General features: G+C 67.5%; 74 protein-coding genes (2 of these 74 cut by a window edge). 43 read left to right on the top strand and 31 right to left on the bottom strand.

The window, feature by feature from the left end; translation table 11 throughout:
- A protein-coding gene (locus ACWEJX_RS04005; protein ID WP_451605951.1) for a protein kinase domain-containing protein crosses the window boundary here: on the top strand, positions 1-554 show its end. The gene continues 2,026 nt to the left of window position 1, outside the view; the window shows 554 of its 2,580 coding nt (coding positions 2,027-2,580); the start codon falls outside the window, past its left edge; the stop codon is at positions 552-554.
- Between the two features lie 32 nt (positions 555-586).
- The gene (locus ACWEJX_RS04000; protein ID WP_451605950.1) at positions 587-2,914 is read left to right on the top strand and encodes a protein kinase domain-containing protein; all 2,328 of its coding nucleotides are present in this window, start codon (positions 587-589) and stop codon (positions 2,912-2,914) included.
- A 9-nt stretch (positions 2,915-2,923) separates the two neighbouring features.
- Here ACWEJX_RS04000 and ACWEJX_RS03995 read toward each other — a convergent pair whose 3' ends face one another.
- The 23 genes from ACWEJX_RS03995 to ACWEJX_RS03885 all read right to left on the bottom strand — a co-directional run bounded on the left by ACWEJX_RS03995 (position 2,924) and on the right by ACWEJX_RS03885 (position 16,678).
- Positions 2,924-3,661, bottom strand: a complete 738-nt coding sequence (locus ACWEJX_RS03995; protein WP_451605949.1) for an ABC transporter permease — start codon at positions 3,659-3,661, stop codon at positions 2,924-2,926.
- Positions 3,631-5,622 carry a recombinase family protein gene (locus ACWEJX_RS03990; protein WP_451605948.1) on the bottom strand — a complete coding sequence of 664 codons (1,992 nt, stop codon included), beginning with the start codon at positions 5,620-5,622 and terminating at the stop codon, positions 3,631-3,633. Before ACWEJX_RS03990 ends, ACWEJX_RS03995 begins: the two co-directional genes overlap by 31 nt.
- A 274-nt stretch (positions 5,623-5,896) precedes the next feature.
- Positions 5,897-6,133: a hypothetical protein gene (locus tag ACWEJX_RS03985; RefSeq protein ID WP_451605947.1), complete on the bottom strand. Its 237-nt coding sequence runs from the start codon at positions 6,131-6,133 to the stop codon at positions 5,897-5,899.
- A gap of 11 nt (positions 6,134-6,144) precedes the next feature.
- On the bottom strand, positions 6,145-6,519 hold the full coding sequence (locus ACWEJX_RS03980; protein WP_451605946.1) for a hypothetical protein: 375 nt from the start codon (positions 6,517-6,519) through the stop codon (positions 6,145-6,147).
- 77 nt (positions 6,520-6,596) lie between these two features.
- Positions 6,597-6,902, bottom strand: a complete 306-nt coding sequence (locus ACWEJX_RS03975) for a hypothetical protein (RefSeq protein ID WP_451605945.1) — start codon at positions 6,900-6,902, stop codon at positions 6,597-6,599.
- A 31-nt stretch (positions 6,903-6,933) separates the two neighbouring features.
- Complete coding sequence (locus ACWEJX_RS03970; RefSeq protein WP_451605944.1) at positions 6,934-7,395, bottom strand: hypothetical protein; 462 nt, start codon at positions 7,393-7,395, stop codon at positions 6,934-6,936.
- Between the two features lie 15 nt (positions 7,396-7,410).
- Positions 7,411-8,004, bottom strand: a complete 594-nt coding sequence (locus ACWEJX_RS03965; protein ID WP_451605943.1) for a deoxynucleotide monophosphate kinase family protein — start codon at positions 8,002-8,004, stop codon at positions 7,411-7,413.
- Entirely contained in the window at positions 8,001-8,270 is a 270-nt protein-coding gene (locus tag ACWEJX_RS03960; protein WP_451605942.1) for a hypothetical protein, read from the bottom strand. Before ACWEJX_RS03960 ends, ACWEJX_RS03965 begins: the two co-directional genes overlap by 4 nt.
- Positions 8,267-8,740: an HNH endonuclease gene (locus tag ACWEJX_RS03955; RefSeq protein ID WP_451605941.1), complete on the bottom strand. Its 474-nt coding sequence runs from the start codon at positions 8,738-8,740 to the stop codon at positions 8,267-8,269. Before ACWEJX_RS03955 ends, ACWEJX_RS03960 begins: the two co-directional genes overlap by 4 nt.
- Before the next feature lie 119 nt (positions 8,741-8,859).
- Positions 8,860-9,303 carry a hypothetical protein gene (locus tag ACWEJX_RS03950; RefSeq protein WP_451605940.1) on the bottom strand — a complete coding sequence of 148 codons (444 nt, stop codon included), beginning with the start codon at positions 9,301-9,303 and terminating at the stop codon, positions 8,860-8,862.
- Positions 9,300-9,584: a hypothetical protein gene (locus ACWEJX_RS03945; RefSeq protein ID WP_451605939.1), complete on the bottom strand. Its 285-nt coding sequence runs from the start codon at positions 9,582-9,584 to the stop codon at positions 9,300-9,302. Before ACWEJX_RS03945 ends, ACWEJX_RS03950 begins: the two co-directional genes overlap by 4 nt.
- A complete protein-coding gene (locus ACWEJX_RS03940) occupies positions 9,581-9,802 on the bottom strand; it encodes a DUF7417 domain-containing protein (protein ID WP_451605938.1) in 222 nt (73 codons plus the stop codon). The genes ACWEJX_RS03945 and ACWEJX_RS03940 overlap by 4 nt, the downstream gene beginning before the upstream one ends.
- A 77-nt stretch (positions 9,803-9,879) precedes the next feature.
- A complete protein-coding gene (locus ACWEJX_RS03935) occupies positions 9,880-10,449 on the bottom strand; it encodes a hypothetical protein (RefSeq protein ID WP_451605937.1) in 570 nt (189 codons plus the stop codon).
- Between the two features lie 131 nt (positions 10,450-10,580).
- On the bottom strand, positions 10,581-10,997 hold the full coding sequence (locus tag ACWEJX_RS03930; protein WP_451605936.1) for a hypothetical protein: 417 nt from the start codon (positions 10,995-10,997) through the stop codon (positions 10,581-10,583).
- Positions 10,994-11,380 (bottom strand): GNAT family N-acetyltransferase, encoded by a 387-nt coding sequence (locus tag ACWEJX_RS03925; RefSeq protein ID WP_451605935.1) that lies wholly within the window; start codon positions 11,378-11,380, stop codon positions 10,994-10,996. The genes ACWEJX_RS03930 and ACWEJX_RS03925 overlap by 4 nt, the downstream gene beginning before the upstream one ends.
- Positions 11,381-11,408: 28 nt before the next feature.
- Complete coding sequence (locus ACWEJX_RS03920; RefSeq protein ID WP_451605934.1) at positions 11,409-11,666, bottom strand: hypothetical protein; 258 nt, start codon at positions 11,664-11,666, stop codon at positions 11,409-11,411.
- Positions 11,666-12,013: a hypothetical protein gene (locus ACWEJX_RS03915; RefSeq protein WP_451605933.1), complete on the bottom strand. Its 348-nt coding sequence runs from the start codon at positions 12,011-12,013 to the stop codon at positions 11,666-11,668. Before ACWEJX_RS03915 ends, ACWEJX_RS03920 begins: the two co-directional genes overlap by 1 nt.
- 100 nt (positions 12,014-12,113) lie before the next feature.
- Positions 12,114-12,905, bottom strand: coding sequence for a hypothetical protein (locus tag ACWEJX_RS03910; protein ID WP_451605932.1), 792 nt, complete (start codon positions 12,903-12,905; stop codon positions 12,114-12,116).
- A gap of 118 nt (positions 12,906-13,023) precedes the next feature.
- The gene (locus tag ACWEJX_RS03905; protein WP_451605931.1) at positions 13,024-13,542 is read right to left on the bottom strand and encodes a hypothetical protein; all 519 of its coding nucleotides are present in this window, start codon (positions 13,540-13,542) and stop codon (positions 13,024-13,026) included.
- Positions 13,543-13,653: 111 nt separating this feature from the next.
- Positions 13,654-13,836 carry a hypothetical protein gene (locus tag ACWEJX_RS03900; protein WP_451605930.1) on the bottom strand — a complete coding sequence of 61 codons (183 nt, stop codon included), beginning with the start codon at positions 13,834-13,836 and terminating at the stop codon, positions 13,654-13,656.
- A 318-nt stretch (positions 13,837-14,154) separates the two neighbouring features.
- A complete protein-coding gene (locus ACWEJX_RS03895; protein WP_451605929.1) occupies positions 14,155-14,502 on the bottom strand; it encodes a hypothetical protein in 348 nt (115 codons plus the stop codon).
- Positions 14,503-14,536: 34 nt separating this feature from the next.
- Entirely contained in the window at positions 14,537-14,881 is a 345-nt protein-coding gene (locus ACWEJX_RS03890) for a hypothetical protein (protein ID WP_451605928.1), read from the bottom strand.
- A gap of 1,335 nt (positions 14,882-16,216) precedes the next feature.
- Positions 16,217-16,678 carry a hypothetical protein gene (locus ACWEJX_RS03885; protein WP_451605927.1) on the bottom strand — a complete coding sequence of 154 codons (462 nt, stop codon included), beginning with the start codon at positions 16,676-16,678 and terminating at the stop codon, positions 16,217-16,219.
- Between the two features lie 986 nt (positions 16,679-17,664).
- Between ACWEJX_RS03885 and ACWEJX_RS03880 the strand changes: the two genes are divergently transcribed.
- From ACWEJX_RS03880 to ACWEJX_RS03770, 23 genes are all read left to right on the top strand, one after another.
- On the top strand, positions 17,665-17,907 hold the full coding sequence (locus ACWEJX_RS03880) for a hypothetical protein (protein WP_451605926.1): 243 nt from the start codon (positions 17,665-17,667) through the stop codon (positions 17,905-17,907).
- 40 nt (positions 17,908-17,947) lie between these two features.
- Positions 17,948-18,379, top strand: a complete 432-nt coding sequence (locus tag ACWEJX_RS03875; RefSeq protein ID WP_451605925.1) for a phage terminase small subunit — start codon at positions 17,948-17,950, stop codon at positions 18,377-18,379.
- 20 nt (positions 18,380-18,399) lie between these two features.
- Positions 18,400-20,046: a terminase gene (locus ACWEJX_RS03870; RefSeq protein WP_451605924.1), complete on the top strand. Its 1,647-nt coding sequence runs from the start codon at positions 18,400-18,402 to the stop codon at positions 20,044-20,046.
- Positions 20,047-20,079: 33 nt separating this feature from the next.
- Positions 20,080-21,540, top strand: a complete 1,461-nt coding sequence (locus ACWEJX_RS03865) for a phage portal protein (protein ID WP_451605923.1) — start codon at positions 20,080-20,082, stop codon at positions 21,538-21,540.
- Positions 21,537-22,676, top strand: coding sequence for a VG15 protein (locus tag ACWEJX_RS03860; protein WP_451605922.1), 1,140 nt, complete (start codon positions 21,537-21,539; stop codon positions 22,674-22,676). The genes ACWEJX_RS03865 and ACWEJX_RS03860 overlap by 4 nt, the downstream gene beginning before the upstream one ends.
- A 2-nt stretch (positions 22,677-22,678) precedes the next feature.
- On the top strand, positions 22,679-23,197 hold the full coding sequence (locus ACWEJX_RS03855) for a hypothetical protein (protein WP_451605921.1): 519 nt from the start codon (positions 22,679-22,681) through the stop codon (positions 23,195-23,197).
- An 80-nt stretch (positions 23,198-23,277) separates the two neighbouring features.
- A complete protein-coding gene (locus ACWEJX_RS03850; protein WP_451605920.1) occupies positions 23,278-24,333 on the top strand; it encodes a hypothetical protein in 1,056 nt (351 codons plus the stop codon).
- A 79-nt stretch (positions 24,334-24,412) separates the two neighbouring features.
- Positions 24,413-24,868 carry a hypothetical protein gene (locus tag ACWEJX_RS03845; protein WP_451605919.1) on the top strand — a complete coding sequence of 152 codons (456 nt, stop codon included), beginning with the start codon at positions 24,413-24,415 and terminating at the stop codon, positions 24,866-24,868.
- Positions 24,865-25,203: a phage head-tail adapter protein gene (locus tag ACWEJX_RS03840; RefSeq protein WP_451605918.1), complete on the top strand. Its 339-nt coding sequence runs from the start codon at positions 24,865-24,867 to the stop codon at positions 25,201-25,203. The genes ACWEJX_RS03845 and ACWEJX_RS03840 overlap by 4 nt, the downstream gene beginning before the upstream one ends.
- Positions 25,200-25,691, top strand: coding sequence for a hypothetical protein (locus ACWEJX_RS03835; RefSeq protein WP_451605917.1), 492 nt, complete (start codon positions 25,200-25,202; stop codon positions 25,689-25,691). The genes ACWEJX_RS03840 and ACWEJX_RS03835 overlap by 4 nt, the downstream gene beginning before the upstream one ends.
- On the top strand, positions 25,666-26,163 hold the full coding sequence (locus ACWEJX_RS03830; RefSeq protein WP_362534924.1) for a hypothetical protein: 498 nt from the start codon (positions 25,666-25,668) through the stop codon (positions 26,161-26,163). The genes ACWEJX_RS03835 and ACWEJX_RS03830 overlap by 26 nt, the downstream gene beginning before the upstream one ends.
- 81 nt (positions 26,164-26,244) lie before the next feature.
- Entirely contained in the window at positions 26,245-26,985 is a 741-nt protein-coding gene (locus ACWEJX_RS03825; RefSeq protein WP_451605916.1) for a phage tail tube protein, read from the top strand.
- A gap of 126 nt (positions 26,986-27,111) precedes the next feature.
- Positions 27,112-27,441 carry a phage tail assembly protein gene (locus ACWEJX_RS03820; protein ID WP_451605915.1) on the top strand — a complete coding sequence of 110 codons (330 nt, stop codon included), beginning with the start codon at positions 27,112-27,114 and terminating at the stop codon, positions 27,439-27,441.
- A 155-nt stretch (positions 27,442-27,596) separates the two neighbouring features.
- A complete protein-coding gene (locus ACWEJX_RS03815; protein WP_451605914.1) occupies positions 27,597-27,836 on the top strand; it encodes a hypothetical protein in 240 nt (79 codons plus the stop codon).
- Positions 27,837-27,840: 4 nt separating this feature from the next.
- On the top strand, positions 27,841-31,659 hold the full coding sequence (locus ACWEJX_RS03810; protein ID WP_451605913.1) for a hypothetical protein: 3,819 nt from the start codon (positions 27,841-27,843) through the stop codon (positions 31,657-31,659).
- Between the two features lie 7 nt (positions 31,660-31,666).
- The gene (locus ACWEJX_RS03805; protein WP_451605912.1) at positions 31,667-32,521 is read left to right on the top strand and encodes a phage tail family protein; all 855 of its coding nucleotides are present in this window, start codon (positions 31,667-31,669) and stop codon (positions 32,519-32,521) included.
- Positions 32,522-33,724, top strand: a complete 1,203-nt coding sequence (locus ACWEJX_RS03800) for a siphovirus ReqiPepy6 Gp37-like family protein (protein WP_451605911.1) — start codon at positions 32,522-32,524, stop codon at positions 33,722-33,724.
- Entirely contained in the window at positions 33,724-34,023 is a 300-nt protein-coding gene (locus ACWEJX_RS03795; protein WP_451605910.1) for a hypothetical protein, read from the top strand. Before ACWEJX_RS03800 ends, ACWEJX_RS03795 begins: the two co-directional genes overlap by 1 nt.
- A gap of 3 nt (positions 34,024-34,026) precedes the next feature.
- Positions 34,027-35,682 (top strand): hypothetical protein, encoded by a 1,656-nt coding sequence (locus ACWEJX_RS03790; RefSeq protein WP_451605909.1) that lies wholly within the window; start codon positions 34,027-34,029, stop codon positions 35,680-35,682.
- Between the two features lie 73 nt (positions 35,683-35,755).
- Positions 35,756-37,081: a tail fiber domain-containing protein gene (locus ACWEJX_RS03785; RefSeq protein WP_451605908.1), complete on the top strand. Its 1,326-nt coding sequence runs from the start codon at positions 35,756-35,758 to the stop codon at positions 37,079-37,081.
- Positions 37,078-37,428 (top strand): DUF2746 domain-containing protein, encoded by a 351-nt coding sequence (locus ACWEJX_RS03780; protein ID WP_451605907.1) that lies wholly within the window; start codon positions 37,078-37,080, stop codon positions 37,426-37,428. The genes ACWEJX_RS03785 and ACWEJX_RS03780 overlap by 4 nt, the downstream gene beginning before the upstream one ends.
- Before the next feature lie 69 nt (positions 37,429-37,497).
- The gene (locus ACWEJX_RS03775; protein WP_451605906.1) at positions 37,498-38,550 is read left to right on the top strand and encodes a peptidoglycan-binding protein; all 1,053 of its coding nucleotides are present in this window, start codon (positions 37,498-37,500) and stop codon (positions 38,548-38,550) included.
- Positions 38,551-38,554: 4 nt separating this feature from the next.
- The gene (locus ACWEJX_RS03770; RefSeq protein ID WP_451605905.1) at positions 38,555-38,761 is read left to right on the top strand and encodes a DUF7439 family protein; all 207 of its coding nucleotides are present in this window, start codon (positions 38,555-38,557) and stop codon (positions 38,759-38,761) included.
- 49 nt (positions 38,762-38,810) lie between these two features.
- On the opposite strand, the gene ACWEJX_RS03765 is transcribed toward ACWEJX_RS03770, so the two are convergent.
- Positions 38,811-39,179: a hypothetical protein gene (locus tag ACWEJX_RS03765; RefSeq protein ID WP_451605904.1), complete on the bottom strand. Its 369-nt coding sequence runs from the start codon at positions 39,177-39,179 to the stop codon at positions 38,811-38,813.
- Positions 39,180-39,313: 134 nt separating this feature from the next.
- Between ACWEJX_RS03765 and ACWEJX_RS03760 the strand changes: the two genes are divergently transcribed.
- The 16 genes from ACWEJX_RS03760 (at position 39,314) to ACWEJX_RS03685 (ending at position 47,564) form a co-directional block, all read left to right on the top strand.
- Positions 39,314-39,775 (top strand): hypothetical protein, encoded by a 462-nt coding sequence (locus ACWEJX_RS03760; RefSeq protein WP_451605903.1) that lies wholly within the window; start codon positions 39,314-39,316, stop codon positions 39,773-39,775.
- A gap of 208 nt (positions 39,776-39,983) precedes the next feature.
- Positions 39,984-40,247 (top strand): hypothetical protein, encoded by a 264-nt coding sequence (locus ACWEJX_RS03755; protein WP_451605902.1) that lies wholly within the window; start codon positions 39,984-39,986, stop codon positions 40,245-40,247.
- Positions 40,248-40,330: 83 nt separating this feature from the next.
- Entirely contained in the window at positions 40,331-41,203 is an 873-nt protein-coding gene (locus tag ACWEJX_RS03750) for a hypothetical protein (protein ID WP_451605901.1), read from the top strand.
- Between the two features lie 47 nt (positions 41,204-41,250).
- Complete coding sequence (locus ACWEJX_RS03745; RefSeq protein ID WP_451605900.1) at positions 41,251-41,745, top strand: hypothetical protein; 495 nt, start codon at positions 41,251-41,253, stop codon at positions 41,743-41,745.
- The gene (locus ACWEJX_RS03740) at positions 41,742-41,882 is read left to right on the top strand and encodes a hypothetical protein (RefSeq protein WP_451605899.1); all 141 of its coding nucleotides are present in this window, start codon (positions 41,742-41,744) and stop codon (positions 41,880-41,882) included. Before ACWEJX_RS03745 ends, ACWEJX_RS03740 begins: the two co-directional genes overlap by 4 nt.
- 44 nt (positions 41,883-41,926) lie before the next feature.
- Positions 41,927-42,364 carry a hypothetical protein gene (locus ACWEJX_RS03735; protein ID WP_451605898.1) on the top strand — a complete coding sequence of 146 codons (438 nt, stop codon included), beginning with the start codon at positions 41,927-41,929 and terminating at the stop codon, positions 42,362-42,364.
- A gap of 229 nt (positions 42,365-42,593) precedes the next feature.
- Positions 42,594-43,475 carry an AAA family ATPase gene (locus ACWEJX_RS03730; RefSeq protein WP_451605897.1) on the top strand — a complete coding sequence of 294 codons (882 nt, stop codon included), beginning with the start codon at positions 42,594-42,596 and terminating at the stop codon, positions 43,473-43,475.
- Between the two features lie 16 nt (positions 43,476-43,491).
- On the top strand, positions 43,492-43,863 hold the full coding sequence (locus ACWEJX_RS03725; protein ID WP_451605896.1) for a hypothetical protein: 372 nt from the start codon (positions 43,492-43,494) through the stop codon (positions 43,861-43,863).
- Positions 43,860-44,003, top strand: a complete 144-nt coding sequence (locus ACWEJX_RS03720) for a DUF7215 family protein (RefSeq protein WP_451605895.1) — start codon at positions 43,860-43,862, stop codon at positions 44,001-44,003. The genes ACWEJX_RS03725 and ACWEJX_RS03720 overlap by 4 nt, the downstream gene beginning before the upstream one ends.
- On the top strand, positions 44,000-44,419 hold the full coding sequence (locus ACWEJX_RS03715; protein WP_451605894.1) for a CHC2 zinc finger domain-containing protein: 420 nt from the start codon (positions 44,000-44,002) through the stop codon (positions 44,417-44,419). The genes ACWEJX_RS03720 and ACWEJX_RS03715 overlap by 4 nt, the downstream gene beginning before the upstream one ends.
- Before the next feature lie 31 nt (positions 44,420-44,450).
- Positions 44,451-44,912: a hypothetical protein gene (locus tag ACWEJX_RS03710; RefSeq protein ID WP_451605893.1), complete on the top strand. Its 462-nt coding sequence runs from the start codon at positions 44,451-44,453 to the stop codon at positions 44,910-44,912.
- A gap of 2 nt (positions 44,913-44,914) precedes the next feature.
- On the top strand, positions 44,915-45,232 hold the full coding sequence (locus tag ACWEJX_RS03705) for a hypothetical protein (RefSeq protein WP_451605892.1): 318 nt from the start codon (positions 44,915-44,917) through the stop codon (positions 45,230-45,232).
- Positions 45,229-45,435, top strand: coding sequence for a DUF7187 family protein (locus tag ACWEJX_RS03700; protein ID WP_451605891.1), 207 nt, complete (start codon positions 45,229-45,231; stop codon positions 45,433-45,435). Before ACWEJX_RS03705 ends, ACWEJX_RS03700 begins: the two co-directional genes overlap by 4 nt.
- Before the next feature lie 205 nt (positions 45,436-45,640).
- The gene (locus ACWEJX_RS03695; RefSeq protein WP_451605890.1) at positions 45,641-46,825 is read left to right on the top strand and encodes a hypothetical protein; all 1,185 of its coding nucleotides are present in this window, start codon (positions 45,641-45,643) and stop codon (positions 46,823-46,825) included.
- Positions 46,822-47,175 carry a hypothetical protein gene (locus ACWEJX_RS03690; protein ID WP_451605889.1) on the top strand — a complete coding sequence of 118 codons (354 nt, stop codon included), beginning with the start codon at positions 46,822-46,824 and terminating at the stop codon, positions 47,173-47,175. The genes ACWEJX_RS03695 and ACWEJX_RS03690 overlap by 4 nt, the downstream gene beginning before the upstream one ends.
- On the top strand, positions 47,175-47,564 hold the full coding sequence (locus tag ACWEJX_RS03685; protein ID WP_451605888.1) for a hypothetical protein: 390 nt from the start codon (positions 47,175-47,177) through the stop codon (positions 47,562-47,564). Before ACWEJX_RS03690 ends, ACWEJX_RS03685 begins: the two co-directional genes overlap by 1 nt.
- 48 nt (positions 47,565-47,612) lie before the next feature.
- Here ACWEJX_RS03685 and ACWEJX_RS03680 read toward each other — a convergent pair whose 3' ends face one another.
- The 7 genes from ACWEJX_RS03680 to ACWEJX_RS03650 all read right to left on the bottom strand — a co-directional run bounded on the left by ACWEJX_RS03680 (position 47,613) and on the right by ACWEJX_RS03650 (position 52,365).
- Positions 47,613-47,825, bottom strand: coding sequence for a hypothetical protein (locus ACWEJX_RS03680; RefSeq protein WP_362535008.1), 213 nt, complete (start codon positions 47,823-47,825; stop codon positions 47,613-47,615).
- Positions 47,826-48,214: 389 nt separating this feature from the next.
- Positions 48,215-49,429 (bottom strand): ATP-grasp peptide maturase system methyltransferase, encoded by a 1,215-nt coding sequence (gene tgmC, locus ACWEJX_RS03675; RefSeq protein ID WP_451605887.1) that lies wholly within the window; start codon positions 49,427-49,429, stop codon positions 48,215-48,217.
- Positions 49,426-50,388, bottom strand: coding sequence for an ATP-grasp ribosomal peptide maturase (gene tgmB / locus ACWEJX_RS03670; protein WP_451605886.1), 963 nt, complete (start codon positions 50,386-50,388; stop codon positions 49,426-49,428). Before tgmB ends, tgmC begins: the two co-directional genes overlap by 4 nt.
- Positions 50,388-50,654, bottom strand: a complete 267-nt coding sequence (tgmA, locus tag ACWEJX_RS03665) for a putative ATP-grasp-modified RiPP (RefSeq protein WP_451605885.1) — start codon at positions 50,652-50,654, stop codon at positions 50,388-50,390. Before tgmA ends, tgmB begins: the two co-directional genes overlap by 1 nt.
- A gap of 154 nt (positions 50,655-50,808) precedes the next feature.
- Positions 50,809-51,054, bottom strand: a complete 246-nt coding sequence (locus ACWEJX_RS03660) for a hypothetical protein (protein WP_451605884.1) — start codon at positions 51,052-51,054, stop codon at positions 50,809-50,811.
- Between the two features lie 84 nt (positions 51,055-51,138).
- Positions 51,139-51,678, bottom strand: a complete 540-nt coding sequence (locus ACWEJX_RS03655) for an NUDIX domain-containing protein (protein ID WP_451605883.1) — start codon at positions 51,676-51,678, stop codon at positions 51,139-51,141.
- Positions 51,679-51,939: 261 nt separating this feature from the next.
- Complete coding sequence (locus tag ACWEJX_RS03650; protein ID WP_451605882.1) at positions 51,940-52,365, bottom strand: ATP-binding protein; 426 nt, start codon at positions 52,363-52,365, stop codon at positions 51,940-51,942.
- A 526-nt stretch (positions 52,366-52,891) separates the two neighbouring features.
- Here ACWEJX_RS03650 and ACWEJX_RS03645 point away from each other — a divergent pair.
- Positions 52,892-53,908, top strand: a complete 1,017-nt coding sequence (locus ACWEJX_RS03645; protein WP_451605881.1) for a hypothetical protein — start codon at positions 52,892-52,894, stop codon at positions 53,906-53,908.
- A 2-nt stretch (positions 53,909-53,910) separates the two neighbouring features.
- On the top strand, positions 53,911-54,291 hold the 5' portion of the coding sequence (locus tag ACWEJX_RS03640) for a GNAT family N-acetyltransferase (protein ID WP_451605974.1). 159 nt of this gene lie beyond the right edge of the window; 381 of the gene's 540 nt are visible here — the first part of the coding sequence; it begins with the start codon at positions 53,911-53,913; its stop codon lies off the right edge, out of view.

The raw sequence follows: 54,291 nt of genomic DNA, 5'->3' as shown, positions 1-54,291 counted from the left end.
GCCTGACCGTCCCGCACGCGACCGACGTGCAGCAGCGGCTCCGGCTCCTGGACGCGGCGACCCTCGCCACGAAGGGAAGCCTGGCCGTCCCGGCCGGCGCGCTCACCCCCGAGGTGATCACCCCGAAGGCGGTCGTCGGCTTCGACGACGGGCAGAACGAGTGGGCGAGCGGCGGATCGGCCGGCGCGGCCACGCTGAAGGTCAGCGACCCGAAGGACGGCCACGAACTCGCCTCCTACGCGGCGAAGCCCACGGCGGCCGGCCTCTCGCAGGGCTGGTCGACGCCGCTGCTCGCCGGCGACCAGGTGGTGTACGCCGACTTCGCGGCCCTCTACACCGTGCGGCTCGGCCCCGACGGCAAGCCGGGCGGCCTGAAGGTGACGCCGATCCCGGGCGCACCGGGCCCGCGGGTCAAGGAGAACGCGCTGGACAAGGACGCCTGGGGGGAGTTCATCTCCAAGATGGTCCGGCAGCCGGAGGTGCTGCCGGTCGGCGGGATCGCGTACCTCGTGTACGACAAGGGTGCCGTCGTGTCCGTGGAACTGCCGAAGTGACGTACGCGTGACGTACTGAGAGGACGTTTTCCGTGCTGGAAGCACTGCCCGCCGGGCCGCCGCGGCTCGTCGGCCCCTACCGGCTGCTCGCCCGGCTCGGCGCCGGCGGCATGGGCGAGGTCCATCTGGCCTGCCGCGCGGACGCGCCGACGGCCGATCCGTACCGCATGGTCGCGGTGAAGACCGTACGGGAGGAGCTGGAGCTCGACGAGGACTTCCGGATCCGCTTCCGGCGCGAGATCACGGCGGCGCGGGCGGTCGACAGCCCGTACGCGGCCCGGCTCGTCGACGCGGACGCCGACGCGCCCGCGCCGTGGCTGGCGACCGAGTACGTGCCGGGTCCCTCGCTCGCCGAGGCCGTCGTACGCACCGGGGCGCTGCCGGTCGCGGCGGTACGGGCCCTCGGGGCCACGCTCGCCCGGGCGCTGGACGCCGTACACGGGGCGCAGGTGCTGCACCGCGACCTGAAGCCGGCGAACGTGCTGCTCGGCGCCACCGGGCCCAAGCTCATCGACTTCGGCATCGCGCAGGCCTTCGAGGCGACGGCGCTGACCTCGACGGGCCTGGTCGTCGGCTCGCCGGGGTTCATGTCGCCGGAGCACCTCGTCGGCAGCCGGGCCGTCGTGCCCGCGTCGGACGTCTTCTGCCTGGGCGCGGCGCTCGCGTTCGCGGCGAGCGGGCAGGGGCCGTTCCAGGACGACGAGATGGCGGCGGTGATCTACCGGATCAGCCGGGCCGACGCCGAACTGTCGGGTGTGCCGGAGGAGTTGCGGCCGGTCGTGGCGCGGTGTCTGCGCTTGGATCCGGCGGAGCGCCCGTCGGCGGCGGAGCTGGTGGAACTGCTGGACCCCGGGACCCCCGGCGCCTTCCCGTGGCCGGGTGGCGTGCTCTCGCTGCTCGCGGAGTACGGGGACGCCGCGCGGCGGATCGGCGAGGCGGCCGCGTCGGGGCCGGGCGTGGCGGACATGCCGACGCTGGCGCCCGTCGTACAGGTGCCGTACTCCCCCACGGCCCTCGGCGAACGGCCCGTCGGCCCTGCCGAGGTTCCGACGGCGCGGCGTCGCCCCTGGGGGCGGCTCGCGGCGGTGGCGGTCGCGGTGGCCGTGGTGGCGACGGTCGGCGTCGTGCTGGTCAACCGGCAGGGCGGGGAAGGCGGTTCGACGGCGAAGGGTCCTTCCGCCTCGGCGTCCCCGTCCAGCTCCGCCTCCGGTCAGGGCGCGGCCCGGACGCTGAGCCAGGTCGTCCTGCCGTACGGCGGCGAGGGCCACACCGGCGACTACGGCAAGGCGGCCACGGACTCCGCCGCCCGCCCGGCGGGCTGGTCGCCGTGGACGGCGAAGCTCGACACGGGCACGGACATCGACGGCTGCGCACTCCACCCCAAGGTCCTGGTGTGCGCCGGGAGCGGAGGCGCGGCGGTCGGTCTGCGGGCCTCGGACGGCACGAAGTTGTGGTCGGTGCCGCCCAGGCTGACGGCCGAGGACGAGGGTGTGCCGTCCTCGCCGGGCTATCCGGCGGTCGTCGGCGACACCGCGTACGTCACGGGCCGGGACGGCCTGACCGCCTACGGCGTCGAGGACGGCAAGGAACGCGGCAAGGTCCCGGCACCCGGGCCCTTGTGGGCCGAGAAGGGCTCCGATCTCCAGGGCGGCGTCCTCTACTCCAGCTATCTCGACCGCGCCGACCCGTCCAAGGGCCTGGTCGCCGCCGTGAAGCTGGACGGCAAGGGCGGTGGCAAGGAGCTGTGGCGGCACGACCTCGGCGCCGTCCCGGAGCAGTTGGTCGCCGCCGGGGGCCGGGTGTACGTGACGGTGAACGGGGTCGTGCCGGTGGCGCTGGACGCCGGCACGGGCCGGGAGACGGCACGGGGCGCGGACGGCGTGCAGTGCGCCACCGCGGTGGTGCACAAGGAGTCCGTGCTGTGCGGCGCCTCCGGTGGCGCGGGCATCGCCGTGCTCGATGCCCGGACCCTGCGGCTGAAGCGCACGCTGGGCTCGGGGCTGACGTTCACCGGCGCCCCCGCGGTGAACGCGGACGGGACGGTGGCCGGGCTCAGCACGGACGAGCTGGTGACCTACGACCTGGCGAGCGGGCGCGAGCTGAGGCGGGCCACGGTCGGGCTCGACGCCCAGCCGAACCTGGCGTGCTTCACGGGCGACCGCCTGCTGGTCGCCGCCAAGCAGGACGTGCGGTCCTTCCCCACGTCCGGACAGGGCGAGGACAGCGGCTCCGATACGCGCAGGGCCGAGCTGCCCGACGGCGTCGACGCCAAGCAGCTCGTCCCGCACAGCGCGCTCGTGACCGGCGGCGCCGTCTTCCTGCCCTTCAACAACCTGGTGATCTCCGGCTACCTGCCGTGACCGTGACCGTCAGCCCTCCGCCCGGCGGTACTTGCGCACCGACAGGGTCCGGAAGATCACGACGATCGCGATCGAGTAGATCAGCGATGCCCAGACGGGGTGCTGCATCGGCCATGCCTGGGACTGGGACAGTCCCGGGTCGCCGAAGAGCTTGCGGCATGCCTGCACGGTCGCGCTGAACGGGTTCCAGTCGGCGATGTGCTGCAGCCATGGCGTCATCTGGTTGGAGTCCACGAACGCGTTCGAGATGAACGTGACGGGGAAGAGCCAGATCAGACCGCCGGAGGTGGCCGCTTCCGGGGTGCGCACGGTCAGGCCGATCAGGGCGCCGATCCAGGTGAACGCGTAACCGAGGAGGAGCAGCAGGCCGAAGCCGGCCATGATCCTCGCGGCGTTGGTCGGCTCCGCGGATCCCGGGCGCCAGCCCACGATGAGCGCGACGATCGCGAGGACGAACAGCGTCAGGGCCGTCTGGACGAGGTCGGCGAGGGTGCGGCCGGTGAGCACGGCGCCGCGGGCCATCGGCAGCGAGCGGAAGCGGTCGATCAGGCCCTTGTGCATGTCGTCGGCGATGCCCGCGCCCGCGCCGGCCGTGGCGAAGGTGACGGTCTGGGCGAAGATGCCGGCCATCAGGAAGTCCTTGTAGACCTGCGCGTCGGTGGTGTCGCCGATCTTCATCGAGCCGCCGAAGACGTACGTGAAGAGGATCACGAACATCACGGGCTGGATGAGTCCGAAGATGACCATCTCAGGGAAGATACTTCGGCCGTTTCACCCTTGTTGCAGCTCGCGGAGCGCTTCATCTCGCCCGCGGCCTGGCCGACCACGCTGTCATCGACTGCGCCGGTCACATGCATCGACGGGAGCACGTACAGGGGCGGCACAGGCACCCCGAGGAAGGGCGACAGAGCCTCCAGCGCCTTCGCGTACTCACCCGAGCCGAACCAGGCGTGCACGCGCCGATACAGCGTCGCGTAGGTGCGTCCGCCGATCCGCTCATCCCCGCTGTAACTGTTCCAGGCCCGCCCCGTGCGCAGCTTGTCCAGCATCACCTCGAAGCCGCCGCGTACGTCCTTCCACTGGCGGTTGGAGGACAGGATGTCGCGCACCTTGTCCCACATCTCATCGGTCACGGTCGCCGGGATCGGGGTGCCGGTCTCGCGGTGCCACTCGGTGATGGGGTCGACCAGGCCCTTGTGGCGAGGCCGTCCCTTGTCGGTGATCTGGACCTCTACCCTCAGCAGGTCGAGCACGTCCTGCTTCTGGTCCAGGGTGAAGTCGTCCATGTTCCCGTCGACCTTCTCGACCAGGGACATCAGGTGTGCGGCCCGTCCCTCCTGCGCCTCGGCCTCCTCCAGCCAGACGGAGACCCGGTCACGCTCCTCGATCAGGTCATCGATCTTCGCGTTCAGCTCGGCCTTCAGTTCCTCGACGAGGGTCGCGTCGTCGCCGTCCTCGTCATCGACAGACGCCAGGAGCAGGGCGATCTTGCGCCTGCGAGAAGCCTTCTTCTTCTCGATTTCGGTGTCCAGCTCGACCAGGCGGCGGCGGTAGGAGCTAGCGCGCTCGGGGACGGTGCCCAGCCAACCCTCGATCAGGGCGTGGAGCTTGTCCTTGTCGGCCATGAGGCTCTTGACCTCACCCCAGACCGCCGCGTCTACCTCGTCGGCCGGCAGCTCCCAGCAGTCGTGATCCTGGACGCCCTCGCGCGTGCCCATGCAGCGGTAGTACCGATCGTCGGTGCCGGGGATCGTCGCGCCAGTGCGGTGCGTGCCGCACAGGGAGAAGAGGCGGTTCGAGAGCAGGTACTTGCTGGCGGGCCTGCTCTTGGGGCGAGATCCCGCGTCCAGGATGGCGAGCAGCTCGGCGGCCCGGTCGTCAGGCAGGGGCTTGGGGATCTCTACGCGGTACGAGGTCTCGATGGGCTCGCCGTCCTCGTTCGTACCGGCGAAGGTGAAGTCGACGTAGCCCTTGAGTCCGGCGCGCAGGCGTGCGGCGAGGTTGCCGCCGGTCCACTCCTTGCCCTGGCGGCTGCGGTGGTTCAGCGCGTTCATGGAGCGGGCCCCATCCTCGCGGCTGGGCATCTCGGGCGCGTCAATGAAGATCTTGGCGGCGTCCTCGAACTGCTTGACTTCGGCGGGGTTGAGAACGGGGTTGCCGTCGTTGTCGAGCATGATGCCGAAGGGGGGTTCGCCGAGAGGCCAGCCGCCGACCGCGACCTTCTGCATCCGGCCGCCCATCGTGCGCTCCAGGATCAGCGCGTGCTCGACCTCGGCCATGTACGCAAGGAGGGAGAGCTGGATGCCGAACATGTCGTCGTCGGAGTCGATCCGGCCGTCGGCGGTAGCGACACGGACACCCTTGTCGGTGACGTCGTAGACCCAGCGGTGGATGTTCTTCATCGTGCGGCCGATGCGGTCGAGCTTGCCGAACACGATCATGTCGAGGCGGCCGGCCATCGCGTCAGCGGTCAGGCGGTCCAGCTCCTCGCGGCTGGCGAGCTTGCCCGAGACTCCGCCGTCTATGTACACGTCCACGATGACGTGATTGAGGCCGCGCAGCGCGTAGGCGATCCACGCGCGGCACTGAGCCTCCTGCACCTTCAGGCCATAGCCTTCGAGCTGCTGCGCCGTGGAAACCCGCAGGTAGATGGCTATGCGGATGACCTGCTTGCCGATCTGCTTGCGCGGAAGGACTCGCGCCCCCATGTCACACTCCCCGTGTGATAAAGAGACCCCCGAGCACCAGCCCGGGGGTCTTCGCTGTGTGTAAAACGGACTCTACGCCGTTTCGTCTGTCTTTTTCACCTGTCCCACTAGCAGACGGGCGAGGCGCGCCTTCTCTGCATCCGTCCAGGTCACTCGCCGCCAACTCGACGTAACGCGCTGGCTCACGGAGTCACCTGGCCGAACCTCGCGCAGGCGACACGGGGGAGCCGACCTCGCAGTCTCACTATCACATCTGGTTCGGAGAAAGGAATCCTCACGCTGCGATCTCCTCGTACTGCTTGCGGGACATGCTCGTCAGGTGCCATGCACCGTGCTCGCACTGGTACGTACGGCCCTCGACCTTCAGGCCGCGCCGGGTACCTCGGACGTCGGCCTTGCGGGTGCGCTTGGCCTGAGCCCTGCCCATCGCCTTCTCGGCGTCGTGGCGGGAGGCGAAGGCGCGCTTCGCGCCGCAGTCGCAGGCCCGAAAGTCGACTGTCCTGTACGTCACGGTGGTGCTCCTTACTTCTTGCTCTTGGTCTTAGGCGGGTCCTTCACGAACTTCTGGCAGTCGCACTCGCCGAGTTGACACTTTCCGCGGCCGGCGCCGGCCGCGGAGTGCGTGAAGGGCGGATGGCCACAGCTCGGTTCATAGCAGTAGCCGGGCCAGCCGGCCTTGCCGTCGTGGTTGGCGAGGGCGATCCCCGAGGAGGTCAGGGGGATGGCCCGGCCCGCGCCACCGAAGCTCATCTTCTTGGCGAAGGCTTCAGCCTCGGCGGTGGAGCCGAAGGGCCCGTAGTTCAGGCCCTTGCTCCCGTCGTCCCATCGGTGGGTGAGGACGAAGAGGTCTCGCATCTGGAGAATCGAAGCGGACTCCTTCAGCACGGCCTTGGCCATGTCCTCAGGCTTCTCGAATCCCGGGTCCGTCAGGATGTCGACGAGCGCCTGGATCTCGTGCTTTCGGGGGGTGATCCTCAGTGACTGGCCTCCTCACTCAGCTCGGGGAAGTGTCGGAGCACCTGCCCTTCCGCCCAGTCCCACCACAGCTCGGTATCGGCCGGGCTGAGATCGTCGGACCACCCTTCGAGGTAGTCGGAGCCTCGCTCGGTGAGCGTCTGCCTGACGGCCGCCAGCATCTTGGCCTTGCCTAGGTCGCCCAGCGGCCCGTCGTCCTGTACGTCGTGATACCGGTAGGCGGCCGCCAGTGCGGTGGCCATTTCTCCGAGCCCAACCCGATGCGTCACCCGCAGGTCGAAGCGAAGCCGGCCGTCCCTGCTCATGGTTGCCTTCACAGCTACACCAGTCTCTCTATCACACCTGGTCCGGCAGAAGGCCGGCCAGCTCCCCGAGAAGGTTCCCCAGGTCATCGCGGGCAGCGTGCGAGGAGTCATCGGTCGCCTCGTCGTACTCGCTCCAGGTGTACTTGTCCTCGTCGAGGTCGCCGTCCTCGTTGAGGAAGGACTGGATCAACTTGGTCCGCGCGTCCTCGCGGCCCTGGTAGTGGTCGATGAGGGCGCGGAGCTGGTCAGTGACGCTGGGGGTGTTCTCGGTGATGCTCACTTCGGTGGTCCTCTCGGATTCGGCGACTGCCCGCACTCCGTAGCGGCGGGCCATGACGTAGGTACGAACGTTCCAGGTGGTGCCGGGGGGCTTGCAGAGATCGATCCATTGGCCGGCCCGCTTGTGCACGACGGTGGCCTGGGGATCGAGGCCGACTGCGACCGTGCCATCGGGCAGCGCGTCGAGTTCTGCGATCCTCTTGATGACTGTCACTCTATCACACGCACATCAGGCGGCAGAGGAGAAATGGCCGGCAAGGACGGTCACGCCGAGCAGGCGGTCACGCAGGTCGTCGAGGTCTCCGTCGTTACGGAGGACGGCGTCGAACTTCCAGTTCTTCAGGGCCACTTCGGAGGCGTACGTCACGCCGCGCGCATCCCTGGCCGGGCTGACGCCGGGCCGGTCGATCCAGATGACTACGCCTCCGCGGGACTGAACGGCTCGCGCCTCGTTGGGGAAGCGGACGTCGCTCACGACCAGGGCCTCGCGCTCGGGCTCGTAGTCGTTGAACAGGGCCTCGACCCAGATGTCCTCGCCGAACGTCACGCGGCCGGCGTCGGTACCCGTGGCGTGCAGCAGGCGCCGAACCTCGGGGAACCTGTCCTTCGCTCCGTCCCAGCCGTACGCAGCGATCAGGTTGACCAGGCGAACCGGCGGGATTCCGGTGTGAGTGGGGACGAGCGGGTTCTGGCGGTACAGGAACGCCTTCAGGCGGTCGGCGAAGGCGTCGCGCCTCCAACCTCCCTCGACGAGCACCTGTGCCGCCGCGTCCTTGCCGGACCGGGCGTAGCCGGCCAGCCCTACGAGCAGTGCGTGTGTCACTTCGGGTCCTCCTGGTCTGGGTCAAGCAGATCGGCGGCGTACGTCACCCCGAGGGGGACGTAGAAGTTCCGGCCCATCACGTCGGGGATCTCGTGGGCGCGGAATTTCGCGGCCCACTCTCGGCGGACGGCATCGACCAGTTCGTCAAGCTCCTGGCGCCGGTCCTCGTACTCCTGGCCGTACAGTCCGCCGGTGATCTCGGCCATCGCGGTCTCGATGTCGGGCCGCCAGTGCGGCTCGCCGTTCACGTACCTCCAGCCGTTCACGCGGCACCGGCCAGCTCTTCCAGCTCGACCGGGGTCAGGTCGATGTAGTGCTCGCCGTTCGCGTACGTCACCTGAAGGTGGGAGATGCGAACGCACAGCCGCTCTCCACAGGTTGGGGAAACTCGCGTGCCCTTGGGCAGGGGGCCGAAGGCGATGAGCCATGCGACCCGGCCGGCGGTCTGGTTGTAGCCGTTGTAGCTGAGCTGGCCGAGGCCGGTCGCCTTGCAGACGCCGCCGGTCCAGAGCTGGTGGTCACCGGACCAGGTCACGGCGCTGGCGAACTTCTCCTCGTCGCTCTCACCCTTCAGGTACTTCGGGGCGGCGGCTATCTCGGCGGTGCGGACGTACTCGCGGATCGGGATGTCCTTGCCGACATGGCCCCATCGGGCCATGCGAGTTCGGTGGGCCATGCACAGCCCGTCGCTGTGGCGGGCGTCGTTCTTGCACTGCACGCCTGCACTGCTGGTCACGTAGCACTTCACGGACGTGGCCCTCTCGCTCGATGGATGTTCGGGGAGTGGGTGCCAGGGACTCGAACGCCTGGTGTCTGCCGGTCACCCTGAGCTTGTCGCTCTATCACACCTGGATCTCAGGAAGTCTCGCGGAATCCGTCGAAGCACTCGATGTACGACGTGTCGCCGACCTTCGCCCAGCACAGCCGGTGCCCGAAGACAGTGCCCCAGTCCTCCCAGCCGGCCTTCTGCCTCTCCTGGGCCCAGGCGGCTCGCTCGGCCTCGACGTTCAACTTCGGATCGAGGTAGGTCACCTTCCCTTGGGCGTCCACCCAGTACGAGTGGCCCTCGCCGTTCCCGCGCCGGGCCGCGTCCCAGAAGCAGTTGTTCGAGTCGGTGTCCTCCTCCGGGCACGGCCGGGTCGGGAGCTGCGGGGTGGTGACGGTGGCGACGAGGATCTCGGACTGACCGGCGTGCGCGGGCCGGCTGGTCTCCTGGGCGACGCCGACGCCCACTCCCCCGACGAGGGCCGAGGCGGCGGCGATGACGGTGATGGTGACGGCGGTGGTGGACAGCTTCATGAGTGCTTCTCCTTGGAGTTCGGGCCGAGGGAGGGGAGGCGGAGGGCGCCGGTTCGGGGCGGCTGCGGGAGGGGCGGGAGCCGGTACTGGTAGGCGATGAGCGTCGGGATCTCGTTGGGCTTGGCGACCCCGTTGTTGACGGCGGTCATGTAGACCTCGGCGAACTGGGTGACCGCCCGCTTCACGATCTCGCTTGGGGTCAGGCCGGTCGGGGCGAGGATCTGGAGGGCTCGGGCCAGGTTGGCGTCGACCCGGGAGGCGAGCTGCTTCGGGGCGGTCATGCGGCCAGCTCCTCCAGCGCCTCAGGGATGACCTCGCCGTCCTCGGTGATCAGCTCGGCCTCGATCAGGCGCTCCGCGGTCCTGCCATAGGAACCCTGGAGGGTCCACGCCATGCCGCTGCGGATCAGGGTGGCAAACAGGTCGAGCGTCTCGTGGTCGTCCAACTCGCCCAGCTCGTAGCTCATCAGGTCGATCGCGATGTCCTTCATGCGTCCCATCTCGGGCCCTCTCGTATCGTTGGAGGTAGGGAGGGGGGCCGATCTCACCTCGGCCCCGCTCCCGTCAGTCGTTCAGGTCAGGCAGCCAGCTCGTCGATGCGCTTCTGCCAGCGCGATGCCTCGGCCTGCTCCTTTTCGGCGCGCTCCTGGAGCTGCTTCGCCTTGACGTCGTGCGAGTCCCGCTCCCACTCGAAGCGGAGACGGATGCTCTCGGTCTTCCAGTCGGGGTGTTCGGCCTCGAACCTCTTGAGCGTCGCGACTTCCAGCTTGGCGAGCACTCCGTAGGTCACCGTCTCGTAGTCAAGCTGCTTGCCCTTGTCGTTGCGGCGACCTCGGCTGTAGTTGGCGACGTCGGTCGACCAGTTCATCGTCAGCCCGTGCCGGTCGAGATGACCCTGGCCGTCAGGCAGGCGGTCGTAGGTGTACTCCGTGGTGTACTTCCGGCCCCGGACCTTCAGGAACCCGTGCTCGACCTCGCTCCTGAACTTGGGGTCGGAGCTGATCCGGACGCGAGGGATCAACGTCTCGATCGTCTGCCGCTCGTCGTTCTTCCAGTCGACCTCGGTCTTGCGCTTCGCCATCTCGACGGTGACGTACAGCGTGCCGCCCTCGACCTCGTACTCGTACGCCTCGCGCTCGATCTTCATCGTGCTTGCACCTTTCGGGCCACTGCTCGCGGACTGTCCGCGATGGCGGGAGCCGGGGACTCGAACCCCGGCGTCTGCCGGTCTCCCTGGGCTGGCGTTGCCAACCTAACACACTGGTCTGTCTATCACACTTAGCCGTAACGAACTTCGTCGAAGATCGCGACCTGCACGATGACGTCAGCGGCGCCGGCGTCGATGTGCGCGACGTCGATCCCGTGCAGCTCTTCCCGATCGATCCACGACTGGATGATGTAGCCGTGGTACTCGCGGTTCACATACTCCTGGTTCAGGTCCAGGAGCTTGGCGTAGGCGACCCGTATCTGGTCTCGGCTCAGGTAGTGGACGGCCTCGACCTCGCGGCTCCCTCCGAAGACTTGATCACCCTCGACGATGACGTACTGCTTGTCGGAGGGCAGGCCGGCCCGCTCCGCGGCCGTCGGTTCGATCGCCCAGTAAGTGATCCCTCCGTATGCGGCAATGTCGATGATGCCCTGCACGTTCTCGTCGGTTACGGCCTCGGCAATGCGGTCTGTCAGCACGACGGTCATCGGTCAGTCCCCTTCGGTCCGGCAGGAAGACGGAGCATGGCCTGCCTCGTGGTGTAGTCCTTGATGCGCCCGCCGTTCATCGAGAAGCCGAACCGGCGGTAGAACCGGCGCAGGCGGTCGAGGCTGGTGGCGCCGAATTCCCGGGTCGGGGAGAGGGACATGGTCACCCCTCGAAGGTCGGCCTCGGTGATGAGGAGGGTCATGACCCGCGAGCCGATCCCCTGGTTGCGCTTCTCTCGCGGCACGATGATCTTCTCCAGCGACAAGTGGTTCGCGCTGTCCACGTGGACGAAGAAGTCGGCCTCGGGCGCTTCGGTTGCGACGCGCTCGCGTAGTGGGGCGAGCCAGTCGGGGTCAAGGCTGGTGTAGCCAGGTTTGAGCATGGTTGGGCTCCTGCGTGTGAGGGGTCGTTCAGTAGCCGAATTCGAAGGTCATGCCGACCAGTTCGGAGGCGGTGGACTCGACGATCTCGACGTCGTACCAGGAGTCGCCCTCCGTCCAGCCGGTGCCGGTGTGAGGGAAGATGTGGTCGTAGTCCCACTCTTCGCGGGCCTCGGTGCCCTCCATGGGGACCGGGATCGGGACGGTCGCGGTCGGGGTGGTGACGATCTCCATGCCGGACTCGTACCGGTTCTCGATGTGCAGCCTGACTGTGGCGGTGCCGGTCATCAGGAGGCCGCCGTGATGCGGAGGGCGTCCAGGTAGTCCGCAGCCAGGTCGCGAAGGTAGTCGCGGATCTCGTCCTCGTTGAACAGACGGGGCTTGTCACGGTCGTGGTCGCCCTGGGTCTCGTCGTACTCGTGGGCGTGCAGGTCGTCCCAGTCCTCGCTGTCGGCGTGGCCCAGGAGCCAGGTCACGGCGGCCTCCTCGTGGCCGGACACGTGCAGGGCCAGGGCGATCTCGTTCGCCTCGGAGCAGGTGAACGTCGAGCCGACGTGATCGGCGGTCATGCCGTTGCCGAAGACGCGGGCGAGCGGGCGGAAGGCTTCGGTCAGCAGGTTGGTAGAGATGGACACGGTCTCTCCTTGGGGTGCTGCTCGCGGGACAGACGTCCGCGATGGTGGGCGCCGGGGACTCGAACTCCCGGTGTGTGCCGCTCGCCCTGGGGTGGGGATGTCAGGCCGCGAGGAGCGCGAGCTGGCCCTCGATGGGCGCGTTCAGGTGCTCGTTCGCCAGCTCGCTGAAGTAGGCGTCGCGCGCTTCGCGGTAGATGTCGGCGACCTTGTCCGAGTCGACTGCGCCGTCCGCAAGCTGGCCGTACAGCTCGCCCAGCTCCTCGTACGCACGCTGGCCGATGGCGGCGGTCTGCTGCTCGGAGTCGTAGTCGTACTCCCGCTGGGCGTCCGAGAGGGCCTCGTTCACGTTGGACTGGAACCGCTCGTACTCGCGCTCGGAGTGGTCCGACTCGTCGACAAAGGGGTAATCCTGGAGTCCGCTGATGATCTCGGCGGCCTCGACGAACGCCGGGGTGAAGGTGCGAGGGCCGTTGCATTCGCCGTCGCACTCGACGCGGCACCACATCGCGCAGTACCGATCGTTCTCGTTCTGGGCGCAGTGCTCTTCGTGCTCGAACCGGCCGGGCCCCTCGCAGTCGGCCGGGCATCCACCCTCGTAGACCTGGACGTAGATGGTGCGCAGGGAGCCGAAGGCGAAGTGCCGGGACGACCCGTCGATGACGTGCTCGTCCGAGACCTCCGTGTCCGGCCGGCCAGCGTCGGCAGCCGCACGGATGCGGTCCAGGGCGGAGAGGTAGTTGGACTCCTCCAGGAGGTCGTCGCTCCGCTCGGCCCAGTGCAGGACCGCGCCGTGGGTGGTGAACAGCCGGTCATCCCAGAAGTAGGCGTCGGCCGGGCGGGTCAGGGCGTGCTCGGCGATCTCCGTCAGGGTGTCGCGGTCGAGGGAGGGCATGGGTGTCCCTTCGAGTGGGTGAGGTGGGGTTGAAGGACTGGTGGCGATGCCTGCCGTCCTGGTGGGGGCCGAGGACTCGAACGCTCGGTGTGGGCCGCTCCCCCTGGAGGTCGCTGGGTTACTCCAGCTCAAGCTCGATGTCGCCGAAGTCGGCGTCGTAGTCGCGGAGTTCGAAGTCGCCCCGGGCGCCGAGGCTGGCTTCAAGCCAGTACCGGGCGTCGTCCTCCGTGAAGTCGGAGCCGTCGTCCTTCTGGAGGCCCTCGAAGTTGAAGCGCACGGTGAGCGTGCCCTTGTAGCTGATGCTCAGAGGGTCCAACCCGATGGCCTCGGCCTGCTCGGAGATGGCCTCGCGGTGCTCGGTCAGGCCGTGCTCGTCGATCAGCTTGACCAGGAGGGCTCGGGCCTCGGTGCGGAGCTGGGCGAACTTGCTGCGGGCGGCGTACGCTTCGTCACTTTCGCGCTCGACCTTCTCGCGCAGGTTGGAGATCGCGGCGTCGCGCTGGCCGATCTGGAGAAGTGCGGTGTCTCGCTCGTGGGTCACCAGCTCCAAGGCGTCGCGGGTGTTCTTGAATTCGATCTCCATGGCGGCAACGCTCTGGGCGGTGGGGACGGCGGCCTTGTCGAAGGACACGGTCATCGTGCGTTCCTTTCGGTCTCTCTATCACACTTGATGCGTGCAGAGGTAGCGGGAGCCGGGGACTCGAACGCCCGGGGTGTGCCGCTCTCCCTTACCGGCGGAGCCGGTGAGTCATGCAGCCGCCTGCGCGGGGGCGGGCAGGGCCATGAAGACGACGTCGGGCTGGCCGGGCGTCCAGTTGGGGATGCGCTCGGTCTCGACGAAGCCGAAGCCGCGGTAGTACGTCGGCAGGAAGCCGTCGAAGCAGTCGAGCAGGTGGGCGCCGTGGGCGATGGCGGCCCGGACGAGGGACACACCTCTACCCTTAACGAGGGAGAACAGTCCGATGAGGGTGCCGTCAGACGTAACCCCGAAGCCGGCCTGACTGTCGGCGGTCAGGAAGTACCGTGCATCGTCCGGCATCTCTTCCGGCTTCGAGGTGGCGTCGGCGATGCGGCCTGAAAGAGCGCGGGCCGATCGAAGGGCGAACTTGTAGCGGCTGGCGCTGGCGTGTCGGATCACTGGGGGTCCTCCGATGCTGCGTTTGTTTATCACACATGGATCTGCCGAGCGGGCGCCCCGGACTCGCACCAGGGATGTGGCTACTCACGCCCTGCCGACCATGGCCGACGCCTACTTCTTGCGGGCCCCAACCGACGACCACCAGTCGCACTGATCGGAGTCGCACGTGACCGTGCGATACCGCCCGTCACAGTCCCACTCCCAGGTCGTGGGGCGGGCGATGCAGCCGAAGCACAGGGTCTCGTCGTACTCCACGTAAGAGGCTTTGTGCTTGACCTCCAGGCGCACGTCGTGGCCCTTCTCCCGCTCCTGGCGGATGGCACGGATGGCACGGGCGGCCACCGACCGGCGGGCACCCAGCTCCGTGATGGAGGGCTCGGCCTCACCGAAGAAGTAGAAGCGGAGCTCGTACCGGTGCTCGATCCTGGGCACGGGGTGGGGCACGAACGGGTTACGCATGATCTCCCTCTTTTCGTTGTACGTCTATCACATGTCAGCCGAGCGAGCGGCGCAGTTCGCGGTGCAGGCGCACCAATGCGGCCTCATGCTCCGCGATGAGTCGCCGAAGCTCGCCGGCGTCGCGGCGGACGCGTGGCTTGCGCGGCTCGATGGCCTCACGTTCCTGGTTAAGGCGGATGCGCGACCACCGGTCGCCCTTGTTCAGCCAGGCGTACAGCTCGCCCCGCTTGACGTACGCCATGCCGCCAAGCGACTGGATCTCGGGGAAGTCCTCATGGCGCTTATGCCAGTTCGTGACGCAGGCGCGGGTGACTCCCACTTCGCGAGCAACATCGGCCAGGCACAGGTAGTCCGTGGCCTTGTCGAGCGATACGGGCACGATCCTCCTTCGGTCGCGGCGGCGAAAGACCCTTGTCTCTCTATCACACCTAGGGCTAGGTCAACCGGCCGATCGGCCGGGACCTGGTACCCCCTCACGCCATGACGCGCGGGCCACACCCTTACGGGCAGACCGGGGGCTGCATGGAATCCTCTCGACTCCCGCCCCGACCCATGCGGGCCGGGGCGCTGCGGGTTTTACTGGGCGAAGTTCACCAGTCGCCTCACCGGAGCGTTCAATACTGGCTGCTCACGGCTTGGACTGGCGGGCTCCGACCCTCCCCTTATCCGGCGGGGCCAGTCTCTCTGGCCCGCTTTCCGGCGGTCGGTCTGGACAGGTTCCCCATCCCGTCCGGCAGGCGGTCGAAGCCCCGGCACTCACGGTCGACGCACGACTACCGGCAACCCACGGCGGACACCCGCCCTAGGTCTCGCCCACCCCACAAGGGGGCAGGCAGCCAGGTCGTGCAACGGTGGGCTAGCTCCGACCCTTACGGGCCGGTCCCACTCTCGGAGGCTGTACCTCTACAGGTGATCACGGAACGCTCACCGCCCCATGGTGGGGACGACTGGCACTTTGAGCTAGGGAAGGGTGCCCTCCCCACGGCGCTCGCCGCACTTCCTTGGCCTATGACCGAATCCTCTTACTCGCCCCACACCTTGCGGCTGCGACATCCCTTGCGGGGGCCGGGGTGAGCGACATGCAGTGCTCGTGTGCGCCGACCCAGGGGGCCTTGCGCTTTCGTCAGACTATCACACTCTGACTTTGAGTTAGTCCCCGTTGGGTCCGGTCGACTCACGCTCTCTTTGCGTGGCCGCCCCGGTCATCCCTGGGGACTTGGCTAGACCTTAGTCGAGTCTGGCCGGGTGTGCAAGTGAGACCAACGTTATCCGCGCTACCGGTTCCCGGCGGGTGGTGCGTTGCGCTGGGCGCTCCCTGTGGGGGTCTCCGTGTCGCCGTAGTGCCTGGCGACGGGTCAGAGTTTGTCACACCAACACACCGAGCACCAAACGTGCAGGTCAGCGGCGGTCTGAGCGGCTCTCTCGCGCCCGTTCGCGGGGTCTCTGGGTAGGTGGCCCGGGCCCGGTCCGATCGGCCGTGACGCGGTCGCGTGCGGCCTGCCCTGACTGCGCGGCGCGGCGTGCGTGACGGGCGCGCGAGAGTAGCAGAGGTCGAGGGCGCGGGTAGGGGGTGGGGGCATGACCCCTTCGGCGCGCGGCTCCCGATCGCCTCGTGATAGCAGCCAAGATCGCGCCACGGTTTCAGGGTCGATCAGGAGGTCCTTACCGAGCCGCTACCTGGGAAAACGTCCACCTCCCGGCGCAAGGAATCACCTCACTCCTGGTCCGGGACTTCGCCACCCTGGGGTGACAGTCGAAGCTCACGCTCGATCTCGCCTTCGCGAGGAATCGTCCCGAGGTCTTCCGCCAGGAAGAGCGCGTCAAGCGCTTCAACCACCTCGGTGACGTCCGCCTCCCTGCCCGACAGCAGCACCGTCGCCTCGCCGCTGAACGATCCCACCGTCGGCAGATCACGCCTCTCAGCCGTATCGAAGGCTTGAGACCACCACTTGCGCGGCGACACTTCGGAAACCCACTCACCCGCCGGCTTCCAGTCCTTAGGTCCTTCGAATCGTGGCGTATTCCATCCTGGCGCCTTGAAGCCCCCGACCGTCCCACGGCCCCCTGTCGGCCGTGGAAAGATCGCAGCCAGCGCGTCGAGGACGGCCTTGACAGCCTCGTCCGCCCCAGAGGCCCGGACGGTCACTTGTCCCTCGGGGAGTGCGTTTCCTGCCATGGGTTCGCCTCACGACTCGATGCCGCCACCCCTACAGGGACTCATGCCTTCTCCATGGTCGCAACGCGTCAGCCCCACAGGCGGAGACACGGGCGGCTACGCCGCCCCCAGCCTGTCGGTCGGTACTGCTCAGTGCGCCCGGTAGGGCGCTCCGCGGCTCCGCCGCTTCGCTACTTCACCGCCGTCAAGTCCAGCTCTGGACCGCCGCCGCGAGGCGGCGCAGTCGCCTGCCTGGCCAGCGCGTAAGTGTGACAGGGGTCACGAGAGGTAGTCCGCAAACGGACCAAGATCGTTTGCATCCCTATATATGTAAGAGGTTAGACGGCAAGACGAACTTGCAGGCTGGAGGCCCTGTCGGGCCTCGCCAGTCGCTTCCGACTGACGTAGTTCGGGCTTGGCAGTCAGGGCGCGAAGCGCCCACTGAACACAGCCACGTACTTCTACAGACTGCCCCTCGGGTCGACAGCTTCGAGCAGCTGCCTCTTCAGGCAGGACGTCGTCGAGGGGATCAGCTTCCACGACCAGGAGGTGATCGTGCCTCAGTGGCGTAACTCAGACCGGCGGAGCCGGCTCCCAGCAGACTGGGAACGGATCAGAGGCCGAGTCCTTCGGCGCGACGGACATCGCTGCGCAGCGCGCGATCAGTACGGCGTGCGGTGCGACGAGCTGGCCACGGACGTGGACCACATCATCGCTGGTGACGATCATCGAGAAGCCAACCTTCGAGCGCTCTGCGGATGGCATCACCAGCGGAAGTCATCACGCGAAGGGGCCGAGGCCAGCGCGCGTAAGCGCCAGCAGATCGGTAAGCGGTTCCGGCGCGACGAGGCCCACCCGGGCCTCCTGTAAGACCTGGCAGCTCCGAGTTCCTCCCCCTACTCGTTGAGCGCCAGCCGGCACCCCAGGGCCTCCTCTCCCCTGGCGCGGTGCCTCGCCCCTCGGCTCATTACCCCGAGGGGCTCGACTTCATCGGAAGGAAGTACCGCGTGACCATCTGGTCCTGGCTGTGGGTTGGATGGCTCGCGGCCTTTTGTGCGATCGAGGGCAGGGCCCTCTTCAACAAGACCGAGGGCGACACCCTCTCTGAGCACGTATGGAAGTGGTTCGGGACGGCCCAGATCGCGAAGGCGGCGGGCCAGCCGACCGGCTGGGTCCGGCTGCGCCGCTTCGCGCTGCTCGCGTTCATGGCCTGGCTGTCCGTGCACTTCCTGACGGGCGGCATGGTGTGACAGGACGCCCTCGGCATCCTGCGCTGAAAGGAGGTGGCCGGTGGGCGCTCGTGGCCCCGTTCCGAACCGTGAAGAAGACCTCGCGCGCCCCCGGTCGCGTAAGGGCGCCGATCAGCAGTCGGTGACCAGGGGCGAGATGAAGCCGGTCAAGATCCCGAACGCGGATCGCGACTGGCACCCGATCGCGCGTCGGCTGTGGGACTCGTTGAAGTCCTCTGGGCAGGCGGACTTCTACCAAAACTCCGACTGGGCGTTCGCGTACTCGCTGTGCGAAGACCTCTCCCACTACAAGAAGTCGGGCAAGAGGTCGGGGCAGATGCTCCAGACGATCTACTCCGCCTTCGAGCGACTCCTGGTTGCCGAGGGAGATAGGCGCCGCGTGCGCATCGAACTTCAGGAACCCGAGCCGGAGGAGACGCCGGCCGCGGTCCTGGCCATCGCCGACTACAAGAAGGATCTCGGGGTGGACTGACCTTTCCTGGGGGGTGCGCCATGGCCAAGCAGGCTGTTCTCACCCCCGAGGAGATCGACCTCCTGGAGCCCGAATTCATCGGGCCCACCTGGCAGCGCGACGCCTTCGGACGTTGGGTGCTGCCCCATAAGACTCTCGGCTGGCAGATCGCCGGCTGGTGTGCGGAGTGGCTCCGCGCGGAGGACGGCGGCCCCTGGAAGTTCACCAAGGAGCAGCTCCGCTTCGTCCTCCACTGGTACGCCGTGGACGAGACCGGCCGGTTCACCGCCCGCAAGGGCGTGCTGCAGAGGATGAAGGGCTGGGGCAAGGACCCCTTGCTCGCCGTGCTCTGTCTCGTCGAGCTGTGCGGGCCGTCGCGCTTCTCTCACTGGGACGAGGTCGGCGAGCCGGTCGGCGTGGCCCACCCGCGTGCGTGGGTCCAGGTCACGGCCGTCAACCAGTCGCAGACCACGAACACGATGGCGCTGATCCCGTCGCTGATGAGCGACGAGTTCAAGGCCAAGTACAACATCAAGGACGGCGCGGTCCTGATCCGCGCCAACGGTGGCAAGTGCCGGCTCGAAGCCGTCACGTCGTCGTACCGCGCCCTCGAAGGGAAGCGGACCACGTTCGTGCTGCTCAACGAAACCCATCACTGGGTCGTTGGGAACGCCGGCCACAAGATGTACGAGACGATCGACGGTAACGCCACCAAGCAGGACAGCCGTTACCTGGCGATCACGAACGCCTACCTCCCGGGCGAGGACAGCGTTGCCGAGCGGATGCGCGAAGCCTTCGAGAAGATCCGCGAGGGCAAGGCGATCGACATCGGCTTCCTCTACGACTCGATCGAGGCGCACCCGAAGACACCGCTGACGCCCGAGGCGCTGCGGATCGTGCTGCCGAAGATCCGCGGTGACGCTGTCTGGCTGGTCGCGGAGACGATCATCCAGTCGGTTCTCGACACGACGATCTCGGCCTCGCGGTCGCGGCGTATGTGGCTGAACCAGATCGTCGCCGAGGAAGACGCCCTGTACGGGCCCGCGCAGCTCGCCGAGATCCTCCACGAGGGTGCGGTCCTGGCGCCGGGCGACGAGATCGTCATGGGCTTCGACGGCGGTAAGACGGATGACGCGACCGCCCTGGTCGCGATCCGCGTCAAGGACATGTGCGCCTTCGTCCTCGGCCTGTGGGAGAAGCCCGACGGCCCTCGCGGGGAGGGCTGGGTGGTGCCTCGGGCCGAGGTCGACTCGGCCGTTCATGACGCCTTCCGCGTGCACAACGTGCGGGCGTTCTACGCCGACGTGGCTCTCTGGGAGAGCTACATCTCTGAGTGGTCGGAGACGTACGGCGAGGGCCTGGCGGTGAAGTCGCCGGCCTCGAAGGACGCGATCGGCTGGGACATGCGCTCCTCGCTGAAGTCCTCGACGATGGCCCACGAGCGGCTGATGCGCTCGATCTTCGATCGGAAGCTTCGGTACGACGGCGACCTGGCGCTGCGCCGGCACACGCTGAACGCGCGGCGCCGGACGAACAACTACGGCATCAGCTTCGGCAAGGAGTCGCGCGAGTCGCCTCGGAAGGTCGACGCGTACGCGGCCCTGATGCTCGCGCACGAGGCGCTTTACGACCTGCGCGCCCGTGGCAAGAAGGTCCGCCCGCGCAGTGGGCGCGGCTACTTCATGTAGGTGTGATAAAGCAACAGGAAAGGTGGTGAGGGCGTGGCCGATACCAGCCCCGCAGCGCTGGCGAAGGAACTCCTCGCCATCCTCGACCGCGACGAAGCCCGACTCGAACGCATCGACCGGTACGTGCACGGCGAGCACGATGATCCGTACATGCCGCCCCAGGCTGACGACGAGTACAAGCTGCTCGCGAAGCGGGCGGTGTCCAACTGGATGCCGTTGCTCATCGGCACGCCAGCTCAGGCCCTGTACGTGGACGGCTTCCGTCCCAGTTCGGACAGCTCCGACCTGCCGGCCGCGCCGACCAGCGGCACTGTGGAGTGGTCGCACTGGCAGCGCTCGCGTCTCGACGCGCGCCAGGCCGCGATCTACCGGGGTGCCCTGGCGTACGGCCATAGCTTCGTCCTGACGGAGAAGACCAAGAAGGGTGTCATCTCCAAGGGTCTGTCCGCGAAGCGGACAGCAGCCCTGTACGAGGACCCCGCGAACGATGAGACGCCCTACGTGGCGTTGACCGTCGTGTCCTGGGCGAAGCCTGATGTGCCGGGCAAGGCCCGCATGTGGGACGCCAAGCGCGAGTACGCGGTGACGTTCAAGTCGCTGACCGACCCGGACGGCATCCGGGTGCAGGCCGGCAAGCCGCACGGCGCGAGCGAGTGTCCGGTCACCCGGTTCGCCGCCTCCGTCGACCTGGAGGGGCGCACGGTCGGCGTCGTCGAGCCGATGATCCCGCTCCAAAACCGCATCAACCAAACGATCTTCGATCTGCTCGTCGCCCAGACCTACGCCTCGGTGAAGGTCCGCACGGTCACCGGCATGGCGCCGCCCATGCAGACCGAGCCGGTCGTCGAGGGTGGCGAGGTCGTCGGCGCGAAGGTGAAGCTCGACGAGAACGGCAACCCCGTTCCTGCTGCGGTCTTCCACAACGCGCGCCGCTTCCTGTTCGCCGAGGACCCCGACGTCAAGTTCGGCAGTCTGGACGAAACCCCGCTCGGGGGCTTCATCGAGTCGATCGACATGTCGATCCGGCACTGGGCCGCGATCTCGCAGACCCCTCCCCACATGATGTTGGGGCAGATCGCCAACTTGTCAGCAGAGGCCCTCCTCGCCGCGGAGGTGGCCCTGGCCCGCAAGATCGCCGAATTCCGCAACGGGTTCGGCGAATCGTGGGAGAGGGTCTTCCGTTTGGCCGGCGAGCTGGAGGGCAACGCCTCCGCCGCCGACGACTTCAGCGGTGAGGTGCAGTGGCGGGACATGGAGTCGCGCTCGCTCGCGCAGGCTGCTGACGCCCTGGGCAAGCTGGCCGAGCAGCTCGGTATTCCGAAGCGCGGCCTGTGGAAGCGCGTCCCGGGTGTGACCCAGCAGGAGTACGAAGACTGGCTGGACATGGCCGAGGACGACGACTCCGTGGGCCAGCTCGCCAACGCGCTGACGCGGGCGACCCCGTCCGTAGCATCCATACCGGCGACGCCTGAAGTCGAGGCGGTTGCCGCGTGACGAGTCCAGCCCGGCAGGCTGAGGCTGATAGCGCATCCGTCGCCTTCCAGACGGCGCTGACCCAGATCGGGGCCGGCACCGTCGAGGAGGCACTGAAGTTGTGGCAGTCGGTCCCCGTTACCGCGAGGGCCGCCACCTCCACGGCTTGGCTGCGTCGCGCCATCACGCTGGTGATGACCCGGCGCCGCATGAGCCGGGACCTTGCCCGCGCCTACTACCGCCTGGCCCGCGCGTTGCGGACCGGGACCACGGTTGCTGACCCGTACCACCCAGAGCCCACCTACGTGACTCTGGACGTTCTGCGGCGAGAGTTCGCCGCGCTGGTCGGAGATGTCGAAGGCGGCTCCCTGGAGGAGCGGTCCGACTCGGCATCCTCCGCTCTTATCACCTCCTCGCCGGCCGCGAGCGGCGAGTCCGTGGAAGCCGGCGAGGAGGGCCAGGGCGACTCGACCCAGGAGGTCGACGACGACCCGGGCGATCAGATCCTGGTCGAGGAGCTGCCTGGCCTGCGTGAGGACGAGGAGCGGATCGAGCGCGAGGCGGAGGACGAGGCGAGGTTGATCCTCGATCTCCTCGGCCCGGCGAACCTGGAGCGCAAGACCTCAAGCCTCGACGAGAACGAGTCCGCGAAGGACGTCGACAAGGCCCGCGAGGAAGCCCACCGACAGGCGGGTGCCAGGCAGGCCGCGGCGGCTGCGCGCATCGCCAACAACGGTGGCCGGTCAACGGTTTGGAACCACATGGCCACGGACCGTCGCGTCATCGGCTACATAAGACTTTCGCGCACCGGCACTCCTTGCGGGTGGTGCGCGATGCTCATCTCTCGCGGTGCTGTCTACCGGTCCCAGAAGAAGGCCGGCCCGTCCCTCACTGACCTGGAGTCCGGCGACTACGCGGACGGCGACAAGTTCCACGACAACTGCAACTGCTTCGCCGAGCCGATCTTCTCGCGCGAGCAGTACGGAAGCTCGGACCTCTACGAGCTGAACCGCCGGTATGAGGCGCTGTGGCCCAAGGTCACGAAGGGCCTCTCCGGTAAGGCGGCCGTGTCCGCCTGGCGCCGGTTCATCCGGCAAGAACAGAAGGCCGCAGCCCAGGAGGCGCGGCAGACATCCCCCAGCGTCCAGGAGGCGTGAGCGTGCCCGAGCAGGAAACCCCCAGCACCGAGACCGAGCAGACCGTCGAGACGCCCCCGGAGGGCGAGGCCCCCAAGGGTGACGAGGCGGAGCAGAAGCCGGACGAGAAGCTGGCCGACGACTTGGTCCCGGCCGACGTGCTGCGCAAGAAGCTGACCGAGGCGAACGCCGAGGCGGCCAACTACCGCACGAAGCTCCGTGACGTGCAGGCCAAGCTCGACTCGGCCAAGACCGTTGAGGAGTTCGAGGCGGCCACGGCCGAGCTGAAGGCGCAGGTCGAGACCCTGGAGCGGCAGCTCCTGCTCAACAGCGTGGCAGCTAAGTACGAGCTGCCCGAGGCCCTGGCAAAGCGCCTGGATGGCGCGACGGCCGAGGAGCTGGAGGCGGACGCGAAGGAGCTTCAGAAGCTCATCGCCCCGCCGGCCCCCGAGTCCCTCGGTGGAGGTCTGACACCGCCTGACGGCAACGACGACTTCGACCCGGTCAAGGCCGCTCGTGCCGCGCGCAGGCGCGGTTACTGAGCACCTCCTTTCCTCTGGCCAAGGTGTGTTAGTGAGACACGCCGAGCCTCCCCCTCCCTTATCGACAGGAGAACCATCCCGTGGCCTACACGCCGCACGACGTCATCAAGCCGGAGAAGCTCGCCGCGACCGCAGCGGTCGCTCTCGAAGAGTCCCTCGTCGTCCCCGCCGTCTTCCAGCGCGAGGGCGTCGACCAGTTCAAGGGCGCCAAGGGCGACGCCATCAACGTCAAGGTGGAAGGGGTCCTCCCCTTCCGTACGTACGGGTGGCGGAACGACCGGTCGACTGAGATCCAGTTCGACACATACGCCGAGAAGACCGTCCAGGTCACCTTCGGCGGCGACATCTACTCCGCCGTCCAGCTCACCGACGAGCAGGAGGCGTTCGACCTCAACGGCTGGGCCAAGCTGATGGCCAAGCAGACCGAGGCGGTCGGCAAGGGCCTGGAGTACCAGGCCGTCGACTACCTGCTCGACGCCCCGTACGAGATCACGCTGGCCGGCGCCAAGTCCGGCCGTGACCTGCGCGGCACTCTGATCCGCGCCCGCGAGGTCATGAACAAGCTCCGGGTGCCGGCCGAGCAGCGGACCCTTCTGGTCGGTTCCGGCTGGGAGACCGCGCTGCTCTCGGACGACAAGCTGAACCTCGCCTCGAACGTGGGCGATGCCGAGGCCGTCTCCGCGCTGAAGGAGGCCACCATCGGCCGACGCTTCGGCTTCAACATCGTCGTCTCGAACGAGCTGCCCGCGGACTTCGCCGTCGCGATGGTCGGCTCCGCGTTCATCTTCGCGACCGGCGCCCCGTCCGTCCCGCAGTCCGTCCCGTTCGGTGCTGCCGCGTCTTACAACGGCGTGGCGCTGCGCTGGATTCGCGACTACGACGCGACCCGCATGACGGACCGCTCGATCGTGAACACCTACAAGGGCTTCCGCCTCGTCGAGGACACCCTGATCGGCCGCGACGCCAACACCCGCCAGGCGTTTGTTTCCGAGTACCAGCACTTCGTCCGCGCGATCAAGCTCGACCTCGACGCGACCGACGACGTTCTGCCGGACCCGGACGGCCCGGACGCGAAGCAGAAGGAGCTGGCTGCGATCACCGGCATCGCCGGCCCCGCTGACGGCGCGTCCGTCTGATCGAGCCCACTGAGCCAGGGCCGGGTGTGATAAACGTCCACACTCGGCCCTGTCTCGCCCCGACGACCAAGGAGACACCGTGGCCTACGCCAGCCTTGACGACCTGAAGGGGCGACTCGACTGGACGCTGGACGCCGACGAGGAGCGCATCGCGACGTCGGCCCTTGAGGACGCCTCGAACCTCGCCGCCCACTACGGCCGCGACTGGCCCGACCTGTCCGTTCCCCGCATGGTGCGCACCCTCGTGCTGAAGGCGTGCAAGCGGTACATGTCCAACCCGGACGGCTACACGCAGTCCCGCGCGGGCGACGAGACCCTCGGCTGGAACGACGCCGCAGGCGAGAACGCCGGCACCGTCTACTTCACCGACGAGGAGACCCGCCTCCTCGCCTCCCTGGCCGGCCGCTCGACCGGCCTCTACACCGCAGGCGTCACCGCCTGGCAGAGCATCGTCCGGCCCGTCTCGGCCGGCCTTGTCCCCGCCTCCCACGGCAAGGACGTCCCCCTGTTCGCCGACGAACAGGAGCCCTGGTGAGCAGTCTTCAGCGCAGGCGCGGCGTACCGGCCAAGGTCTGGAAGACCGTCGAGCACATCGACAGCCGGGGCAACAAGATGCTCGTGGCCGACCCTGCGGGCCCGATCAAAGTCCGCTGCGCGCTCATCCCGCAGCGCTCGGCCCGCGCCGAGGTCCCCGGCCAACAGCAGATCAACATCACCCGCATGATCGTCGATGCCCACATACCCGACGTGACCTTGTGGTCGCGGGTCGAAGTGCTCGGCACCCAGTGGGACATCGTCACGCCCCCGGCCTACCACCACGGCACCCGCAAGACGCGGCACTGGTCGATCGACATCCGGGAACGCCCGTGAGCATCGACTGGGAGCAGGCTGTCAAGGGCAAGAAGCTCGAACAGTTCCTCGCCATGCTGGACGGCGTCCAAGGCGCGGTCGAAGAGAGCCAGTTCGTCATCCGCGTACGCGCGGAAGAGAACCTCGCGGCACTGCGCTCAGGCAGGGACACCAAGGACGACGTCAAGGGCGCGGAGATCAAGACCGATCGCGGCCGGATCGACCGGTACGTGATCTTGGAGGACGTCTCCTCCAGCAGCCAGGGCGGCAACGTGAACTCGGCCCTGTCCATCGAGTTGGGCCGCAACGCCTACGACGTGACCCTCCTGTCCCCGGACAACGAGACCGTCAACGAATACACGGTCGGCGCCAAGGGCGGCTCGTACATCCTCACCGACGCCGCGCGACTGCCACGCCGGAACAAGGGCGGGGCCAAGGTCAAGCGCCACGTCAAGATCCGCATGAAGAAGGGGGGTCGAGTCCGTGGCCGGCCTTCCCGCGGAGATTAAGGCCCTGGCCGAGCTGTCCCCCGTCGAGGATCTCCTCCTCGCCGTGCTCCGGGACGGCCTGCCAGGCATCAAGGTCCAGTCGCTTATCGAGCGCGACCAGCAGTTCCCCTTCGTCCTCGTCCGCCGCGACCCGTCCTTCGGTCTGTGGGCGGGCGATACCCGATTCACCGACTCCGCCCGCGTAGTCGTGCAGACCTTCTGCGAGGACCCGGACGGAGACGCGGACGCGGCGATCCTCGCCGAAGCGGTCCGCGTAGTCCTGCGCGAAGCGTGGCTGAACCAGAAGGTCTATCCCGGTCGCGGCCACATCACCCGCGTGGACCTCGCCTCCGCCCCTCGGCGGGCTACCGACTGGGCGACGGCGAGCGGGCCCGTTCAGTACGCCGACCTGCCCACAGGTGTGTGGCGCTACGAGACGCAGTACGACGTCGAGATCCGCAAGCCACGCACCCGCCCGTTCCCCCTCCCTTAACCGCTACCCCGCACGCACCAGGCCCCGGCCGCGCACAGCGCACCGGGGCTTCTTCGCGTGCGCGAGTAAGGAGTCCCCTCAGTGGCACTGAACGACGCCGCAACCCTCGTCATCGGCTCGGGCAACTACCTGACCGCCCCCGTCGGCACTGAGATGCCGGCCGACCTCCTGACCCCGCTCTCCCCGTGGGAGGCCGTGGGCCACACCAGCCTGGAGGAGATCTTCTCGATCACCTCCGAGGGCGGCGAGGCGACCACCATCGGATCGCTTCAGAACAAGAGCCTCCGCACGAAGTACAGCGCGCGGACCGAGTCCATGACTTTCACGCTCCAGCAGTTCGACGTCGAGGGTCTGAAGCTCTACTACGGCTCGAACGCGCCGGTCCTGCCGGACGGCTCCGTCGGCGTCCCGACCGACCCGGTACCGACCACCGCGGCCTTCCTCGCCGTGTTCGTGGACGGCGAGAACGTGTTCGCCTTCTACGCCCCCAAGGCCGAGATCTACCGAGGCGATGACCTGTCCTTCGGCGACACCGAGTCCCTCGCCGGCCTCCCGCTCAGCGTGAAGCCGATGCCGCACGGTGCGAACGCCTGGTCGTACGCGATCACCCCGCTCGGCACCGTCACCGCAACCGGCGCCACCGCCGGCACCCCGGGCTCCTTCACCCCGGTCGGCGCCTCCACCCCGGTCAGCCTCGCCGGCATGACTGGCGTGACCGCATCCCCGGTTACCGCCTGGACCACCGGTCAGCACGTCGTCCTTGGCGACGCCTCGAAGGCGCACTGGGACGGCGACTCGTGGGAGCCCGGCCAGGCCGCCTGATCCTGCACTCCCCCAGCGCGTGAGCGGTGCGGACCTCCTCACGCGCTGGGGCCTCCCTTGCGGAGGCTCCCCCTTCACGGTCCGCCCCCTTCCTCTCCCCCCTTACCCCTTGGAGGTCCGCACCCCATGGCCACTTTCTCCCTCGACGACATCCGCGCCGCCGCCGACGCGAAGTACGGCTCCACCAACATCCAGCTCGACGAGAAGACCACCGTCGTCCTGCGTAACCCGCTGCGCCTGGCCAAGGCCGAGCGCGACGAGCTGGCGTCCCTCCAGGACAGCCTCGACGGCGACGACAGCAAGGACCAGGCCGACGTCCTGGCGGACGCGATCCGCCTGGTCGCGAAGGACAAGAAGCTTGCCGAGAAGATGATCGAGCAGGTCAGCGGCGACCTCGCCCTCCTGGCCCAGATCTTCGAGACGTACAGCGCGGGCACTCAGGCGGGGGAAGCCTGAGCCTCGCGCACCTGATCGACGAGTACGGCGAGGGCCTGTACCCCGACCTCCTCTTCCACTACGGCATCGACCTAGCGGACGTGGTGGCCGGGCGCGGGCCCTCGCCGGCCCTCGTCCACCTCTTGGTGCGGAGGCTCCCCGACACCTCTCTGACCATGGCCCTCGCGTCGGGCGGCAGGGAGCACTTCGGATGGGGCGCCGACAGGCACATGACCGCCGACCTCTTCGACGCGCTCAACCAGAACACGCGGGCGACAGGCCAGTGGGGAAAGAGGGGGGCTCCGAAATTCCCGGAGTACCCGCGCCCAAAGGCAAAGAAGGAGTCGCACAAGGGCGAGAAGAAGCGCCGCCTCTCTGTGGCGGAGATCTACAAGCAGCTCACTGCCCGGAGGTAAGCCCATGTCAGACGCGCAGATCGTTGGCCGCGTAGCGGTCAAGATCCTGCCCGACACGAGCAAGTTCAAGGAAGAGGCCAACGCCGAACTCAAGCGCGCCGAGCGCGGCTTGGAAGTCAAGGCCAAGGTCGTCCTCGACGGCGACGCGATCAACGCTCAGGCCGAGAAGATCCACACCCAGGCACAGCAGGCCCTCAAGGACATCAACCTGAAGGTCAACCTCGACAACGAGGCGGACCTGCGCGCCGGCATCGCCCGCATCCAGTCCGAGCTGAACCGGCTCGGTGCCGTCGACATCAACATCGACCTCAACGAGGGCGATCTGAACGCCGGCCTCGACATGCTGCGCGAGCGGCTGGCCGAGGTGCAGTCGATCAAGCTGCGCATCGACGAGTCGAGTCAGTCGTCGATCAAGTCGGCCATCGACCGGATCGACGCCGAGCTGTCCAAGCTCCGCGAGGTCGAGATCGACGTCCATGTCGACGAGGCCGAGCTGCTCGCCGTGCGCGAGTCACTCGCCAACGACCTGCGCCTGGACCTGACCGTCGACTTCGATGACGACGCCTCGCTGAAGGCGGCCCTCGCCAAGATCAACGGCGAGCTGGCCAAGCTGGCGGAGGTCAACCTCTCCGTCGGCATGGACGAGGAGTCGCTGCGCAAGGCCCGCGAGGAGATCCAGAAGCGGCTCGACCTGCGCGCCGAAGTCGCCCTGAACTGGGACATGGCCGAGGCTCAGGCCACCGCCGATCGAGTCAAGGCCATGCTCGACGACATCACGGTCAGGCCCAAGCTCGACAGTGGCGAGGTCGCCAAGCTCAAGAGGCAGCTCGAAGCAGCTTTCTTCCAGATGGAGGAGCTGAAGGCGAAGATCACGCCCGAGCTGGACGCCGTAGCCAGGCGGAAGGTCGAGCGGGAGATCGACGATCTCCAGGACAAGATCGACGGCCTTAAGGCGGAGATCGAGCCCGAAACGTCGAAGGGCGCAGTGGCCGGAGTGGTCGCGGCTATGGCTCGGCTGACACGCGACCGCGTGGTCAACGTCTTCCCCAAGGTGGCGCTCTCGGCGTACGCAACGGCTGCCGCGATGCTGAAGTCGCTCTCAGGTGCCGGCCTGATCGGCGAGACCTTCGAGAAGCTCGGCAACGTCCTGAAGGACCTCGACAAGAAGGTGCCGATCGTCGGCACGCTGGCTTCCGCCATCGCCGGCCTGTCCGCGTGGGCCATCGCGGGCGCGAGCAACCTCTTCGCACTGTCCGCGTCGCTGGCGCAGATCGGCGCAACATCGCTGGCCCTGCCCGGAATCCTCGGCGGCATGGCGATCGGCGTCGGCGCTACCATCGCCGCCTTCAAGGACTTCAACAAGGTTCTCCCGCAGGTCAAGGGCCAGCTCTCACAGCTCCAGGACTTGATCAGTAAGAACTTCTGGGCCGAGGCCAAGACACCGATCCGCGAGCTGATCGACACCCTGCTCCCTGAGCTGACGTCCGGCTTCGCGAAGACGAGCACGCAGCTCGGCCAGTTCTTCGGCGGCTTCGCCGACTCGCTCAAGTCCTCGCTCGCGCCCGCGCTGGGCGGCATGTTCGACGACCTCTCCAAGTCGATCGATATCGCCACGACGGGCACCGGGGCCTTCGCCAACATCATCAAGGTGCTGGGCGAGGTCGGCGCCGGCTACCTTCCGCAGCTTGCTCAGTGGTTCGTCGACATCGCCACGAGGGCGTCGAACTGGCTGAACATGAAGGGCGAGGCTGGCCTCACCAAGGAGATCAACGACGGCATCGCCGCCCTGAAGGACCTCGGCGGGGTGCTGTACGAGATGTTCGGCATCTTCGCCGGCATCTCCCGGGCGGCAACCGAAGCCGGCGGCTCCACGCTGGCCATGGTCCGCAGCACACTCGCGGGCATCCACGAGGCGATCGACTCCAGCGCCGTTCAGTCCAAGATGGTCGGCCTGTTCACCGCCGCGCACGACGCCATGTCCAACATGTCGAAGGCTGGCGGCGAGGAGCTGAAGGCTTTCCTCGGCCAGTTCGTCGGGCTCCTGACGCAGATCCTCCCGCAGGTCGGCACGATCATCGGTACCGCCATCGGCGGCATCGCTGCCGCGCTGAACCAGGAGGGCGTTTTCGCCGGGGTGTATGCCCTGTTCAACGGCATCCAGGCTGGCGTGAACGGCGTCCTGCCCGTGCTCGCCCCGCTGGCTGCGGCCCTCGGCTCGGTCATGACGATCATGGGTGCGCTCGCGGCCCAGCTCGGCCCGCTCGTCGCGGCTGCGCTGACCCCGCTCACGGCGGCGTTCACCGCGCTGACTCCCTCGATTCTGCCGATCGTCGACCTGCTCGGCTCGACTCTGACGGGCATCTTCCAGCAGCTCCAGCCGGTGATCGCCGCGCTCGTGCCGATCATCGCCGATGCGCTCGGCATGGCCTTCCAGGCGTTGAGCGTGATCCTTCCGGTCGTGTCCGAGGCGTTTGGTCAGATCCTCACGGCGGTCACCCCGCTGATCGAGGGGCTCATCTCGGGCCTGGCTCCGATCCTTCCGGTCGTCGCCGAGTTCCTGGCCGGGATCGTCACTGCGGCCATGCCGCTGGTCAACATCCTGATCCAGATCCTCACGGCCGCGATCCTGCCGCTGATCCCAGTGATCCAGAACGTCGCCGAGACGATGCTGCCCCTGCTCAAGGACGCGTTCGACCGCCTGGTCCAGGCGCTCATGCCGTTCCTCGAAGCGATCAAGCAGGTGATCGACTTCCTGATGCCGATCCTCGCACCGATCATCCAGTTCATCGCCGAGCTGCTGGTCGGAACGCTGGTGGCTGCGATCAACGGCGTCGCCCTGGTCCTCGAAGGTTTCGTCGAGATCTTCAAGGGCGTCTGGCAGATGATCAAGGCGTTCTTCGAGATCTGGATCGGCCTGTTCAAGGGCATCTTCACTGGCAACTGGGACGACCTGTGGAAGGCGTTCGAGAATCTCTGGAACGGTCTGTGGACCTTCCTCAAGGGCCTGTGGGACGTCATCCTCGGCGCACTGATCACGTGGCTTTCGGTCGGCGTCCTCGGCGCTGCAAAGAAGGGCCTGACCGCGATCGGTGAGGGCTTCGAGGCCGGCTGGAAGGCCGTGCAGAAGTTCGGCTCGGACGCGTGGAAGTCGATCAGCGAAGGATTCACCTCCTTCTTCTCCGGTCTGGGGACGAAGGCGATGGACGGCCTGCGCGCGATCGGCCGGTTCTTCTCCAACGGCTGGGACGACGCGGTTCGGACCACGAAGGACGCGTTCACACGACTCGTGTCGACCGTGACCGAGTGGCTCGGCAAGGCCGTGTCCGAAGTCGGGAAGCTGCCCGGCAAGGCCAAGGACGCCCTCAAGAGCATCGGCTCGACACTGAAGGACGCCGGTATCCAGTTGATCAAGGGCTTCATCTCGGGCATCACCGGCATGTTCGGTGACGTCAAGGACGCCCTCGGCAGCCTGACCGACAAGCTGACGAGCTGGAAGGGCCCGGAGTCTCTCGACCGCGTCCTCCTGGTGAACGCCGGCCAGCTCGTGATCAACGGCTTCATCAAGGGCCTGGAGTCCCGCTACGGCGCGGTGAAGCGATCGCTCCAGGGCCTGACCCAGGACGTCGCCAACACCGCGTTCGACGCCCCGGAGATCAAGGCGTTCGGCACGTCTCGCAGCGTCACGGCTGCCGTTACCTCGGCCCTAGCCGGCCGTGACGGTGGCAGCACGAAGATCCTCAACTACTACGCAGCACCCGGTTCCTCTCTCGGCTCCGAAGAGGATCTGTTCGCCGCTGCCAACCGAGCACGGATGGGATGGTGATCCGCAAGTGCCCAAGCTGCTCCTGAGCAGCGGAGCGGACACGCTCGACCTGAACGAGGTCATGGACAAGGGCCTGGGCTACCAGGCTACGACGGGGGCAACAGGCTTCGGCCTGCCCCCCGTCAACGTCCAGTGGCTCGAAGGAGCGGGCGACGGCGCCGTGTACCGACGTAGGCGAGTCCTACCCAGAGACATCGACATCCCCCTTGAGATCCTCGCGCGCAGCCGTCGCGACCTCCAGGCCCGCATCTCCCGGCTGGCCCTCGCGCTGGCCGGGAGGTGCACCCTCACTCTCCAGAACGACGACAACACCCGCTGGCAGACCGAGGTCTACCGCACGGGCGGAGGCGATTTCACGTACGGGATCGAGACAACCGGCGAGCGCGAGTTCTCCACGATCATCTCCTTCCGCGCGCCCGACCCGTACTGGACCTCTTCGGTCACCGAGACCCGACAGATAACCGGGGCCACCTCGACCCCCTTCCTGTCGAACATGACCAAGCTGCCCGTCGCCGCCTCGCAGGCCATCGGCGAGATCCAGCTGAACAACTCCGGCGACGCCGAGGCGTACCCGATCTGGAAGGTCTACGGCCCCGGCAACACGTTCACCGCCGTCTCCCCGTTGGGCGAACGGCTGAAGTGGACCGGCGCGCTCGCATCCGGCGACGTCCTGACCATCGACACCAAGCGCGGCACGGTTACCGACCAGACCGGCGCCAACCGCTACAACCAGCTCGACGCCGCGCCCCGGTTCTGGACGGTCAAGCCCGGCCTGTCGACCGCCCAGGCGTCCCTCCTGGACGTCGTGGCCGGCTCGCGCATCGTGTGCTCCTGGCAGCCGCGGAAGTGGATGGTGGTGTGAGTGCAGCTCCGAGACATCACCGTTGAGGTGCGGGACAAGACGCTGACCCGCGTCGGCCTGGTCCGCCCCGAGGAGCTGGTCTTCGAGATGCAGGACTCCTTCAACAACGTCGGGTCCTGGAAGCTCACCCTCGCGGCAGAGCACCCGCTGACCCCGCACCTGCGGACCCCCGGCTCAGGCGTGATCATCACGGGCCCGAGCTACACCCTGATGTCCGGACCGACCACGAAGTTCGAGCACGCTGCCACACCAGAGGACACGGGCGGCAGCGTCGTCTTCGAGGGCGTATCCGACGACATCGTCCTACGGGACATGCTCGCGTTCCCCGAGCCGACCAACCCGAACGGAGCGACGCAGAAGCTCGCACACGACGTGAGACAAGGTGCGGCGGAGACCGTCATGCACTCCTTCGTTCGCGCCAACATCGGTCCGACAGCCCCCGTTGGACGGCGTAAGACAGGGCTCGTCATGGGCACTGACCACGGCCGCGGACCGCAGGTCGTGAAGAGTGCCCGATTCCCAGTGCTGGGCAACCTCCTGACCGAGATCGCCCTCCTGGCCAACCTTGGTTTCCGTGTCATACAGCGCGGTAACCAGCTCGTTTTCGAAACGTACGAGGTGTTGGACAGGACCAACTTCATCCGTCTCGACGTGCTTAACGGCACGCTCAGCGGGCAGCGCGCGACGATCTCGGCGCCGGGTGTCACCCGCGCGATCGTGGCCGGCCAGGGCGAGCTGACCAAGCGGCAGCTCCTCCAGGTCTCCTCACCGACGAGCCTGGAAGCCGAGGACGACTGGGGCCGGCGCATCGAGCGCTGGATCGACCAGCGGAACACCGACAAGTGGGACGAGCTTCAGCAGGCCGGGGACGAGGCCATCGCCGACGAGGGCTTCACCGCCGTCGATGTGCAGCTCGTCCCCATGGAGGACTCGACGATGGCCTTCGGCAAGGACTGGGGCCTGGGAGACCGGGTCGCGGTCGTGGTGGACGACCAGGAGCTGAAGTCCAACGTCACTGGCCTCGCCCTCAAGGCAGGGTCCAACGGCTTCCAGGTCGGTGCCCTCCTCGGCGACGCGACGGGGTTCAACCTCGACGTCGCACTGAACAAGCGACTGTCCCGCACCGAGAAGCGCGTTTCTCACCTGGAGCGTGCGGACGCCGGGGGCGGCTCGGACATCATGGCGATCATGGGGGTTTGGTAGTGGCTACGCCGATCAACTTCTTCCGGGGCCCAGCCCCTACCGCCCTCACCACGGCCTACACCGTGCCCGAGGCCGGACAGGCGATCGTGACGAACATCGTCGCCGCCAACCCGAGCACCACGGCCGTCGGATCGGTCGTGGTCAAGCTCGGCGGAATCGACATCATCCCCGCGGTGAGCCTCGCCGCGAAGGGCGTTCTGACCCTGGAGATCAACCAGGTGCTCGACGAGAACGAGGCGATCCAAGTGCAGGGCAGCGGAGCCGCGTGCACGCTGCACGTCTCCGGAGTGGAGGTTTAACGAGTGGGACTGAGCGTATGGCCGGCCCCCGAGGATTCCGGCGTCGTCGGTCCCACGGGCGCGACCGGTCCACAGGGACCGAAGGGCGACATCGGAGCCATCGGCCCGAAGGGCGACACCGGCTCGACCGGCTCGACAGGGGCCCCCGGCAGCCAGCTCCTCACCGGCACTGCTGCGCCGAACTCAGGGACCGGCGTGGACGGCGACATGTACGTCCAGGACGACACCCGCACGTACCTCGGCGTCACGAGCACCACCCTGACCTTCTGGAAAAAGACCGCCGGCACCTGGACCAAGGTCGGCAACAACGTCGGCGGCTCGAAGTGGTACGTCAACAACGCCTCGACCTCCAGCACCGACACCAAGCCGGGCGACATGCTGCTCCGCATCGACACGGGCGACATCTGGCAGCGCGGCGCGTCCGGCTGGGGCACTTCGATCGGCAACTTGAAGGGCGCGAAGGGCGACACGGGTGCGACCGGCCCGCAAGGGCCGAAGGGTGATCCCGGCAGCGTCGACACCGTGAACGGCAAGGCCGGCCCGGCAGTCACGCTGACCGCCACCGACGTGAACGCCCTCCCTCTCGCGGGCGGCACTCTCACGGGACATACCGAAATCAGGCCGACCACTGGACACGCGCTCACCGCGTACGGCAGCAGTGACGCGTCCACGTTCTTCCGCGTCACGGACGCCGGGCACCCATACAGCAACAGCCTGCGCTCCACGTTCTACAACGTCGGCGTCGGCGACACGACCACGCCGTTCGGCGGAGGCGTGCGTGTCCTTGGTTTGCAGAACGCATCCACCGTACCCACGACCAACCCGGCCAACGGAGTCGTCGCCTACGCCGAGGGTGGCGTGATGAAGGTCCGCCAGTCCGACGGCACGATCGTCACGGTCGGAGGCGGCGGAGTCTCCTCCGTCAACGGCAAGACGGGCGCGGTCACGCTGACTGCTGCCGACGTCTCCGCCCTCGCCTCCACGACGCGCGGCGCGGCCAACGGCGTTGCCAGCCTCGACTTGACCTCGAAGATTCCGATCGCGCAGATACCGAACGCGGCCCGGAACGCCTGGACCCCGCAGGCCCTCGGCTTCCAGGCGTGGAGTGTCGACCCAGCAGCCGTCGCCAACCCGACAACGCTCAAGGCCGCGGTGATCCAGCGCCTGTACTTTGCGGGCATCAACATCACCGAGCCGACCCCCGTGTCCAAGGTCGTCGTTCACGCCCGAGGCTGGGGCGGCTCGACTCTGATCCCGGCTGCCCGCTTCATGGCAGGCATCTACAGCGAAGCCGGATCGCGAGTCGCATGGACCGGCAGCACGGCACTGTCCAACGTTCAGGCCGCCGGCCAGGAGACGGGTACGCCGACTGACGCGAAGGACAACCACATCGGCGCGGTACCCCTCAACCTCACGGCCACAACGACGTTGCAGCCGGGCCGCTACTGGGCCGCCTTCCTGATGACGGCTGGCGCGGCGACTGACTTCTACTACATGCACATCCAGAACGAGGCTCCGTCGAACCCGTCGAACTTCCACCTGCTCGGCACGGCGTTCATGCGGGCCGGTTACCTCGCGTCGCAGACGACGCTTCCGGCGTCGATCACCCCGTCAAGCATGAAGCTCGATCTCGACCCGATGATCCTGGCGCTCGCCTGACGCTCACCCCCAGCCCCTGGCCCCCGAGACATCGCGCTCGGGGGCCTTTCGCTTCCCCAGGAAGGAGCCCCGAGTGGCGATAACCTCCTACCCCTTCGACGAGCAGCCGGTCAGCGAAGGTGAGTTCTCCTACCTCTTCCGCGAGCTTCAGTCCACGGGCGTCGCCGACACCGTTGGAGGACCTGGCTTCTCCGTCTACGCCGACAGCTCTGGGATGCAAGTCAAGGTTCCGTCCGGCTTCGCCGTGATCCGCGGCCACGCCGTGCAGTCCACCGACACCGAAATCGTCCCGATCAGTGCGGCCTCGACGAGCGCTCGCACAGACCGCGTGGTCCTGCGACTCGACCCGACCGCGAACCAGATCTCGCTCGCCGTCGTCGAGGGCACGCCCGGCGGTGGCCTGCCGGCCCTGACCCAGACCGACACCGGCGTATACGAGTTCCCCCTGGCTCAGGTGACCGTCGCCATCGGCGCCGCGACGATCACGCCATCCGCCGTCACCGACGACCGCCGGTTCACCGGCAACAGCGTGGGCGGCTGGACCACGACCACCAGGCCGCAGGGTCCGCGCGTCGGCCGTCTCGGCTACAACACCTCAACCAAGACGTGGGAGTTCTGGAACGGCACCGCGTGGGCCGACCTCGCACCCACCGCCACCTGGTCGTCGATCTCGGGCCGGCCGAACACCTTCGAGCCGACGCCCCACACCCACGAGTGGACCGAGGTGGTCAACAAGCCGACCTCGTTCAACCCGACCAGCCACACCCACGACTGGGCCCAGGTCACGGGTAAGCCGTCCACGTACGCGCCGAGCACGCACGCTCACGACTGGGACACCATCACAGGCAAGCCGACAACGTTCGCGCCCTCGTCGCACTCTCACACGTGGGCGTCGATCACCTCGAAGCCGGCCACCTTCCCCCCGGACTCTCACTCCCACTCGGGCTACCTGACGTCCGGCTCGACGATCGCCTGGGCCAACGGCACCAAGCGCGTCCACGCTGACAGCGTCAGCGGCTCCGGTACCTACTACGCGGTTTGGGTGCAGGGCGACGGCACCTTCGCGCGGAACACCTCCTCGATCAAGTTCAAGGAGAACGTCCGCGACTACGAGGTCAACCCGGACGACGTCCTCGCGCTCCGCCCCGTCATCTACGACCGCAAGGACACCGTGGACGGCGACGGCACTGTGCGCCTGGGCCGCGACGACGAGGTGGGCCTCATCGCCGAGGAGGTCGAGCCTCACCTTCCGTGGCTGATCAACTACCTCGACGGAGAGGTGGACGGTCTTCGCTACGACCTGCTCGGCGTCGCCCTGATCCCGGTCGTCCAGCGCCAGGCCGCGCAGCTCACCGACCTGGAGTCCCGCCTGGCGGCCCTGGAGGCGAAGGCCGCGTGACCCTCGCCCTCGAACCGACCGTGCAGGTCTCCCTCGTCACGGCCGGCGGCACCGTCATGGTCGCGCTGATCGGCATCGCCGCGGAGTTCATGCGCCGCCAGGCCAAGGCGATCAGCGAGGTCGCCGGCCACGCGCAGGAGGCCCGCGACCAGGTGGCCAACACGCACAGCACGAACTTGCGCGACGACCTCGACGCCGTGGCGTACCGCATCGACCGCGTCCTGGCCCTCCAGGAGCGGCACAGCGAGGAGATCAGCGCCCTGCGCCAGGACATCGCCCACGAGCGCCGCGAACGCCTGGCCGTGTCCGAGCGCCTCGACGACCACATGGCGGCCACGACCGCCTGACCACCCCACCCCGCCACGGCCCCGTCTCGATGTGAGGCGGGGCCTTCGTGTTCCCTGGAGGTTCCACCCTTGTCCGTCACGATCATCTCCCGCGCGGCCTGGGGCGCTAAGCCCTGGGACGGCTCCCCCAACCAGGTCGCGCTCAGCCAGCGCACCGAGTTCTTCATCCACTACGACGGCGCGAACCACATCGCCGCGACCGGCAACGCTGTACCGCAGGCCATCGACCGCCAGCACCACGCACAGGGCTGGGCGGGCATCGGCTACAACTTCGTGGTCGACCAGAACGGCGCCATCTACGAGGGCCGGGGCTGGACCCTTCAGGGCGCGCACTGCCCGGACCATAACGTGACGGGGCTCGGCGTTCAGATCGCCATCGGCGGCGACCAGGAGCCGAGCGCCAAGGCTCTGTCTGCCGCGCGTGCCCTGTATGACGAGGCGTGCCGGAAGACTGGCCGCAAGCTCGCGATGAAGGGCCACAAGGACGGCTTCGCGACGCTCTGCCCCGGCTCCACGCTCTACGCATGGGTCCGGGCCGGGATGCCGGCCGACGGCTACGAGCCCGCCCCCGGTGGCGGCTCGTCCGGCTCGGGCTCGACTGTCGCCCGCTACCAGGTCACGATCGGTGGCCTGACCTACGGGTATGGCGCGACCGGCGACCATGTGACGAAGGTCGGCAAGGCGCTGGTCGCAAAGGGCTTCGGCAAGCACTACGCCGAGGGCCCCGGTCCTCGCTGGACGGACGCAGACACCGAGAACTACGCCGACTTCCAGCGCAGCCTCGGCTTCTCCGGGAAGGACGCCGACGGCGTCCCCGGCGAGTCCAGCCTGATCAAGCTCCTGGGCTCCCTGCCCTCGGCGGCCAAGCCCGTGCGCTACGAGCCCTTCCCGGGGGGTGCGTTCTTCAAGGGCCGGCCGTACTCGGCCGTCGTCACCGCGATGGGTAAGCGCCTGGTCGCCGAGGGCTGCTCCGCCTACTCCTCGGGCCCGGGTGCCCAGTGGACCGAGGCGGACCGGCTCTCCTACCAGAAGTGGCAGCGCAAGCTCGGGTACACCGGGAGCGCGGCGGACGGATGGCCGGGCCAGGCGTCCTGGGACAAGCTTCGCGTGCCGGAGGTGTGAGCCGATGGCCAAGCACGGTAAGCCCGTGCCCCTGATCCTTCCGCTCCTGCCGAAGAAGGCGCAGCCTTACGCCAAGGCGGCTGTCGCGACGATCGGCACCCTCGCCGGCCTGGCCTCCCTTTACCTCGCCGACGAGCCGAAGGTTGCGGTCGCCGTCCACGTGCTAACCGCACTGGGTGTATATGCCCAGCCGAACGGAGAGTCCGAGTAACACAACGCCCCCACTGACCGCGATGGTCGGTGGGGGCGCTCTCGCCGTCTCAGCCCTCTCGTTCCCTGAGCTGGGCCTGGATCTCCTCCATGCTCGTGACCACGGCCTTTCGTCGGCCGTCTGCCTTCCTGGCCGGCTGCTTCGCGGCGGACTTCCTGGCCGGCTGCTTCGCGGCGGCCTTGCGTGTCCTGGGTGTCGAGGTGGGCGGGTTGGACTGCGTGGCGCGCCCGTCCGAGTGTGCGCCCGTAGGAGCGGGGACATCGTCCGTCTTGCTGCGGACCTGCTCGACCAGGTCGTAGATGGGGCGGGCGTGCTCCGCACACAAGTCCATCTCGACCGTTTCGCCGTCCACAGTGACCTCGACCGTGGTCGCCGGGGTGGCCCGGTCGATGTCGCAGGCGATGACCTCGATCTTCATCCCACTCCTCTTGTTCCTTATGTCCTACTCACAGGGTACCGGATGGGAAAGGTTGACAGACTCTCGAAAGCCATGGGAAAGTCAAACCAATATGTCAAGTGCGATCGCAGCACACATCGAGAACAGGCAGACCCGTGGCGAAGAAGAAGATCCAGAACGACCAGGAGGTCATCACATGGTTCAAGGAGGGCAGGAGTTACGCGTGGATGACCGAGGAGTACAAGCGCAAGTACAACATCGACATGTCCGCCTCCGCCTGGGGAAACTTCCGGTACAGAAAGGGCCTCGATCGACGCATCGCGCGTGATGACGACCTGATCCCGTGGGCCATGGAGGAGGAGCATCGCCAGCAATACCCGGTGATCATGCTGCGCGCCGAGGCTCGCAGGCGGGCCGGCCTGGAACTCGGTGAGGACAAGCTGAAGCGCCTGGAGTCCTGGAAGGCGATGCTCAAGGACAAGGACGTCGTCATCCACTACGAACCGAAGCTCGACGGGTTCTACTACGTGCCGCGCGAGGACGGCGACGGCGAGTTCATCCGTACGCCGAAGCGGAAGACGACCAAGCGCCGCAACGCTGACGAGCGCGACAGCTGACATCTGACGCCACCAAGGCCCCTGGTCCTTACCAAGGGGCCTATTTGTCATGTACGGAGCGTAAGGCGCTAAAGCGGAATATCGCTACTTACTTGAACAGTACAGGTTTAGGGTCTAGATTCGAATCAACGTTCGAGCAAGGCGAGACTTGACGGCTGACCTGGGGAGATGTCAGAGTCCTCGTCTCACTAACACTTGGGGGGCCATAGTGCTGCGAGTCCTGGAGAGGGCCGACCTGGTTGCTGACGGTGGACGCATCTGCGTCTACATCGACGCCGAGTCGGAGGACTTCCGGATGGTTACGAATCCACACGAGCACGACACCGCGATCATGAGGGACCTGCTCAAGTTCCTGAAGGCACTGGGGCTTGAGATGGTCGACCAGGCCGAGTACGACGAAGAGTTCGATACGGAGGGCAACATCATCACCTACCTGTGCGAGCGCGAGCCTCTGGCGGCAGCGTGGCTCTGAACCTGATCGAGGTTCCACAGCGGTCGGCACACCCCAACCACTCGGTCCCACGGGATGGTTGGGGTCGCCCCCTTGTCGTCCCGATGGGCGGCGGAAAGCCCAAGGGCTACACCCGGACAACGACTTTCATCGACTGCATCGAGGACAAGAGCGCCTTGATCGACTGGGGCAAGCGCATGGTCCTGGTCGGCGCCGCCAAGCGTGCCGACCTGGTGGACAAGGCGCTCGGCCTGGACCCCGAGGACCCGGCGGACAAGAAGACGCTCAACCTCCTGTCCGAGCAGGCGACTGATGCCTCGGGAGCCAACGACAAGCGCGAGCGCGGAACGCACCTGCACAACCTGAGCGAGCTGGTCGACGCCGGCCGACCGCTCCCGCCCACGGCTTCGCCGCAGGATGTCGAGGACATGGGTGCGTACCTCATAGAGACGTCCGTGCTCACGATCAAGGCCGTCGAGCAGTTCGTCGTAGTCGACGAGCTGGGAGTCGCCGGCACCTTTGACCGCATGGCCGAGTACGACGGGCCGGGCCCGGACGGCGAGCCGCTGTCGGGCGACTTCATCTGTGACCTGAAGACCGGCTCGGTGGAGTACGGCGGCCTGAAGATGGCGGCACAGCTCGCGTGCTACTCGCGCGGCGTGCTGTACGACCACACGCGCTTCCCGGTGGATGCGGGCGACGATGCCGCGGTTGCGGAATTCAAGCGCAGTGTGATAGACGTACGGGACGCCGCGCGCGCCTACCGACCCCTACCGCCCGTCAACCAGGACTGGGGTGTCATCATCCACCTGCCGGCGGGTGAAGCGGCGTGCACCCTCTACTGGGTCGACCTCAACCTCGGCTGGGAGGCGGCGCAGTTGGCGCTGAACATCCGGAGGATGCGCTCAAGGTCCCGCAAGGCCCTGCGGCCGTTCGCGAGGCAGGCCGTGAAGAATCAGGCCGCTTCGGCGGCCTGAAGGTGTGATAAAGTGACAGGACCGTAGCGAGAGAGGAACGTTAGCGAGTGAGTGAATCGAGTCGGAGTATCACCGTCACGATCAAGTACGGCAAGGGGTATGACGACCCGTGGCTGGTCCTCAAGGGTCGGCCGGGCGAGGTCCGCGAGGACATCCTCGAAAGCTTCGGAATCGAACGTGATAGTGTGACAGGACTGACTCTGTCGGACATCGTCGTCAACGCTACAAACATCGCCCACGGCAAGGGCCTGATCGCGACCCATCTCGGCGCGACGGTCATCTCCGAGGAGTCCGCCCCGCCGGCCAAGCCGCAGGGCGACCCGTGGGCGAACGTCGGCAGCGCACAGCAGGCGTCGAGCGCCTGGTCGGACAAGTCGGCCACCTCCCCCGAGCAGGACAAGAACGCCTGGATTCTCGGGGAGATCGAGAAACAGACCAACCGCGCGGACCTGAAGAAGGTCTGGGCCGCGAACCAGTCCTTCTTCGCCGACCCGGCCGTGATGGACGCCTACAAGGCCAAGGGGAAGTCGCTCCCCGCGTGAAGCCCTCCGAGATGTCCGCGGTGGTGCTCCTCGTCGTGGGCATCATCGCCAGCTTCCTGATCTGGACGTCCGCGCCGTGCGGGCTCTGGACCTTCAGCAAGGTCGGCGACGTGCCGGCTCGCTGCATCACCAAGTAACTCACCACCGAGCATCGTTCACCGAACACAAGGAGATACGCCCAGTGGCACTCAACCTCATCGAGATTCCCGTGCAGGCCGGCGGCTGGTTCAAGCCCGGCGACAACCAGTCCGCAGTCGCCATCCTGGTGGAGGTCCACTCCTTCGAGCGTCAGCGTCCGACGCCGAACGGCCCGAAGGACAGCGTCCTGGCCGACATCACCGTCTTCAAGGACCAGGGGCAGCTCGCGGCCGGCACCCCCGAGGTGACCAAGGGTCAGCGCATCGAGCAGACCATCCTCGCCCGTGACCTGGAGACCATCGTCGGTGGCGCGACCATCGTGACCCTCGACCAGATCCCCCCGAAGAAGCCGGGGCAGCGCCCCGCGTGGGTGTGGCGTCCGCTCAACGATGCCGACACCCGGACCAAGGTCATCGCGTACGCCAACGTCCGCGAGGCCAAGGCGGAGGCGGCCCTGGACGACGCCCCCGACTTCGACTGACCCACGTGTGATAGACGTACACATCAAGCCCGGAAGGAGGGCGATGGCGGGGGAAGCCCCGCTGAAAGGAGGTCCCGAGTGCGTTCACCCTGGGACGACTACCACGCAGGCCCGCACGAGTTGCCCGGCGCCACCTTGTACGTGACGCGCCGCCCATGCCCGGCTGCCACACGCTCATCGCTTCCGCTGGCGTCCAGCGGGTCGTCACCCTCGGAGAGGAGTCCGGTACGTGCTCACCCCTGGTAGGTCTCTTTCGCTCCATGCGGAGTCGGGCCGTGAACTCCCTCGAATAGAGGCGTTCACTGACCTGTACGCCGCTGGAGTTCGACCCCGCCATGGCGAGGTCGTCATGGTGGCCGGCCGGTCGGGCACGCAGAAGTCGGGCTTTGCTCTCTTCTGGGTGGCACAGATGAATCTCCCCACCCTCTACTTCTCCGCCGACATGAGCGCGTTCACCGCCTCGTCTCGACTGGCTTCGATGGCCACGAGGGATACGGTCGAGATGGTCGAGGCCGGCATGGCCGAGGGCGGAAAGTACCGGCAGGCATACCTCGATGCGCTAGCCGACTCGCAGATCACCTTCTCGTTCGGCAGCCCCATCACGTGGCGGCAGATCGACGAGGAGATGGAGGCGTACATCGAGCTGTGGGATGCATACCCGCAGGTCATCGTCTTCGACAACCTGATGGACTTCGAAAACGCCGAGTCGGACTACACCGAGCAGATGGCCGTGATGCAGGGCTGCACCGAGCTGGCCCGCGACACGGGCGCGACGGTCATCATCCTGCACCACGCGAGCGACAAGGCGTGGGAGGCCAAGACCTCCCCGTGGAACCCGCCGAGCCGCGACCAGGTCAAGGGCGGCCTGTCGGAGAAGCCCGAGCTGTCGCTGTCCGTGGCCCTCGACCCGACGTCGATGGCGTACCACGTGGCGTGCATCAAACAGCGCATGGGCCCGTGCGATCCGACCGCACAGCGCTACACGACGATGATCTGCGAGCCCGAGTACACGCGCTTCCGCCGCGCGGAGCCGAGGCAGATCATCCAGGCCGCCAAGCAGCCGGCCGCACAGGAGGAGTGGAGCCCGACGAAGGTGCTCCTCGGTTCTTAGGACAGGGTGTGATAAAGTGACGGATACTTCAGTGCGGAACAAGCGCAACAAGCGCAAGGGCTCCCAGTGGGAGAGTGACCTGCGGGACGGCCTGCGCAGCGAGGGGTTCGACGTCGAGTCCCTGCGCCTGGGCGGCGCCGAGGATGAGGGCGACATGGTCGTCCGGCTCGGCGGTGAGTTCCTGGTGATCGAGGCGAAGAACGCCAAGCTCGAACCGGCCACGTTTGTCCGAGAGGCCGGCATCGAGCGCCTGAACTTCGCCAAGCACCGCGGCCTTGACAAGAGGGCGGTCCTGTCGATCGCCGTCGTGAAGGCCCGAGGCAAGTCCTGGCGGCAGGCGTATGTCCTGACGACGCTGGAGAGCTACCTCGGCCTGGACCCGAAGTGATCGGGTTCATCGGCTGGGAGGCCGTCGATTACGAGCGCGCCTGGGACGAAGCGGAAGCCTTCCGGGAGTACATCGACGACGCGGAGGCCGACCTCGCCCTGGTCCTAGCCGTCGAGGAGTGGCTGAGGGTGGAGCCGTGAGGTACCGCCGCATCGGCGAGCGCGAGCACGGCGACGACGAGAACAAGCCGAGCCTTGAAGCGGTGATGGAGCACTTCGAAGTCGACTTCAACTCGGAGCGCAACACGGGGATGGCCAAGTGCCCTCTCCATGACGACAACACGCCGTCCATGTCCTACAAGCTCGACGCCGGCCTCTGGAAGTGCCACTCCTGCGGAGAGGGCGGCGACAGCTACTCGATGATCATGTTGAAGGAGGAGACCGATTTCCGAGGAGCACGAGCCCTTGCGGCCACTCTCGGCCTCCCAGCGGGCGATGCTGGAGGAAGCGACTCAGGCGTACGAAGGAGCGCTTACGGCGGAGGTCGCTCAGTATCTCCACGCAAGGGGGCTCGGCCGGGAGCAGGCGGTTTCCGCCCGACTTGGCGTCGTCGCTGACCCGTTCCCGGGCCACGGGAAATACCGGGGGATGCTCGCGATCCCCTACCTGGATAAGGACGGCAAGCCGCTGACGATCCGGTTCCGCTGCCTCCAGGAGCACAACCACCGGGACTTCTTCCACGGCAAGTACAACACGATCAAGGACGACATCCCGCGCATGTACGGGATCGACGCCATCCATCAGGCCGGCGACACGATCGACATCACCGAGGGCGAGCTGGACCGCGCGATCCTGCGCAAGCTCGGCCTGTTCGCGGTCGCCGCACCCGGCGCCAACATGTGGCAGGGCAGGCACCGCAGGATGCTGGCCGGCTTCTCCAAGGTCCGCGTGTGGGGCGACCCCGATGAGGCGGGCGCGGAGTTCTCGTCGAAGATCTGCCGCCAGCTCCGCACGGCGCAGGCCATGCGGCTGCGCGTAGGCGACGTGACCGAGACCTACCTGGCAGGGGGCGCTGAAGCCGTCCTGTCTCTTATCGACGACGAGGTGTGATAGTGGAACAAACGACGAAGCCGAAGCGAGCCCCCCGCAAGGTCGACCCCCTGGTGCGGGTCGTCGAGCAGGAGGTCCGACCCGAGATCCCCAACTACGCCGCGAAGGCCGGCACCCCCAAGAAACGGATGACCGCCCACGAGGGCCGTGCGGCGGCCTGGGGCGGCGAGTTCGAGAAGACCGGCAGCCTGGACTCCCTCCTGCTGTCCCTGACCTTCGAGGTCGGCGCCGCCGCCGGCCTGGAGATACGGCCCGCGCTCGTTCAGCTCGCCGCCGCAGCCCTCGGCGAGATCGAGCGCATCGACAAGGCCGGCCGATGAGCGAACCGAACGACTTTGAGGTCCCGGAAGACCTTGGCGAGCTGCTCGGCGGAGAGATCGCGATCGACTTCTACTCCAGCGTGCGGCGGGCCGCGTCCATCGTGGGCGACCTGCGCAAGGCGCTGCGCGAGGAGGGGTTCACCCGCGAGGAGACCTTCGAGCTGGTTCAGGCGTACTGGGTCTCTGAGATGGGGGTGATCTAGTGCCCCTCCCCGGGAACCCGGGCCCCTCCCTCGCGCAGATCTGGGCCGACCTCGGCGACCGCGAGCGCGACCTCTTCTTCGACCACCTCTTCGGGGGCACGTCGGCCGACTGGCTGGCCGCCACCCTGCGCAAACACGGACACGAGGTGTCCGCAACGACCATCCGAACTTACCGGCGCTCCCTTGCGCCAGAGGGAGTGTGAAAGTGACGAGCCTGAAGGACGAGCTTCTGGCGAAGCCCGTCGGGCCGAGCGTCCCCGCCAGGACGACGGACCCCGACAAGGACTTCACGAAGCAGATCGAGGTGACCGGCGACCAGGCGGCCGTGACGGTGCGAGGGCCGGCCGACGGGGTCGACGAGGACGCTGCAACCGCCTACCTGCGCACGCAGGGCCTTGACCCTGTCGAGTGGCGGGCAACCGGCTTCCGCTCCTCGGAGTGGACGATGGCCAACGGAGACACGGGAGTGTCGACCCGGTTCACCTTCGCCCGCCAGGGCCTCGTCGAGCAGACATACGCGATCGACGACCTTCTGGCCACGATCCAGGCGTACGAGCCGGGCCCGCCTCGCCGGGCTGGCGGCGACCACTCGTTCGTGATCGCCCTCGGCGACATGCAGTTCGGAAAAATCGACGGCGACGGCGTGGAAGGCACGCTCCAGCGCACGGTCGAGTGCATCAACGAGGCTGCGGAGCGTCTGACCTGGTACCGGAGCCGGTTCGATGTCGGACACGTTCACGTGGCCTGGCTGGGTGACCACATCGAAGGCTTTCAGTCGCAGGGCGGCGCGAACGTGTGGCGGACGCCGCTCACGCTGACCGAGCAGGTCCGCCTCGACCGCCGGGTGAAGCTGCACGCGATGCTCACGTTCGCGCCGCTAGTCGAGCGCCTGACGATGGCCGCCGTGCCGGGCAACCACGGCGAAGCCGTGCGGATCAACGGCAAGGGCGTGACGAGGTACGACGACTCTCACGACACCGAGTCCCTGATCGCCGTCAAGGACGCCGCGGACCTGAACCCGGGCCTGTTCGGTCACGTCGAGTTCTTCGTGCCCGACACGGACGAACTGACGGTCGTCGTCGACTGCTCGGGCACGGTCGCAGCCCACGCCCACGGCCACCAGTGGAGGCCCGGCAAGCACTTCGAGTGGTGGAAGGGGCAGGCGTTCAACCGCGAGTCCGCGATGCACCAGGCGGACCTCCTGCTCGCCGGCCACCTGCATCACGAGCACGTCGACACCGACGGGCACCGCACGTTCCTCCAGCCGCCGGCCATGGAGAGCGAGTCGACGTGGTGGCGGCACGCCAAGGGGACGACGGGGGCACCGGGCCTGATCGTCGCAGTGACCAAGGATGGGCGAGTGCCCGTGAAGGAGGTAGTGCACGGTTGATCAACCTGATCGACATGGAGGACACGACGGCCGAGACGGCAGAGGAGGCGTACGCAGACTGGTCCCGCGTCCAGGACCCCACGGTTCGGAAGGTGGTCGAGCGGGCCGCCTGGCACATGGCCGACAAGTACGGCAGCACCCGCACGATCGAGCGGGACGACGCGATCCAGGAGGGGCTGATCCTGGTGGCCACAAACCGCCGGCTCGCCGAGTGCTTGGACGACCCCGAGCTGGGCCCGGGGGTGCTGTACCACCGGCTCGTGCAGCTCCTGACGACGAGGGTCCGCACCGAGGCGAAGCACCGCTCGCGCAGCACCTCGTACGAGGTGGTCACCGGGGCGGCTGCCTGATGGGGACCTACCAGCGCGCAGACGTCGAGCACGTTCTGCCCTACCTGTTCGACGCCGAGTCCGCGTACGGCATCAAGGCCGAGGTGTACGTCGAGGACGGGATGCCCAAGGGCTACTCGGACCCGAGCAAGGGGAACTCGATCTTCGCGGCCCTGTCGGATGTCCGGCGGGCCTGGCGCGACACGGACCTCTCCCTCGTCGAGAGGCAGGCCGTACTCATGCGCCACGTGCTGGACCTGGAGCTGAAGGTGATCGCCGCCTTCCAGTCCGTCGAGGCGTCGACCGCGATGCGGCGGCACGAGCGAGGCGTCGGGAAGCTGACGGCCTGGCTGAACGGCGAGACCTACGTGGACGGGTACGACTCCCTTCCGGAACTGGCCGCCGCGTAGCGTGACTGGGGAAACCCCCAGGCACGTCGGCCTGGGGGGCTTCCACACTCAAGGGGCGGGCGGGCCGCCCTGTCCGCCGCCGGCGAGGAAGGCGAGGACGCCGAGGCCCAGGGTGCCGACTCCGATAAAGCCGCCACCACCCCACACGACGCTAGTCGGCACTGCCTCGCCCAGGATGGCCGCAGCGATCCCGCACAGGAGGCCGCCGATCACGGAGGCCATGAACCACATCACGACAGCGGCCGGACGACTGACGTTCACCTACTCAAACCCCTCATCTGAGGGTGGCCGGTGAGACGCTTGCGACGGTCTCGACCAGCCACCTGCGTTAACAAGTGACAAACTCCCTTGGTCTTGCGTCACTTGACGCAAGCCTCCGTAGGAGTCGGTCGAGCCCATCGCTTCAGTCCTGCGCAACGGTCCCGATTCGTGCTGGGCCACTGGGCCCGTCTCGCCCCCGACGCTAATCGGGGAACTCTTTCGTCCTATTCCGCCTGGCTGGACTGACTGATCTCCAGGCGTTTCTAGGAGCCCCGCGCTTGCGGGGCTCTACCTTCCCCAAAGTAGCACAGAGCAACGGTGTGAGTACAAACTGACAACACGACGAAGCCCCCGGCCAACGCCAGGGGCTTGTCGTTGAGTTGGGACGGTTATGGTCGATCGACCAGTGAGTGTTGCCACCGGAGCGCTGACCCGTCGCTGAGCCAGTGGGATGACGTGCGGGTCGTGATCTGCTGACCGCCGATCCAGTACGTGTGACCGTGCTTGGCGATGTGGAGGCGGACGGAGGTGATGTCCGGGCTGCCAGCCACCTGCCAGGCGACGAGGGACTCCTCGACGTCATCCCACAGGGTTGCGGGTCCGCCCTGCCGAACGCGCCAGCTCTCGCCGTCGTCGATGAACTCGGCGAACGACTCGCGCTCGGGATCGAAGAGGTAGAGGAGCTGTCCACCCTCGCCCGTCCTGGCACGCACGAGCTGAGCCCCGGGCGCCGCAAGCTGGGTGATGAAGGCCGGCATCCACTCGTCCATCATGAGCGGCGACACCTTCGTCTGCCGCTCGCTGTCGGCGTAGGCGGCGCGGGCCGAGAGATCGCCAGCCAAAGGCGTGGTGGCCTGGGAGCGGGCCTGCATAAAGCTGGCCTTCCCGATAATGCGACCATCGGCCGTGCCGTCCTCGTTCACGGTCACCTTGGCCAGGCCGCAGCCGTTCGCCCACGAGCCGACCGTGGCCAGGATGATCCCGCCCGGCTTGGTCTGCTGCACCCACGTGTAGGGGATGCGCCGGACCAGACAGGTGGCGATGACCCGGTCGTACGGCGCACGCCTGGGGTACCCGAGGAGACCGTCACCGGTCACCGTCCACGTCGAATATCCGGCTGCCTCCAGGGCCGCGTCCGCGCGGGAGGCGACGTCCGGGTCCACTTCGACAGTGGTGACGTTGTCCTCACCAAGGCGGTGGCACATCAGGGCGGTGGAGTACCCGGTGCCGGTGCCGATCTCCAGGACCTGGTGGCCGTCCTCCACGTCCAGGCTCTCGATCATGCTGACCACGAGCGCTGGCATCGTCGAGGACGAGGTGGGCAGCCCCACCACGGGTTCGCTCACCTGGTCGGCGGTGAGGTGACCGTCGAGCTGGGTGGTCAGCGTGTCCAGGGAGTAGGCGGTCTGGACCCACTCGGCCTCATCGGTGCCGACGGCCGTCATGGGCCGCCAGAGCCCACCCTCGGGCAGGAAGACGCCCGGGTTCAGGAACAGCTCACGAGGGACCGACTCGACGGCCGCCCGCCACGTCGACGTCTTGAGGGCGCCGGCCTGTACGAGTTGGGCGGCAAGCCTTCGGCGCTCGGACGCGGTGTCGGTCATGTGCTCTCTCCTGCCAGTAGGGCCGCGAATGCGGCGGACATCTGCAAACCGGTACGCGGCTCCAGCCATCCCCACTGACCGTTGGGGTTGATCTCCAGCCACCACAGGTCGCCTCTGTGGTCTTCGGCAAAGTCGAAGCTGCCGGAACGCAACCCGTAGTGATCCAGATAGGCCAGAAGCGCCTTCTCGACCGCCCCCGGCAGGTCTACCACGCTGTACGACAGGACCGAGTAGTCCTTGCGCCAGTCCAGGAGGCCGGAGGTGATCCGCACGGCGAACACCTGCCGACCGACGATCAAGACGCGTAGGTCGGCCACCTTGTCGACAACGGCCTGGAACAGGTGGGGTGCAACACGCAAGCTGTCGTCGATTTCCGCGGCGGTAACCGGGTCGGCCCAGCCGGTCACGGGGATGCCGTCCCGCTGGTAGGGCGTCCATCGCAGCGTCTTGTAGATCACTTGATCGTGTGCCGAGATGAACTCACGTGCGTCGTCAGGGTCGTTAGTCACCAACGTGGGCGGCACCGTGAGGCCAAGCCGTTGGGCCGCGGCCAGCTGTGCGGGCTTGTAGTCGGCCGCCGCGACGCGGAGGGGGTGATTCACCCAGACCGGCCCTTCCATGGCGTAGAGGGCGCCACCAAGGCCGTACCGGACCTGGGCCGCAGCAAACTGGGCGTCGTCCAGACCCATGCTTGGGAACTTGGGCCATATGGGACGGCGCCAATACACCGCGCGGACGCGGGCAAGGTCGGCGGTTCTCGACGGGGTACGCACCTGCCCGGCCACGGGGGCCGGGCAGGTGCCGAACCGAGCCGAGACCGTCAGGTCCGCCCCGATGTCAGCCGGGTTGAATCGGACTACCGGCACATCGAGCCGGTTGAGTTCCGTGATCACCATGTCGGCGGTGATGTCGTCCGCCTCGGTGGCCACGAGCACCGGCCTCTTCTCGGTCACGGTCATCAGTCCTGGTTGCTGTCCTGGTCGCTGCCCTGATCGTTGCCGGACTGGCCGTCGGAGCTGGTGGACGTCGAGGTCTCCGTGCCGGAGCTGGTGCCGTGCTTGCCCATCTCGACGACGCGGCCGTCGCGGTCCAGGAAGGTGCCGAGCTGCGTGTCGGGGTCGATGGAGACCGACACGTGAGGCCGGCGGATCGTGGTCGGGTAGGGGGAGAGTCGGTTCGCGCCCCACGGACGCGTCGAGACGGGGAGCGCAACAGAGCTGGTCATGGGATTCCTTTGCTTGTAAGCGGAGTGGTGCAGGAAACCGCTCGTCCCGGTTCGGGACGGTCCCCGCAGACAAGGGCCTGACCGGGACGAGCGGAGCTTGGGGCCCACCCCCTTCGGGCCTGACCTGGCTTCCGAAGCGGCGGGCGGGGGGCTCTTAGGGGGCGACGTTGCTGCCTTCTGTCGGCCTGGAGCTGGTACGCCGGTACGCGATGCACCGCCGGCGAGCCACGCCCTTGGTGCCGTCGTGGAAGGCAAGGAACCTGGCGGAGGGGCCGGACCTTCGCAGGTCGACGATCTGGCGGTACTTCCCGCGGAAGGGGACGAAGTCGAGCAGCTCCAACTCGTACGGGAAGACCTCGATGGCCGTGATGGGGGCTGACGCACCGCTCGGCCTAGCCACCGTCGCCCCAAAAGATGCCGACGATGAGGGCCCCGCCGATGACGGCCAGGGAAATCACGTAGGCGATCTGAGAAGACCGGTGACTCACGTCAACACCCCGAGGTACTGCTCAACCCGCTCGGCGACGCCAGGAATGCCGATCTCGTTGAACGCAACCCAGCCAGCTCGCTCCGGATCGATCACCGTCGGCAGGAGGGCCTCCGAGTGGGCTCGGAAGAGGAAGCGGAACCCGATACGGAGGCGGGGGCCGAATTCAGGGGCCGCCTGCCGGGTGTCGATCAGGATGGGCCCCTCGACGCCCGGCATGGTCCACACGCCGTAAAGTCCCGCCTCCTCGCGCAGTACGCGCAGTGCCACTTCGTCGAGAGAGTCGTCGCCGTCCTCCGGAAGTCCCTCTGCCAGCGCCCAGCGGGTCTCGTTCCGCAGAGCCAATACGCGGTTCTGCTCGTCAACGACGATCGCCCCAGCCGTGATCATCGGGCACCTCCCACCGTGACTGCATCCGCGCCTGCCGGCGTGATCCCTCAGGGCGTCGTACAGCGGCATGAGCGCCATGCGCTCGCGGGGGCGCTCGTGCATGTAGCTGCTGAGCGTCTTGACGACATCGCTGTCCCTGACGGCCACAGTGACCCCTTCCGGTTTATGAGGTGTGAGTTGGCTTGGTTGATGTGCGGTCGAAAACCTCGCTGCCGGACAAGTCGCAGCGTGGCTCGGCGTCCGAGCGTGCGTGGCGGGCGAGGCGTCTGCACCGCGTCACCCGCACGAGCTGCCGACACTCGGGGAGTGGGCAGCGGACCATGAGGGCGCGACCTGTCGTGAAGTCCCGGACGACCTCGTTGAAGGCCCGCTCCCCCGGTTCGCCCCAGGAGATCAGGACGGCCTTGCTCACTCGGTGCTCGCCGCGCTGGAAATCTCCGCCCAGACGCGCTTTCCGCCAGCGAAGTCCTCCGCGCCCCAGCGGTCGGCGAGGATGTCGACGAGGGCGAGTCCACGGCCGGACTCGTCGGTGGGCCGAGGGCACTCCAGGCGCGGCAGCACTTTCGAACTGTCTGTGACCTCGATGCGGATGCGGCTCGGTCCAGCTCGCTGCACACACACCTTTATCTCGGTTCCCCCGCTGTGCACGACCGCGTTGCCGGCCAGTTCTGAAACGGCAACCAGAGCCTCGGGCACGATGTGGCCCATGCCCCAGGTCTGAAGGGCGGACTGGATAAGGCCACGCGCCCCGCGGACGGACTCGGGGTTGCACGCGAAGTTGGAGCTGTAGCCGGGTTCTCCAGTTGCCACGGGCTTGATCACAGTCGTACTCACGGGAATCCCTCCAAGGTGGTGAGACACCCAGCCCCGACGGGGGGCGAGGCTGGGTGTGCTCCTCCTAGCCACCACCCCGCGCTGGGGGAGCGCGAACCGAGTTGCCGAAGGGGTGCTGGCTGATGCCCAGTCAACGCCTCACCGGCAACGACAGGTAGGGCGATCAAGGCCCTCGAACGTGGCGTCACCTAGGGCGATTTGACGCTTCCTTTAAGTGCGCGGGGTTCGCGTCGAGTCCTAACGTGGACCCGTGGACAAGCGAAATAGCGCGTTCGTGGACTGGATGGAAGAGGCGGACTTATCGGCCCGCGAGGTCGCTGAGCTGGTTAATCAGGCCGTAGGAGAGCTCACAGGCAGGATGGGGGGCCTCGAAGGCTCCAACATTCGCGACTGGCGCTCGGGGCGCGTCAGGTGTCCGAACGGTCCGCAGCTTCGAGCCATCGAGCTTGTATCGGGCAGGAGCGCCCTGGAACTAGGGTTCAGGCGTCGTAGTCGCGCCACCTTACGGACGTCTGAGGAGCCGCCAGTGGAACGTCGGGACTTCTCCCTCGGCGCAGTCGCAATCGCAGCCTCCACCGCGATCGGCGCCGCCGCCCCTGCCGTCGCCGGCACCCGGCGCAGGGTCGGCATGTCCGATGTCGCCCGGGTTCGACAGAGCTTCGACGAGATCATCGCCTCAGATCACAGGCATGGTGGCCAGCTCGGGATCGAGAAGGCGTCAGAGCGGCTTTCGAACGAAGCACTGGCCTTGCAGGGGACTGGGGCCGCCTCACAGCGGGTGCTAGGGGCCCTCTACGGGGCGGCTGCCGCGTTCCGCTCCTCCGCGATGTGGGCGGCCATCGACGGCCGTCGCTTCGATGCCGCCGAAGATCACCTGCGGAAGGCCGCAGAGATCGCGACCATGAGCGGCGACCAGACGATCCAGTTCCGCATCTGGAGCCACGCCGGGACCATGTACCGGCACATGGGCAGGCCGGGGGAAGCGGACGCCGCCAACATGGTTGCGCGACGTCTCGGCATCGTTCGGCGTGACTCCGTCTTCGCCTCTCTCGGGCTCGCTCGCCACGGAGCGATCCACGCGGCGGCCGGAGACCGCAGGGCTGCGAAGCGTGCCTTCCAGCAAGCCGAAGAAGCCTGGCATCGCTCCAAGCGAAGTGACGACCCGGGGCGGCCGTCATGGCTGCTCGCTTTCTACGACGAGGCCGAGATCAACTCCTTGGCCATGTCGGCATACCTCAGCCTCGGCATGTGGGCCGAGGCAGAATCGCACGGGCACCGATGCCTGGCTAATCTCCGCCCCCACATGCATCGATCCCGAGCCATCGCCACGACTCGACTTGCCAGAGCGCAGCTCGAACAAGGCGAAGTCGAAGCAGCCGTCACGACAGCCCTGAGAGTCCCCGAGGATTCCGCGGCAAACCACCCCCGCGTGGCCGGAATGCTGGCCGGCTTCGGCGCTCGGCTTTCCGGCATCGCGCCAGATAGCCCCTTCGCCGTGACGTGGCGGGAGCATGTTCGAGAGATCAAGGAGAACCGCAAGTGACGATGCGCACGGCTCGCCTGCAACATCACACCACCCTTACGCCCCAGGTACGGACCGTACTTGGCGAGCTGTACGCGCAGGTACGCGCTGAACTGCTGGAGCACCCGAACTACCGGCTCGACGTGTTTCTGGAGAGGCTGGACCGGCATGGTGCCGAACCAGGGTGGGGTGCTGTCGTCGGGCACGATCCCGCCGACGGAAAGCCCATCGGATACGCCTATGGCAACACCGTGGCTCCGGGAGACCGCTGGCGGAAGAGGATGACCACGCCGGCCCCCGGCAAGTACACCTCGAAGGATGCCATCGCCGTGAAGGAGATCGGCGTGATCCCGGCCTGGCGCGGGATAGGCGTCTCACGACAAATGCACGACGAACTGATGAAT

The sequence above is a fragment of the Streptomyces sp. NPDC004788 genome (genome assembly GCF_053601115.1).
The sequence above is the reverse complement of the archived record's forward strand: the minus strand, read 5'-3'. Positions and strand labels throughout refer to the sequence as shown.

What these genes read in the sequence shown, in the direction of transcription:
- ACWEJX_RS03945 (WP_451605939.1), bottom strand. Translation starts at nt 9,584, where the DNA reads ATGACCGCCCCGAAGCAGCTCGCCTCCCGGGTCGACGCCAACCTGGCC.
- ACWEJX_RS03895 (WP_451605929.1), bottom strand. Translation starts at nt 14,502, where the DNA reads ATGCGTAACCCGTTCGTGCCCCACCCCGTGCCCAGGATCGAGCACCGG.
- ACWEJX_RS03810 (WP_451605913.1), top strand. Translation starts at nt 27,841, where the DNA reads ATGTCAGACGCGCAGATCGTTGGCCGCGTAGCGGTCAAGATCCTGCCC.
- ACWEJX_RS03770 (WP_451605905.1), top strand. Translation starts at nt 38,555, where the DNA reads ATGGCCAAGCACGGTAAGCCCGTGCCCCTGATCCTTCCGCTCCTGCCG.
- ACWEJX_RS03935 (WP_451605937.1), bottom strand. Translation starts at nt 10,449, where the DNA reads ATGAAGATCGAGCGCGAGGCGTACGAGTACGAGGTCGAGGGCGGCACG.
- ACWEJX_RS03885 (WP_451605927.1), bottom strand. Translation starts at nt 16,678, where the DNA reads ATGGCAGGAAACGCACTCCCCGAGGGACAAGTGACCGTCCGGGCCTCT.
- ACWEJX_RS03910 (WP_451605932.1), bottom strand. Translation starts at nt 12,905, where the DNA reads ATGCCCTCCCTCGACCGCGACACCCTGACGGAGATCGCCGAGCACGCC.
- ACWEJX_RS03750 (WP_451605901.1), top strand. Translation starts at nt 40,331, where the DNA reads ATGGGCGGCGGAAAGCCCAAGGGCTACACCCGGACAACGACTTTCATC.
- ACWEJX_RS03765 (WP_451605904.1), bottom strand. Translation starts at nt 39,179, where the DNA reads ATGAAGATCGAGGTCATCGCCTGCGACATCGACCGGGCCACCCCGGCG.
- tgmC (WP_451605887.1), bottom strand. Translation starts at nt 49,429, where the DNA reads ATGACCGACACCGCGTCCGAGCGCCGAAGGCTTGCCGCCCAACTCGTA.
- ACWEJX_RS03925 (WP_451605935.1), bottom strand. Translation starts at nt 11,380, where the DNA reads ATGCTCAAACCTGGCTACACCAGCCTTGACCCCGACTGGCTCGCCCCA.
- ACWEJX_RS03905 (WP_451605931.1), bottom strand. Translation starts at nt 13,542, where the DNA reads ATGACCGTGTCCTTCGACAAGGCCGCCGTCCCCACCGCCCAGAGCGTT.
- ACWEJX_RS03940 (WP_451605938.1), bottom strand. Translation starts at nt 9,802, where the DNA reads ATGGGACGCATGAAGGACATCGCGATCGACCTGATGAGCTACGAGCTG.
- ACWEJX_RS03950 (WP_451605940.1), bottom strand. Translation starts at nt 9,303, where the DNA reads ATGAAGCTGTCCACCACCGCCGTCACCATCACCGTCATCGCCGCCGCC.
- ACWEJX_RS03700 (WP_451605891.1), top strand. Translation starts at nt 45,229, where the DNA reads ATGAGCGAACCGAACGACTTTGAGGTCCCGGAAGACCTTGGCGAGCTG.
- ACWEJX_RS03870 (WP_451605924.1), top strand. Translation starts at nt 18,400, where the DNA reads ATGGCCAAGCAGGCTGTTCTCACCCCCGAGGAGATCGACCTCCTGGAG.
- ACWEJX_RS03980 (WP_451605946.1), bottom strand. Translation starts at nt 6,519, where the DNA reads ATGGCCAAGGCCGTGCTGAAGGAGTCCGCTTCGATTCTCCAGATGCGA.
- ACWEJX_RS03990 (WP_451605948.1), bottom strand. Translation starts at nt 5,622, where the DNA reads ATGGGGGCGCGAGTCCTTCCGCGCAAGCAGATCGGCAAGCAGGTCATC.
- ACWEJX_RS03975 (WP_451605945.1), bottom strand. Translation starts at nt 6,902, where the DNA reads ATGAGCAGGGACGGCCGGCTTCGCTTCGACCTGCGGGTGACGCATCGG.
- tgmB (WP_451605886.1), bottom strand. Translation starts at nt 50,388, where the DNA reads ATGACCGTGACCGAGAAGAGGCCGGTGCTCGTGGCCACCGAGGCGGAC.
- ACWEJX_RS03820 (WP_451605915.1), top strand. Translation starts at nt 27,112, where the DNA reads ATGGCCACTTTCTCCCTCGACGACATCCGCGCCGCCGCCGACGCGAAG.
- ACWEJX_RS03930 (WP_451605936.1), bottom strand. Translation starts at nt 10,997, where the DNA reads ATGACCGTCGTGCTGACAGACCGCATTGCCGAGGCCGTAACCGACGAG.
- tgmA (WP_451605885.1), bottom strand. Translation starts at nt 50,654, where the DNA reads ATGACCAGCTCTGTTGCGCTCCCCGTCTCGACGCGTCCGTGGGGCGCG.
- ACWEJX_RS03920 (WP_451605934.1), bottom strand. Translation starts at nt 11,666, where the DNA reads ATGACCGGCACCGCCACAGTCAGGCTGCACATCGAGAACCGGTACGAG.
- ACWEJX_RS03710 (WP_451605893.1), top strand. Translation starts at nt 44,451, where the DNA reads ATGCTCGCGATCCCCTACCTGGATAAGGACGGCAAGCCGCTGACGATC.
- ACWEJX_RS03815 (WP_451605914.1), top strand. Translation starts at nt 27,597, where the DNA reads ATGGCCCTCGCGTCGGGCGGCAGGGAGCACTTCGGATGGGGCGCCGAC.
- ACWEJX_RS03685 (WP_451605888.1), top strand. Translation starts at nt 47,175, where the DNA reads ATGGGGACCTACCAGCGCGCAGACGTCGAGCACGTTCTGCCCTACCTG.
- ACWEJX_RS03995 (WP_451605949.1), bottom strand. Translation starts at nt 3,661, where the DNA reads ATGGTCATCTTCGGACTCATCCAGCCCGTGATGTTCGTGATCCTCTTC.